General features: G+C 67.2%; 50 protein-coding genes and 1 other RNA gene (1 of these 51 cut by a window edge). 23 read left to right on the top strand and 28 right to left on the bottom strand.

The genetic code is table 11. From position 1 onward, the window contains the following. Positions 1–1,199 carry the 3' portion of an MFS transporter gene (locus QZ294_RS08200; RefSeq protein WP_297048836.1) on the top strand. It extends 28 nt beyond the left edge of the window, so the window shows 1,199 of its 1,227 coding nt (coding positions 29–1,227); the start codon falls outside the window, past its left edge; its stop codon occupies positions 1,197–1,199. A 37-nt stretch (positions 1,200–1,236) separates the two neighbouring features. Here QZ294_RS08200 and QZ294_RS08195 read toward each other — a convergent pair whose 3' ends face one another. Further along, the gene (locus tag QZ294_RS08195) at positions 1,237–2,481 is read right to left on the bottom strand and encodes a mechanosensitive ion channel domain-containing protein (protein WP_297048834.1); all 1,245 of its coding nucleotides are present in this window, start codon (positions 2,479–2,481) and stop codon (positions 1,237–1,239) included. Between the two features lie 296 nt (positions 2,482–2,777). Between QZ294_RS08195 and QZ294_RS08190 the strand changes: the two genes are divergently transcribed. The 5 genes from QZ294_RS08190 (at position 2,778) to QZ294_RS08170 (ending at position 7,391) form a co-directional block, all read left to right on the top strand. Then, positions 2,778–3,908 carry a branched-chain amino acid ABC transporter substrate-binding protein gene (locus QZ294_RS08190; protein WP_297048831.1) on the top strand — a complete coding sequence of 377 codons (1,131 nt, stop codon included), beginning with the start codon at positions 2,778–2,780 and terminating at the stop codon, positions 3,906–3,908. Between the two features lie 151 nt (positions 3,909–4,059). Then, complete coding sequence (locus QZ294_RS08185; RefSeq protein ID WP_297048829.1) at positions 4,060–4,965, top strand: branched-chain amino acid ABC transporter permease; 906 nt, start codon at positions 4,060–4,062, stop codon at positions 4,963–4,965. Continuing rightward, on the top strand, positions 4,962–5,912 hold the full coding sequence (locus QZ294_RS08180) for a branched-chain amino acid ABC transporter permease (RefSeq protein WP_297048826.1): 951 nt from the start codon (positions 4,962–4,964) through the stop codon (positions 5,910–5,912). Before QZ294_RS08185 ends, QZ294_RS08180 begins: the two co-directional genes overlap by 4 nt. Continuing rightward, positions 5,909–6,679, top strand: coding sequence for an ABC transporter ATP-binding protein (locus QZ294_RS08175; protein WP_297048825.1), 771 nt, complete (start codon positions 5,909–5,911; stop codon positions 6,677–6,679). The genes QZ294_RS08180 and QZ294_RS08175 overlap by 4 nt, the downstream gene beginning before the upstream one ends. Before the next feature lies 1 nt (position 6,680). After that, positions 6,681–7,391: an ABC transporter ATP-binding protein gene (locus QZ294_RS08170; RefSeq protein ID WP_297048823.1), complete on the top strand. Its 711-nt coding sequence runs from the start codon at positions 6,681–6,683 to the stop codon at positions 7,389–7,391. 27 nt (positions 7,392–7,418) lie between these two features. Here QZ294_RS08170 and QZ294_RS08165 read toward each other — a convergent pair whose 3' ends face one another. The 9 genes from QZ294_RS08165 to hypF form a co-directional block, all read right to left on the bottom strand. Beyond that, positions 7,419–8,489 carry a glycosyltransferase family 1 protein gene (locus QZ294_RS08165; protein ID WP_297048821.1) on the bottom strand — a complete coding sequence of 357 codons (1,071 nt, stop codon included), beginning with the start codon at positions 8,487–8,489 and terminating at the stop codon, positions 7,419–7,421. 189 nt (positions 8,490–8,678) lie between these two features. Next, complete coding sequence (locus tag QZ294_RS08160) at positions 8,679–9,098, bottom strand: hypothetical protein (RefSeq protein ID WP_297048819.1); 420 nt, start codon at positions 9,096–9,098, stop codon at positions 8,679–8,681. Positions 9,099–9,410: 312 nt separating this feature from the next. Beyond that, positions 9,411–10,529, bottom strand: a complete 1,119-nt coding sequence (locus tag QZ294_RS08155; protein WP_297048816.1) for a hypothetical protein — start codon at positions 10,527–10,529, stop codon at positions 9,411–9,413. Further along, the gene (locus QZ294_RS08150) at positions 10,522–11,157 is read right to left on the bottom strand and encodes an HAD family hydrolase (protein WP_297048814.1); all 636 of its coding nucleotides are present in this window, start codon (positions 11,155–11,157) and stop codon (positions 10,522–10,524) included. The genes QZ294_RS08155 and QZ294_RS08150 overlap by 8 nt, the downstream gene beginning before the upstream one ends. 9 nt (positions 11,158–11,166) lie before the next feature. Continuing rightward, positions 11,167–11,823 (bottom strand): DapH/DapD/GlmU-related protein, encoded by a 657-nt coding sequence (locus tag QZ294_RS08145; protein ID WP_297048812.1) that lies wholly within the window; start codon positions 11,821–11,823, stop codon positions 11,167–11,169. After that, the gene (locus tag QZ294_RS08140) at positions 11,823–12,602 is read right to left on the bottom strand and encodes a 3-deoxy-manno-octulosonate cytidylyltransferase (RefSeq protein WP_297048810.1); all 780 of its coding nucleotides are present in this window, start codon (positions 12,600–12,602) and stop codon (positions 11,823–11,825) included. The genes QZ294_RS08145 and QZ294_RS08140 overlap by 1 nt, the downstream gene beginning before the upstream one ends. Positions 12,603–12,648: 46 nt before the next feature. Next, the gene (locus tag QZ294_RS08135) at positions 12,649–13,563 is read right to left on the bottom strand and encodes an NAD(P)-dependent oxidoreductase (RefSeq protein WP_297048809.1); all 915 of its coding nucleotides are present in this window, start codon (positions 13,561–13,563) and stop codon (positions 12,649–12,651) included. Positions 13,564–13,589: 26 nt separating this feature from the next. After that, on the bottom strand, positions 13,590–14,378 hold the full coding sequence (locus tag QZ294_RS08130; RefSeq protein ID WP_297048807.1) for an aldolase/citrate lyase family protein: 789 nt from the start codon (positions 14,376–14,378) through the stop codon (positions 13,590–13,592). 131 nt (positions 14,379–14,509) lie between these two features. Next, a complete protein-coding gene (hypF, locus tag QZ294_RS08125; protein ID WP_297048805.1) occupies positions 14,510–16,942 on the bottom strand; it encodes a carbamoyltransferase HypF in 2,433 nt (810 codons plus the stop codon). A gap of 118 nt (positions 16,943–17,060) precedes the next feature. Here hypF and ffs point away from each other — a divergent pair. Together ffs and QZ294_RS08115 are read left to right on the top strand one after the other, a co-directional pair. Beyond that, positions 17,061–17,147: signal recognition particle sRNA small type (gene ffs, locus QZ294_RS08120), an RNA gene on the top strand. A gap of 148 nt (positions 17,148–17,295) precedes the next feature. Beyond that, positions 17,296–18,561, top strand: coding sequence for a malic enzyme-like NAD(P)-binding protein (locus QZ294_RS08115; RefSeq protein ID WP_366140553.1), 1,266 nt, complete (start codon positions 17,296–17,298; stop codon positions 18,559–18,561). Positions 18,562–18,676: 115 nt separating this feature from the next. Here the strand turns inward: QZ294_RS08115 and QZ294_RS08110 are convergent, their stop codons facing one another. The 11 genes from QZ294_RS08110 to QZ294_RS08060 form a co-directional block, all read right to left on the bottom strand. Next, positions 18,677–19,120: a cytochrome c3 family protein gene (locus QZ294_RS08110; RefSeq protein WP_297048801.1), complete on the bottom strand. Its 444-nt coding sequence runs from the start codon at positions 19,118–19,120 to the stop codon at positions 18,677–18,679. Between the two features lie 87 nt (positions 19,121–19,207). After that, positions 19,208–20,587, bottom strand: a complete 1,380-nt coding sequence (locus QZ294_RS08105; protein ID WP_297048799.1) for a sigma-54 dependent transcriptional regulator — start codon at positions 20,585–20,587, stop codon at positions 19,208–19,210. After that, positions 20,580–22,052, bottom strand: coding sequence for an ATP-binding protein (locus tag QZ294_RS08100; RefSeq protein ID WP_297048850.1), 1,473 nt, complete (start codon positions 22,050–22,052; stop codon positions 20,580–20,582). The genes QZ294_RS08105 and QZ294_RS08100 overlap by 8 nt, the downstream gene beginning before the upstream one ends. 66 nt (positions 22,053–22,118) lie before the next feature. Then, complete coding sequence (locus QZ294_RS08095; RefSeq protein WP_297048848.1) at positions 22,119–23,465, bottom strand: glucose-6-phosphate isomerase; 1,347 nt, start codon at positions 23,463–23,465, stop codon at positions 22,119–22,121. Positions 23,466–23,528: 63 nt separating this feature from the next. Continuing rightward, positions 23,529–23,897 (bottom strand): hypothetical protein, encoded by a 369-nt coding sequence (locus tag QZ294_RS08090; protein WP_297048798.1) that lies wholly within the window; start codon positions 23,895–23,897, stop codon positions 23,529–23,531. Further along, the gene (locus QZ294_RS08085) at positions 23,894–24,454 is read right to left on the bottom strand and encodes a YchJ family metal-binding protein (RefSeq protein ID WP_297048797.1); all 561 of its coding nucleotides are present in this window, start codon (positions 24,452–24,454) and stop codon (positions 23,894–23,896) included. Before QZ294_RS08085 ends, QZ294_RS08090 begins: the two co-directional genes overlap by 4 nt. A gap of 90 nt (positions 24,455–24,544) precedes the next feature. Next, positions 24,545–25,405, bottom strand: a complete 861-nt coding sequence (locus tag QZ294_RS08080; protein WP_297048795.1) for a hypothetical protein — start codon at positions 25,403–25,405, stop codon at positions 24,545–24,547. 17 nt (positions 25,406–25,422) lie between these two features. Then, a complete protein-coding gene (locus tag QZ294_RS08075) occupies positions 25,423–25,737 on the bottom strand; it encodes a hypothetical protein (protein ID WP_297048793.1) in 315 nt (104 codons plus the stop codon). 104 nt (positions 25,738–25,841) lie between these two features. Beyond that, positions 25,842–26,435, bottom strand: coding sequence for a DUF4881 domain-containing protein (locus tag QZ294_RS08070; protein WP_297048790.1), 594 nt, complete (start codon positions 26,433–26,435; stop codon positions 25,842–25,844). A 12-nt stretch (positions 26,436–26,447) separates the two neighbouring features. Further along, positions 26,448–27,512 carry a sulfite exporter TauE/SafE family protein gene (locus QZ294_RS08065; RefSeq protein WP_297048789.1) on the bottom strand — a complete coding sequence of 355 codons (1,065 nt, stop codon included), beginning with the start codon at positions 27,510–27,512 and terminating at the stop codon, positions 26,448–26,450. An 18-nt stretch (positions 27,513–27,530) separates the two neighbouring features. Then, positions 27,531–27,833, bottom strand: coding sequence for a DVU0150 family protein (locus QZ294_RS08060; protein ID WP_297048787.1), 303 nt, complete (start codon positions 27,831–27,833; stop codon positions 27,531–27,533). Positions 27,834–28,148: 315 nt separating this feature from the next. Between QZ294_RS08060 and QZ294_RS08055 the strand changes: the two genes are divergently transcribed. After that, positions 28,149–30,863, top strand: coding sequence for a PEP/pyruvate-binding domain-containing protein (locus QZ294_RS08055; RefSeq protein WP_297048785.1), 2,715 nt, complete (start codon positions 28,149–28,151; stop codon positions 30,861–30,863). Positions 30,864–30,895: 32 nt separating this feature from the next. Then, positions 30,896–32,170, top strand: a complete 1,275-nt coding sequence (locus tag QZ294_RS08050) for an MFS transporter (RefSeq protein ID WP_297048783.1) — start codon at positions 30,896–30,898, stop codon at positions 32,168–32,170. 133 nt (positions 32,171–32,303) lie between these two features. On the opposite strand, the gene QZ294_RS08045 is transcribed toward QZ294_RS08050, so the two are convergent. Genes QZ294_RS08045 through QZ294_RS08035 form a run of 3 tightly spaced genes read right to left on the bottom strand, consistent with a single transcriptional unit; the run spans position 32,304 to position 34,917 of the window. Further along, positions 32,304–32,966, bottom strand: a complete 663-nt coding sequence (locus tag QZ294_RS08045) for a hypothetical protein (protein ID WP_297048781.1) — start codon at positions 32,964–32,966, stop codon at positions 32,304–32,306. Further along, positions 32,963–33,577 (bottom strand): bifunctional adenosylcobinamide kinase/adenosylcobinamide-phosphate guanylyltransferase, encoded by a 615-nt coding sequence (locus QZ294_RS08040; protein WP_297048778.1) that lies wholly within the window; start codon positions 33,575–33,577, stop codon positions 32,963–32,965. Before QZ294_RS08040 ends, QZ294_RS08045 begins: the two co-directional genes overlap by 4 nt. 23 nt (positions 33,578–33,600) lie before the next feature. After that, positions 33,601–34,917, bottom strand: a complete 1,317-nt coding sequence (locus QZ294_RS08035; protein ID WP_297048777.1) for a hypothetical protein — start codon at positions 34,915–34,917, stop codon at positions 33,601–33,603. A 456-nt stretch (positions 34,918–35,373) separates the two neighbouring features. Between QZ294_RS08035 and QZ294_RS08030 the strand changes: the two genes are divergently transcribed. Then, a complete protein-coding gene (locus QZ294_RS08030) occupies positions 35,374–36,579 on the top strand; it encodes a [Fe-Fe] hydrogenase large subunit C-terminal domain-containing protein (RefSeq protein ID WP_297048776.1) in 1,206 nt (401 codons plus the stop codon). Between the two features lies 1 nt (position 36,580). Then, complete coding sequence (locus QZ294_RS08025; RefSeq protein ID WP_297048742.1) at positions 36,581–37,489, top strand: iron hydrogenase small subunit; 909 nt, start codon at positions 36,581–36,583, stop codon at positions 37,487–37,489. A gap of 76 nt (positions 37,490–37,565) precedes the next feature. On the opposite strand, the gene QZ294_RS08020 is transcribed toward QZ294_RS08025, so the two are convergent. After that, positions 37,566–38,375 carry a hypothetical protein gene (locus QZ294_RS08020; RefSeq protein WP_297048729.1) on the bottom strand — a complete coding sequence of 270 codons (810 nt, stop codon included), beginning with the start codon at positions 38,373–38,375 and terminating at the stop codon, positions 37,566–37,568. Positions 38,376–38,536: 161 nt separating this feature from the next. Continuing rightward, positions 38,537–40,117: a diguanylate cyclase gene (locus tag QZ294_RS08015; RefSeq protein WP_297048727.1), complete on the bottom strand. Its 1,581-nt coding sequence runs from the start codon at positions 40,115–40,117 to the stop codon at positions 38,537–38,539. A gap of 378 nt (positions 40,118–40,495) precedes the next feature. Here QZ294_RS08015 and QZ294_RS08010 point away from each other — a divergent pair, with 378 nt between their 5' ends. Genes QZ294_RS08010 through QZ294_RS07995 form a run of 4 tightly spaced genes read left to right on the top strand, consistent with a single transcriptional unit; the run spans position 40,496 to position 46,192 of the window. Continuing rightward, positions 40,496–42,994 (top strand): pyruvate formate lyase family protein, encoded by a 2,499-nt coding sequence (locus tag QZ294_RS08010; RefSeq protein WP_297048725.1) that lies wholly within the window; start codon positions 40,496–40,498, stop codon positions 42,992–42,994. 56 nt (positions 42,995–43,050) lie between these two features. Further along, the gene (locus QZ294_RS08005) at positions 43,051–43,878 is read left to right on the top strand and encodes an amidohydrolase family protein (protein WP_297048723.1); all 828 of its coding nucleotides are present in this window, start codon (positions 43,051–43,053) and stop codon (positions 43,876–43,878) included. Continuing rightward, positions 43,875–45,284, top strand: coding sequence for an MATE family efflux transporter (locus QZ294_RS08000; protein WP_297048722.1), 1,410 nt, complete (start codon positions 43,875–43,877; stop codon positions 45,282–45,284). The genes QZ294_RS08005 and QZ294_RS08000 overlap by 4 nt, the downstream gene beginning before the upstream one ends. Next, a complete protein-coding gene (locus QZ294_RS07995) occupies positions 45,281–46,192 on the top strand; it encodes a glycyl-radical enzyme activating protein (RefSeq protein WP_297048719.1) in 912 nt (303 codons plus the stop codon). Before QZ294_RS08000 ends, QZ294_RS07995 begins: the two co-directional genes overlap by 4 nt. A gap of 370 nt (positions 46,193–46,562) precedes the next feature. Here the strand turns inward: QZ294_RS07995 and gap are convergent, their stop codons facing one another. Beyond that, positions 46,563–47,579, bottom strand: coding sequence for a type I glyceraldehyde-3-phosphate dehydrogenase (gap, locus tag QZ294_RS07990; RefSeq protein ID WP_297048717.1), 1,017 nt, complete (start codon positions 47,577–47,579; stop codon positions 46,563–46,565). 60 nt (positions 47,580–47,639) lie between these two features. Continuing rightward, complete coding sequence (locus tag QZ294_RS07985; RefSeq protein WP_297048714.1) at positions 47,640–48,194, bottom strand: GAF domain-containing protein; 555 nt, start codon at positions 48,192–48,194, stop codon at positions 47,640–47,642. Positions 48,195–48,457: 263 nt separating this feature from the next. On the opposite strand from QZ294_RS07985, the gene QZ294_RS07980 reads away from it, so the two are divergent. From QZ294_RS07980 to mreC, 7 genes are all read left to right on the top strand, one after another. Beyond that, positions 48,458–49,300, top strand: coding sequence for a sulfide/dihydroorotate dehydrogenase-like FAD/NAD-binding protein (locus QZ294_RS07980; protein ID WP_297048713.1), 843 nt, complete (start codon positions 48,458–48,460; stop codon positions 49,298–49,300). Next, a complete protein-coding gene (gene gltA, locus QZ294_RS07975) occupies positions 49,290–50,705 on the top strand; it encodes an NADPH-dependent glutamate synthase (RefSeq protein ID WP_297048710.1) in 1,416 nt (471 codons plus the stop codon). The genes QZ294_RS07980 and gltA overlap by 11 nt, the downstream gene beginning before the upstream one ends. 56 nt (positions 50,706–50,761) lie before the next feature. Further along, entirely contained in the window at positions 50,762–51,589 is an 828-nt protein-coding gene (locus QZ294_RS07970) for a histidinol-phosphatase (RefSeq protein WP_297048708.1), read from the top strand. 5 nt (positions 51,590–51,594) lie between these two features. Further along, the gene (locus QZ294_RS07965) at positions 51,595–53,073 is read left to right on the top strand and encodes an ATP-binding cassette domain-containing protein (RefSeq protein ID WP_297048706.1); all 1,479 of its coding nucleotides are present in this window, start codon (positions 51,595–51,597) and stop codon (positions 53,071–53,073) included. Positions 53,074–53,142: 69 nt separating this feature from the next. Beyond that, on the top strand, positions 53,143–54,561 hold the full coding sequence (gene hydG / locus QZ294_RS07960; protein WP_297048704.1) for a [FeFe] hydrogenase H-cluster radical SAM maturase HydG: 1,419 nt from the start codon (positions 53,143–53,145) through the stop codon (positions 54,559–54,561). A 201-nt stretch (positions 54,562–54,762) separates the two neighbouring features. Beyond that, on the top strand, positions 54,763–55,803 hold the full coding sequence (locus QZ294_RS07955; protein ID WP_297048702.1) for a rod shape-determining protein: 1,041 nt from the start codon (positions 54,763–54,765) through the stop codon (positions 55,801–55,803). A gap of 71 nt (positions 55,804–55,874) precedes the next feature. After that, positions 55,875–57,013: rod shape-determining protein MreC (gene mreC, locus QZ294_RS07950; RefSeq protein WP_297048700.1), on the top strand; the 1,139-nt coding region annotated here is incomplete at its 3' end.

Here is a 57,013-nt window from a genome sequence, read left to right as displayed (position 1 = left end):
TCACCATGGGCTGCAACTTCATGCTCCAGGGGAGCGCGCTCTACTGCATGAATGCCTTCATGGAACCGCTGTGCGAGCTGCACGGCTGGTCACGCGCGGGACTCAACGTGAGCATGGGCCTTGCCGCGCTCATGGGCCAGCTCGCCATGCCGCTGGCGGCGGCGGTGTCCACCCGGCACTCGTTGCGCGCGCTCACCACTCTGGGCGCGCTGTGCGGCGGCGTGGCGACCGTCTGCATGGGCATGACGGACAGTCTGCGCCTGTTCACGCTGTTCTTCATCATCCTCTGGGTCTGCACCCAGTTCTGCGGGGGCGTGGTGGGCAACGCGCTCATGAGCCGCTGGTTCCGCCATTTCCAGGGGCGCGCGTTCGGCCTGGCAAATGCCGGGACCTCCCTTTCCGGCGTCATCCTGCCCTTCCTGAGCATGGTGCTGATCCACGGCTGCGGCGTGGCGGCCTCCTATGCGGCGCTGGGCGCCCTGACCCTTCTGCTGGCGCCACTTTCCTGGTTCCTCGTGCGTGACGAGCCGCAGGCCATGGAGCTGCATCCCGACGGCCGGCGGCATGAACCGCGCGCGGCGGGGGTGGCGCGGGTCAACGCCTCGTTCATGGCGCTGGCGCATTCACGGCAGGCGTGGTTCGTGGGGCTGGCCTTCGGCCTGGCGCTCATGACCGGTTCCGCCGTCATGAGCCAGATGAAGCCCCGCTTCGCGGACATGGGCCTCGCCCCCTATCCGGCCATGCTCCTGGCGTGTCTTTCCGCCCTGTTCGCGGCCCTTGCCAAGTACGCCTGGGGCTGGTTCAGCGACCGTTTCACGCCGCTTGCCGCCGCCAGGCTCATCATGGCCTGCAGCGTGGCGAGCCTGCTCCTGCTGCAACTGCCGCCATCGCTGGTCAGCATGGCCCTCTTCAGCATGGCGTTCGGCAGTTGCATCGGCGGCCTGTGGACAGTGCTGCCCGCCGTTGTTTCCTACTATTTCGGCAGCCAGAACTTCCTGTCGGCCTACAAGTTCATCTCCTTCTTCATCATCCTGCGCTGCGCGGGCTTTCCCGTCATGGGGCTTTCGCATGACCTCTGCGGCAGCTATGCACTGGCGGATATCTTTTTCGGCGTGTGCCTGCTGCTCTCTTGCGTTCTCACCCTGCTGCTCCGCAGGGACGACGCTGTGGAGAATACGCCGCGCAGGCACCGGCATTGAGGGCCGGCCGGCGGGGGCAGACGCAGCGCGCGGCCGCTCACGCGCCGGGCGGCGGGGATGCCGCGCCGGCGCCGGGGTCCGCTGCGGGGGCAGGCGCGGCGCCCGCGGCAGGGCCTGCGCCCTGCGGCGTTTCCGTCAGCAGCACATGGGTCGTGGGATAGGCGCTGGGGATATGCCCGGCATTGAGCCGCTCCTGAATGGCGAGGTTGACGGCCGAACGCGTCAGCTGGAACTCCCGGATGCCGCTTTGCCGCACCACATAGAGAAGCTGGAACCGGTAATTGGCCGTGCCGAACCCGAGCATGCAGGCGCGGTCGAAACTGCAGCGCGGGAACGAGTCCACCACCTCGCGCAGGATGTCCGGCACGCGCCTGACCACGTCCATGGGCGTTTCGTAGGCCACGCCGATTTCCAGCACCACCGGGCGCTCGCGCACGCTGCCGAGATTGACGATGACGCCCCGCGTCATTTCGGAGTTGGCGCAGATGATGAGGTCCCCCTCCAGACTGCGGAGATGGGTGGTCTTGGGTCCCATGTATTCCACATCCCCCGCCTTGCCGCCGGCAAGCTGCACATGGTCGCCGATGCGGAAGGGCTTGTCGAGCAGGATGACGATATAGCTGAAAAAATCCGCCAGGATCGCCTGCCCGGCCAGACCCACGGCCACGCCCACGATGCCGAGTCCCGCAATGATGGTCGAGACGTGGAAGCCCATGTTGTCCAGCAGGAAGGTGAGTCCCACGGCCCAGATGATGCCCGTGATGATGGGCATGAGGGAACGGGTCTGGGAGGTCTTGAGCGTCTCGCCGTGGCGGCGCATGTAGAGGTCGAGATTGAACGGCACCAGCGAGGCCACGAACGCGATGCCCGTGATGGTGCAGATGATGGAGAAAAGGGAGGCGATGGCGGTGGCGTAGGCCGGCGCGAGCCTGAGCATGTGCGCCCCCCAGGCCAGAATGGCGAGATAGAGCAGCCGCCTGAGGTTGACCATGACGCGCTCGAACATGGCGAAGTCCATGGCGTTGAGCGTGCCGTCCCCGCCGTCGGCGCCCTTGCCGCCGGCGCCCTTGCCCGAGGGCGCGCTGCCCCCGCCCTCCAGATGGTACTTTCTGGCGGCAAAGGCTTCGAGCCTGCGCTGGCACCACGGCGAAAGCGCGTGGATGGCCGCCGCCATGAGGCACATGCCGCCGAAGATGCAGGCCAGCCGCAGGGGCGGGTTGCTCGCAAGGAATTGCCGGTAATCGAAATATTCGAGCAGGATCTTCCAGGTATCGGGGTCCATCCGTCGCTCCTGTGACCGGTGGGGAGCCGCACCGCGCGGAGAGTCCGGCCACGGCGCCAGTATGCCCCATTTCCGCGCCGCGCGCCAGCGGCGGGACCGCCCGCGCCCGGACGCCACCCCGGGAGCGCGAGGCGTGGCGGCCGCCGTCGTCCGCCATCTGGGGCGCTCACCGGGCGATGCCCCCTGATAACGCGCAGGGCGCTCCGGCATCCCGCGCGGGATTGGGGCTTTTGCTTTGTCGAGTTTTGCGGTACGATGCCGCCACTTTCAACATTGCCGCTTGTGAGAGGTTCCGCATGAAGAGAGTTTTCGGCCTGCTGGGCGCGCTGGCGCTCGCGCTTCTGCCCGTGCTGATCGCCCGTCCCGCCCTGAGCGGGGAAATCAAGGTGGGCCTCATGTGCCCGCTCACGGGCAAGTGGGCCTCCGAAGGCCAGGACATGAAGAACATCGTCAGCCTCCTGGTGGACGAGACCAACGCCCGGGGCGGCATCAACGGCGATACGGTGCGTCTGGTGGTGGAGGACGACGCCGGAGACCCGCGCACCGCGGCCCTTGCCGCCCAGAAGCTCGCCTCCGCGGGCGTTGTGGCGGTCATCGGCACCTACGGCTCGGCGGTGACCGAAGCGAGCCAGAACATTCTGGATGAATCCGGCCTGGTGCAGATCGGCACCGGCTCCACCAGCGTGCGCCTCACGGAAAAGGGGCTTGAGCGCTTCTTCCGCACCTGCCCGCGTGACGACGCCCAGGGCAAGTCCGCGGCCGCGGCCATCAAAAAGGGCGGCTACAAGGCCGTGGCCCTGCTCCACGACAATTCCTCCTACGCCAAGGGCCTCGCCGAGGAAAGCCGCGCCGCGCTGGAAAAGGACGGCATCAGGGTCATCTTCTTCGACGCGCTGACGCCGGGCGAACGCGACTACACGGCCATCCTCACCAAGCTCAAGGCCGCCAATCCCGACCTGATCTTCTTCACCGGCTATTACCCCGAGACCGGCATGCTCCTGCGCCAGAAAAAGGAAATGGGCTGGAACGTGCCCATGATGGGCGGCGACGCGGCCAACCATCAGGACCTCGTCAAGATCGCCGGGCCTGAGGCCGCCGCAGGCTATTTCTTCATCAGCCCGCCGCTGCCGCAGGATATGGACACGAAGGAAGCCAGGGACTTTCTCGCGGCGTACAAGGCCAGATACGCCAGCGTGCCCGTTTCGGTATGGGCGGTGCTCGCCGGGGACGCCTACAAGGCGGTGGAGGCCGCGCTGACCGCGGGCAAGACCGAGCCGGAAGCCATGGCCGCGTGGCTCAAGGGCCTCAAGGACATGCCCGGCCTTTCCGGCAGCCTCGGCTTTGACGCCAAGGGCGACCGGGTGGGAGAATTCTACCGCACCTATGTGGTCAACGGCGCGGGGACCTTTGAACTGCAGCCGCGCTAGCCTCCGCGCGCGACCGCAGCCACTGGGGACCCGCATGGGGCTTGCGGCGGCCTGACCGCCGGGAGCGAAACCCGCGCGTTTTTGCCCGCGGCCATCAGGGTCGCCGCGGACGCGGCGCGACGGGCAGAAACGGGCACCTGACACGCACGTCATGGAACAGTTTTTCCAGCAGCTTCTCAACGGTCTGGCCGTGGGCGGCATCTACGCTCTGGTGGCTCTGGGCTACACCATGGTCTATGGCGTGCTCAAGCTCATCAACTTCGCCCATGGCGACCTGTTCACCATCGGGGCCTATCTGGGCCTCACCCTGCTGGCGAGCTGGAACCTCGCGGGCATCCTGCCGCCGGCCGTGGCCGTGCTGGCAGTCTTCCTCATGGTCGGGCTGCTGGTGGCCCTCATCGGCGTGCTGCTGGAACGCGCGGCCTACCGCCCCCTGCGCGGCGCCAACCGGCTCTCGGCCGTGGTGTCGGCCCTGGGGGCCTCCATCTTTTTCGAAAACGCCATCATGCTCCTTTACGGGGCCAGGGTCTATGTCTATCCCGACTTTCTCCGGCCCGATTTCACGGTCAGCCTCTTCGGCGTGAGCGTGCCCGGCGTGCGCCTGCTCATCCTCGGCGCGAGCGTGGCGCTCATGCTCGCGCTCTCGGCATTCATCCAGCGCACGCGCATGGGCGCCGCCATCCGCGCCACGGCCATCGACCCCGGCGCCGCCCGGCTCATGGGCATCAACGTGGACAGGGTCATCGCCCTGGTCTTCCTCATCGGGCCGGGGCTTGGCGGCATGGCCGGACTCATGGTGGGCATCTATTACGGCCAGATCGACTTCACCATGGGCTGGTCCTACGGACTCAAGGCCTTCACCGCCGCCATCCTTGGCGGCATCGGCAATATCCCGGGCGCCATGCTGGGCGGCCTGCTCCTCGGCGTCACCGAAGCGCTCGCCGCCGGCTATGTCGCCATGGCCTGGAAGGACGCCGTGGCCTTCCTCGTCCTCATCCTCATCCTCATCATCCGTCCCACGGGCATCCTGGGCGAACGCACGGCGGACAAGCTATGAGCCGCCGCGCGCCCCTCTATGTCATCCTCGCCGTGATCATCGCCGGCCTGCCGTTGGCCTGCAACGCCTACTGGACGGACGTGTGCGTCATGATCGGGCTGTATGCCCTGCTCTCGCTCTCGCTGAACGTCATGCTCGGCCAGGCCGGCATCTTCAACATGGGGCACGCGGCCTTTTTCGCCGTGGGCGCCTATGCCACGGCCATTCTCAACACCCAGTGCCAGTGGCCCATCTTTCTCACCATGCTGCCGGCGGGCGCGGCCGCGGGCCTGTTCGCCCTGGCCGTGGCCCGGCCCATCATCCACCTGCGCGGCGACTATCTGCTCATCGTCACCATCGGCATCGTGGAGATCGTGCGTATCGCCCTCATCAACGATATTTTCGGCCTCACGGGCGGCGCCAACGGCATTTTCGGCATTTCGCGGCCGGTGTTTTTCGGTTTCAGGATCGTCAAGGGGCCGCAGTTCTACTATCTTGTCTGGGGCATGGTGGGGGTGAGCCTGCTCCTCTTTTACGGGCTGTGGCGCTCGCGCTTCGGCCGCGCCCTCAATTACATCAAGGAAGACGATGTGGCCGCCGAGGGCTGCGGCGTCAACGTCACGGGCTACAAGCTGGCGGCCTTTACCCTGGGCGCTGTCTGGGCGGGTGTGGCCGGCACGGTCTATGCCGCGAAGATGCTCACCATCGCCCCGGAATCCTTCAACTTCATGGAATCGGTCATTCTTTTCGCCGTGGTCATCCTCTCCGGCGGCAGCCAGGTGGGCGTGCTCGTGAGCGTCTTCCTCTTCATTGGCCTGCCCGAGCTGCTGCGCGAATTTTCCGAAGCCCGGATGCTCATTTTCGGCCTGGCAATGATGATCATGATGATCTGGCGGCCGCAGGGGCTTCTGCCGCCGCTGCCCCGCCGCTACGCCACGCCGCCCGGCCGGGCGGGAGCGCCCTCATGACGCTCCTGGAACTGGAGGACGTGACCAAGGTCTTCGGCGGCCTGGTGGCGGTCAACGATCTTTCCTTCACCGTGGAGGAAGGCAGCGTGGTGGGACTCATCGGTCCCAACGGCGCGGGCAAGACCACGGTCTTCAACTGCATCACCGGCAACTACGCGCCGGAACGCGGGACGATCCGCTTCGCCGGGCGGAACATCACCGGCCTTGCGCCGCACCGCATCGTGGAGCTTGGCATTGCCCGCACGTTCCAGAGCATCCGCCTTTTCGGACGCCTGCCCGTGGTGGAGAACGTGCTTGCCGGCCGCCACTGCCGCATGAAGGCCGGGCTTTTCGCCTGCATGCTCCATACGCCGGGGCAGCGGCGCGAGGAACGCGCGGCCGTGGCCCGCTCCCTGGAAGAACTGGCGTTCGTCGGCCTGGCGGACCAGGCCGAAGCCATGGCCCATGCCCTTTCCTACGGCAACCAGCGCCTGCTGGAGATCGCGCGCGCCCTGGCCTCGGACCCGCGCCTGCTGATCCTCGACGAACCCGCCGGCGGCATGAACGACCAGGAGACCGCGGCCCTGGTGGAACTCATCCGCGCCATTCGCGGCCGGGGCATCACCATCCTGCTCATCGAGCACGACATGCGCCTGGTCATGCAGGTCTGCGAAAAGCTGGTGGTGCTGGAGCATGGCACGCTCATCGCCGAGGGCGACCCGGCGGCCCTGCGCGAGGACCCGGCGGTCATCGAGGCCTATCTCGGCGCGGACGACGAGCGGTGGTGACATGGCACTCCTGACACTCTCCGACATCCGGGTGCGCTACGGCAGCGTGGAGGCCCTGCACGGCATCAATCTCCATGTGGACGAGGGCGAGATCGTTACCATCCTCGGCGCCAACGGCGCGGGCAAGAGTACGACCCTGCTCAGCATCAGCGGCCTGGTGCGCCCCTGTTCGGGCGAGATCCTCTTTGACGGCACGCCCCTCCTGCGCCTGCCGAGCCATGAGGTCGTCGGCCTGGGCATTGCCCAGGCCCCGGAAGGACGGCGCGTTTTCGGCGCCATGAGCGTGCTGGAGAACCTGCGCCTCGGCGCCTTCAGCATCCGCGACCCGGCCCGCAGCGAGCGCACGCTGGAGTGGATCTTCGACCTTTTCCCCCGCCTGCTGGAACGCAAGGGCCAGCTCGCGGGGACCCTCTCTGGCGGGGAGCAGCAGATGCTCGCCATAGGCCGCGCCCTCATGGCCGAACCGCGCCTGCTCCTGCTGGACGAGCCATCCCTCGGCCTGGCGCCGCTGCTCGTGCGCTCCATTTTTGACACCGTGCGCGCCATCAACGAGCGCGGCGTGACGGTGCTCCTGGTGGAGCAGAACGCGCGCGCGGCCCTCAAGCTTGCCACGCGGGGCTATGTGCTGGAGGTCGGCCGCGTGGTCCGCGAGGACACGGCGGCCAATCTCCTCGCCGACGCCGCCGTGCGGGAAGCCTATCTCGGCGGCTGACGGCCGCCCGGCGCGCTGCCTGCCGCGTCACCGCCAATAGCTTTGCTCCTGCCAAAGGCCGAGGAGTTCTTCCCTCTGCCGCGTGGACGAGTACCACCGGGCGGCGGTGATGCCGGCTTCCACGATTTCCACGGCCGTGCCCCCGAGCAGGCGGTCACAGGCTGCCCCGAGCGCCATGGCCGCGCCCCAGACATCGCCATCAGCCGCAAAAAAGCCATTGGCGCCCCAGGGCACCTCCGGCAGGTCGAACCAGGGCCTGAAGCCGCGGGGCAAGGCCTGCCGCATATAGTCCCAGCCACCCATGCCCGAGAAGCCGGCGACCAGGCAACCGCAGGCCATGGCTTCGAGCGGGGGGAGGCCGAACCCTTCGGGAAACCCGGTGGCAAGGAACACATGCGCCGTGCGCAGGACCCCGGCCACATCGGCGGCCGGAAGGTTTTCAATGGGGATCCAGACGGGGGGCTTGCGCCCGGCCCGCGCGACCAGCGACTCGAAGATCCGGCGTATCTGGACGGCGAGGTGCCGGTTTTTCCGCGGCATCCAGGCGATCCGCAGTTCCTCGGCGGGATCGGGCCGCAGCTCCGGCGCCGGGGAAAAGAGTCCGGTATCTATGGCCGGGCGCACTATGGGCGCCGCGAGTCCCAGCGTCTCCCTGACAAAGAGGGCGACCGGGGAGGACACGGCAAACATGCGTAGCCCCAGCTTTTGCCATTCCACAGTTTCCGGCAGGATACCGTGGACAAAAGCCCAGTTCTGGACATAGACGGCGCATCGGCACCGGGCCTGCAGGCCCGGTGCCAGGAGGGCCGGCCAGCCTTCGGGAACTATCCAGCGGTCGCCTGGCGCCAGCGCTGCCGTTTGCAGCGTGAGGACGGGAATGTCGGGCGCGCTCACTCCTGGCGGCATTTCGCCATTGACGACAAAGGCCACGGGCCAGCCGGCAGCGTGCAAATGGGCGGCAAGCTGCGCCATGACGGCCATGCCGCCGGACGGCTTCCGCAGAGGGGGGCAGAAAAAACAGGTACGCACAGGCAGTTCCCGCGGCGAGGGCATGCGGCCCGCAAGGAGGGCGTCTCCGTGACGGCCCCGGGACGCCATGGGCCGCCGCCTGCGCCTGAAGTTTTCCCGGGTGTGATCCGCTTTGCCCGGGACCACAAGCCGGGAAAGCGCACACAGATATGCTTCGGCGGCCGAAGATCACCAGTTTTGGCCGCCGGGGCACACGCCCTTGGGAATCATTTACGGAACGGCCTGGCGAAAATCCGCCGCCAGGCCGTCCGCACTGCGTCAGATCATATCGTCATTGATGCGCTGGTCGCGCTCGCGGAAGCGCTGCTGGAGCATGAGCGGCAGGCTTTCCGGGTCTGTGGGGTCATACTCGAACAAAACGGCGGTGCCGTAACAGGTGAAATATTTGCTCCCGTCGGGATGGAAGGCCACGTTCTCGTTATAGCCCACGATGGCCTGGGCGCCCTTGTTCATGGCGCGGGCGGCCATGCCGAAAAAGGCCTCCTCGGAGTCAAAGCCCCGGCAGCACACAAGGCCCAGCACCTTGGCGATCTTGCGGCCCTCCACCTGATGCGTGGTGACCACAGGAAAACGCCCGGCAAGAAATGCCTCCCGCACGCGCGAATCCGCCGCGGGCGCGCGGCCCTGCTTCTCGGCCTTGCGGGCCTTCTTATCGCTGCCTCCGAGCAAGAAAAACATGGCAACCTCCCAGAAACGCTCTCTCACCGCGTTCGGCGCCTGGCCTCACCGGCATTTCCCCATGAACCGACATCCCCTTGCCTCGCACGGATCGCCCTGGCGACGCCGTGTGTCGCCCTCTCCTTTGCAAAGTCCTTGCCAGATACATAACACGTTGTCATAACAGGAAAGAAGAACAGCCTTCACAAAAAACCGCCTTTGCGCGCTGCAAAAACAGCCGGCCCTGTCAGGTACCTGACAGGGCCGGGACCGCAAGGAAGCGGAACAATGGCGCCGTGGAGAAAAAGCCCTGTGGACGGAGGCGGGATGCCGTCAGCGCGTCCGCAGGCCGTTGGCCGCGCGCGCAAAGGCATTATAGGCCGCGCGGCTGCGCGCGGCCGCCACATTCAGCTCGCGCCGCTGCGGGCCGAAAAAGCCTTCGGCCAGGCCCCGGCCAAGGGCGTCGGCATAGGCCGAGGCCTCCTTGAGGAACGCGCGGTAGCGTCGCTCCAGCTCCGGCGCGGCCGGAAAAGGCGGTTTGCCGGATGCGGCGAGGTCGGCTTCCAGTTCCGCATGGATGCGTTCAAGCTCGGCGCGGGCCGCGGCCTCCCTTTCGTTGCGGGAGGACGCTGTTCCCTCCCCCTGGGTGGCCGTGCCGCTCCCGTTGGCATCTTCCGCGCCCAGGGCGGCGGCTGTCCGCGCAAAACAGGCAAAGATGGACTCCGCCCCCCGGATCTGGCGTTGCAGGGGGTGCTCGCGCAAAAGCGCGGCCTCAGCCGCCGCGGCCCGCGCCCCGACGATTTCCAGCCACGATTTGCGGGCGGCCATGAAGACGGCATGGTCCCCCTCCAGCTTGCGCGCCAGCGCCGTGCCCCTGGCGCCGTCGTCCCGGATGTCGGGATCGGCCACATAGCGTTCCAGCGACCTGTAGCGGCCGAGCAGCGAATCCAGCGCCTTGTCCATGCCGTCAAGGGCGGTGGCGAGGCGCGCCGCCTCCTCCTCGCTGAACAGGCCGGACCCGGGCGTGAGCCGCGCCCTCGCCGCCTCGCGGCTGTCCGCGGGACGTGGCCTGCGCGGCAAGCGCCAGGTCTTGAGGTACAAACGCGCGTTGGCGTAGAGCGCGTCCGGCAGGGCGTAATAGCCTTCTTCCAGGGCGCTCAGGGCCGTATTGTGAAACTCGAGCGCGCGCTCGGCCAGGACCCGCTCTTCCGGGGTCAGGGCCGGTTCCGGCGTGGCCGGGACGGCGTCCGCAACGGCCGCGGGGACCTGCGGGGCGCCGGGAGCGCCGGTCGCGCCGGTCGCGCTCCCGACCGGGGCGGCGGTTTCCCGGGGCGCTCCGTCTCCCCGCCGCGCCGCATCCTCATCATCAGGACCGCAGGCACAGAGGAAAACCGCCACAAGCAGGACGCACGCGCCGCGCGCCAGCCCCCGGAGCGCTCCGCGCTCAGACATGCTCCTCGATCCAGGCATTGAGCCTCCGCAGATCCTCTCCCCACGGGAAGGGACCTCCCTTGAGTTCCGCCCCGACGCCATAAAAGCGCGTGCCCACCTGTTCGGCGGCATCGCGGTCCGTCACGGCGTCGCCCACCATGAGGGCCGCTTCGGGGAGCACGCCGGACCCGCTCACGATGCGCGCCAGAAGTTCGGCCTTGGCCGGCGGCGAGCCATGGATGCCGGTGAAAACATCCGCCAGCCCCCGCTCGGCGAGCACCGCCCGGACCTCCTCCTCCGGCGCGCCGGAGCAGACATAAAGCGGCAGGCGCCCGCGCCAGGTCGCCAGCACGTCGGCGGCGCCGGGGATGAGCGCGCAGCGGCGCACCTCGTCCAGCGCATATTCCGCAAAGCGCTGTCCCCAGGCCTGGGATTCCTCCGGGGTGATCTCCCGGCCGAGCACCTCGCGGAAGAACCAGGCGAACTTGCGGTAGCGGCTCACGCCGCCATGCACCGTATGGTACATGACGAAACGGTCGCGCGCCTCCGGGCCGAAGGGTTCGGCCAGCCGGGCAAAGGCCCGCGTCTTGACGGGCACGCTGTCCAGGATGACGCCGTCGCAGTCAAAAACCAGGCATTCCAGTTTCATGTCTCCGCCTTACCCTTCTTCCTGACCGCGCCGGCCGATGACCTTCGCGGGCACCCCGCCCACAACGGAAAACGGCGCCACATCATGCGTGACGACCGCCCCCGCGCCCACCACCGCCCCGCGGCCGATGCGGACATCGGGCGTGATGACGCAGTTGGCCCCGATCCAGACATCTTCCTCGATGATCACCGTCCCCGGCACATGGCCCTGATGCATGATGGGGACATCCCGCCGGGAAAAGCGGTGATTGGCCGCGCGGATGACCGTGCCAGGCCCGATGGCCGCGCAGCGCCCGATCTCGATGCGGCCGTTGTCCGCGCCCAGATGGACCCCCGGCGAGAGGGACACCTGCTCCGCCAGCGTCAGCTCCCCGTCCTGCGCCGTGAGGATGGAAAACCGCCCGACGCGCACGCCCTTTCCGAACCGCATGTTCCGGCATCCCGCAAGGGTCAGGCCCGTGCCGAACCGCACCGGGCCGCAGGCGGCGAAAAGCGGCCTCCACGCCAGCGTCCGCAGGGCCACGCCCAGAGGCGTGGGGACCCAGCCGAAAAGCGCGATCCAGAACTCTTCCAGAGCGGCGGCAAACCGCGCCGCCGGCCCGGGCGCGGACGGCGCGCCGGAGGGCGAAGGCGCCTGCGCGTTGCCGCCGGCTCCCCCACGCCCCATCAGCGCGCCCTGTCGGCGTAGGCCGCCATGAGGTCATCGCCCTCCATGAGCCGGGCCACGCGGGCGAGATCCTCGGGCGTGTCCACGCTCCAGGTGCGGCAGCTCGTGGGCACCATGCGTACCTTTTCGCCATGCTCCAGGATGCGGAGCATGTCCACGGATTCATAGATCTCCAGCGGGCTTTCCTCCATGGCATTGAAGCGGAGGAGATAGTCGCGCCGGAAGGGGATGATGCAGACCTGCTTGCGCATGGGGACCGTGTCCGCGCCCTTCTTGCGCGAGGGGATGGGTTCGCGCGAAAAATAGAGCGCATCGCCCGCGCGGTCCACCACGACCTTGACCTCGTTGGGGTCCTCGAACTCTTCCACGGTGTCCATTTCCGCCATGAGGTTGACCACATTGACGCCGGGATCGTCCAGGAGCGGACGGACGGCGGCGTCGATCATTTCCGGGCGCACCATGGGTTCGTCGCCCTGGACCATGACCACGATGTCCGCCCGCCTGCCGGTGGCGGACTCGATCTTGAGCAGCGCCTCGGCCGTGCGCGTGGAGCAGCGGACATGATGGTCGCCGGTCATGACGCAGGCGAGGCCCACGCGTTTGCAGTAGTCCTCGATGATGGGATCGCAGGTGGCGACCCAGGTGGAATCGAGCAGCGGACTCATGGCCGTGCGGAAGGCCACATGGCCCACCATGGGCACGTTGCGGATAAGGGCCAGGGGCTTGCCGGGATAGCGGCTGGAGCCCATGCGCGCCGGGATGACGGCAATGATGTTCACAGGCGTGCTCCTTGGAGCGGTTAGAGGGGATCCGGTCGTGGCCGCGTTAATCATCCGTGGGGACGAGATAGCCCCCCTCGGACTGGAGTTCGGGATGCAGGGCGCGATGCTCTTCCTCCATGACGCGGAGGATGCCCTGGCCCAGGTCCACGGTGAGCGGCGGCACGAGCTTGCGCCCCACCTTGGGCATGAAGGCATAGGGCGTGATCTGGTAATGGCCGCTGTTGGGGTCGTTCTGGTATTCGATGACCAGCTCCTTGCCGAGCATCTCGCCAATCATCTTGAACAGGTCGCCCACACGCATGGGCTGGTTGCCGGAGATGATGATGTTCTGGTTGGCGAACTCGGGGGCGAGGATCTCCAGCGTGGCCGTGGAGGCGTCGTCCACATGGACGTATTCGCGCAGGGCCGTGGGCGCGCCGTAATAGGTGATGACGCCCGTTGTCAGCGCCTCGTGGACAAAACGCTCGATGGCGTTGCGCTTGTCGGCGCGCGGCCCGTACAGCGAACCGTAGCGGAGGATGGTGTAGGGCAGCCCGTACATGGCCTGGTAATTCTCGATGTAGATCTCGCAGGACTGCTTGCTGCACCGGTAAAAGCCGCCGGACTTGCCATAGACATAGAGCGAGGAGGCAAAGACATAGCGGAGAGTGCCCGCCCTGCGGCAGGCTTCGAGCGCCATGACATTGCCGAGCACGTTGATCCGCGCCGTATCCACGGGCCGGGCATTGGCCTCGCCGATGTCGGCGATGCCCGCATAGTTGAAGACCATGTCCGCGCCGTCCACGGCCTCGGCCACGGTGCGCTCGTCCAGGATGGAGCCGGTCAGCATCCGCTGGTCGGGCCGCAGCCAGGGCGAGGGATGGATGTCGACGATGGTCACGGCATGCCCGGCATCCGAGAGCTTGTCGCAAATATGCGAACCGAGAAAGCCCGAGCCGCCGAAAACAGTGATGCGCACGGCAGTTCCTCCTTGCGCGCGTGGGATCAGGCGCCGGCCGGACGTTCGGACCCGCGCCAGAGAAAGACCGTGTCGATGCCGTAGGCGATGAAGCGGCAGCCCGCCGCGATCTCCCGCGCCAGCGCCGCCGGGTCCGGCTGGACGATATGCAGGCCCATGCGGGCGTGGGCGCGGGCGCAGGCCGCCTTGATGCGCTCCATGGCCGCCAGAAAGTCCGGGTGCCCAAACTGCCCCGTCAGCCCCATGCTGCCCGAAAGGTCATAGGGACCCACCATGATGGCGTCCAGGCGCGGATGGGCGAGGATGGCGTCAAGCTCGTCCACGGCGCGGATATGTTCGATCTGGGCCACGAGAAAGAGCTTCGGCGCGCGGCCTTCCCGGTAGGCGTCGAAGGCCTTGCCAAACACATTGGCCCGGCAATAGCCCACGCCCCGGTATTCCGGGGCCGTCTCGCCGGCGGCGCGCCACCCGTCCTGACCGGGGTAGGTGGCGAGGTCGATGGCCCGGTCGAGCTGGGCGCGGCTCTCGATCATGGGAAAGATCAGCCCCTGGGCGCCGGCCTCCAGCGCGGCCTTGATCCAGGTCTTGGAGGCCTCGGGGAGCCGCGCGAAAGGCGCCGCGCCGCCGCACTCCACGGCGCGGAAGATGTCCGGCAGGTCTCCCGGCCCGAAGGAGCCGTGCTCCAGGTCCGCGGCCACCCAGTCGTAACCCGCGCGGGCCATGAGTTCCGCCACATCCGGCGAGGGGAACTGGAGCCAGGTGCCCACCGTGGGCCTGTCGTCCGCGAGCAGGGCGCGGATGCCGTCAATATCCATGGATTGCCGCCTTTCAGGTTTTCATGACGAACACGGATGCCGCCGCGGAAAAGCATAGCGCGAGGCGGAGTGCCGCGCAACTGCCGCGCCCCGGGGACAGCGCGGCAGCCCCGACGCTCTCCGGGAACGGGTCATCGCGCTTCCGGTCCGCGCGCCCCGGCGCCGGCGCGCAGCATCCGCTGGCCCCACACGGCCTGCCCCAGGGCGAGGCCGCCGTCGCCGGGCGGCACAAGCGCATGGCTGAGCGGCACAAGGTCCCCTGCCGCCAGCTCCGCCGGCAGCCACGCCGCCAGAAGCAGATTCAGGAAGGAGCCGCCCGAAAGCCCCACCGCGCGCAGGCCGAGCCGCCGGGCCGCCCCCCGGGCCATGGCCGCGAAACCGCGCGCAAGGCTCGCGTGGAAACGGGCCGCGGCCTCGCCGACGGGCATCCCCTCGCGCCGGGCATGCAGGACGGCGGCGAACAGGGCCGTGCCGTCCAGTTCCAGCAGGCCGCTGTCCGCTTCCCGCAGCGGCACCTCCCAGGGCGCGGGCATGGCGCCCCCCCGGCCCGCGAGCCACGCGCCGGCCGCCCGCTCCAGCCGGATGGCCGCCTGTCCCTCATAGGTGATGGCCTGACACAGGCCAAGGGCGGCGCTCACGGCGTCAAACAGGCGGCCGCAGCTTGAAGTGCGCGGGCAGTTGAACGATCGGGCGAGCATGGCGTCCACGGCGGCCACGGCCTGCGCCGGGGGCGCGGCCTCCCCGTCCCGCCCTGGCCCAGGCGTCCATGTCATATCCGCCGCGCGCGCAAGGCCGCGGGCGATGCGCCACGGCTCGCGGATGGCGGCCTCCCCGCCCGGCAGGGCAAACGGCGCAAGGCGGCCGAGCCGCCGCCACTCCGGGACGCGCAGGTCCATGAACAGCAGCTCGCCGCCCCAGATGGTGCCGTCCGTGCCGAGACCCGTGCCGTCAAGGCAGAGCGCCAGCGCCGGTCCGCCGTGTCCGTGCTCGGCGAGCACCGCCGCGGCATGCGCCGCGTGGTGCTGGAGGCGGAAAAGCGGCAGGCCCTCGCGCCGTGCCCGTGCCTCGGCGCGGCGGCTGGAAGGAAAATCCGGGTGCAGGTCGCAGACCAGGGCCTTGGGGCGCACTTCCAGCAGGGCCTCGAGGCGCGCGGCGGCTTCGTCATAAAAACCGAGCGTGGCCGGAGCGTCCAGGTCGCCGATGTGCTGGCCCATGAAGGCTTCGCGCCCGCGCGTGAGGCAGAAGGTCACCTTGAGTCCGCCCCCGGCGCCGAAGACGCAGGGAAGCTCCCGCGCCGTGGCGTCCAGAAATTCCGGCAGGGCCACCGGGCGCGGCACATAGCCCCGGGCGCGGCGCACGGGGATGGGGGCGCTCCCGGCGGGCGTTTCCGGCACGAGCGCCACGCTGTCGTCCACGCGCACGAGGATGTCGCGGTCATGGAGCAGCCAGGCGTCGGTCAGCGGCGCAAGCCGGGCGAGCGCCTCGCGGTTGCCCAGGCACAGCGGTTCGCCGTGGGGATTGCCCGAGGTCGCCACCAGGAGCGGCGCGGCTTCCCCATGGGCGGCCAGCCAGTCGCAGAGCGCCGCGTGCAGCGGCGTATAGGGCAGCATGAGTCCCACGGTGCCGCTGTCCGGGGCAAGGAGCGCGGGCAGGGCCGCTTCTGCCGGAAGGTCCTCCCGGCGCGGGCAGATGACGATGGGCTTTTCCGGACCCGAGAGCAGGGAGGCGGCTTGCGGGCTGATGCGGCAGACCCCGGCGGCCGCCGCAAGATCGGCCGCCATGACGGCAAGCGCCTTGTGCGGCCGCAGCTTGCGGGCGCGCACCGTTGCCACGGCGCGGGCATCGCGCGCGTTGCACAGGAGCTGGAAGCCGCCCAGACCCTTGAGGGCGAGGATGCCGCCGTCCAGCAGGAGCCGCCCGGCGCGGGCCAGGGCGTCCGCCCGGTTTTCCGGCGTCGGCCCGGTGCCCTCCCCCCCGCGCGCGGCGGTGGCCGCATCCACATACCAGAGGCGCGGCCCGCACTCCGGGCAGGCGATGGGCTGGGCATGGAAGCGCCTGTCCGCCGGGTCGGCGTATTCGGCGGCGCAGGCCGGGCAAAGCGGAAAACAGGCCATGCTGGTCACGGCCCTGTCGTACGGAATGGAGCGGGTGATGGTGAAGCGCGGGCCGCAGTTGGTGCAGTTGGTGAAGACATAGCCGAAACGACGGTCGGCGGGGTCGCGCATTTCGGCCAGGCAGTCCTCGCAGACCGCCACATCCGGGCTTACCAGAACGGTATGTCCGGCGCGGCCCTCGCTTTCGAGGATGCGGAACTCCGTCTCGCCGGGCACGGGCGCAAGCTCCGCTTCGTCCAGGCCGGCCAGTTGCGCCAGGGGCGGCAATTCCGCCCGCAGGCGGCGGCCGAAGGCGGCTATGGCCGCGGGCGCGCCCTGGACCTCGATACGCACGCCGTCGGCGGTATTGCGTACCGAGCCGGAAAGGCCGCCCTCCCGCGCGAGCCGCCAGACAAAGGGCCGGAAACCCACGCCCTGCACCTGACCCGAGGCCGTGAATGCCCGGCGCATGGCAGGCTCGTGGTGGAAAGGTCCATGCTCCATGCGTGGAGCATACCGCAAAACCGGAAACAACGCCACGCCGTGCGCGTCGATTGACAGGCGGCGGCAGAGCGGCTAAAGGTGGACGCAAGCCGGACGGCGGCAGTTCCCGCCAACCCCGTCAGGTCCGAAAGGAAGCAGCGGCAACGGGGGCTGCCGGGTGTCCGGCCCACTGACGACGCGAGGCGCGGGGACGCGCTTCGCGTCGTCCGCGCTTGCCGCGCGCCAAACCGCCGGCACGATGCCGCAGCAGCGCGCGCCGCCGGGATCGCCCCGCCATGCGCGCACGCGCCACCCCCAACCAAGGAGCGCCCATGTCCCGCATCAGGAATCTCCGCGAGGAAGCCCTCGCCATGCACAAGGATCTGCAAGGCAAAATCGGCATCCATGTCAAGCCGCCCGTGCGTGACGCCGACGACCTGACCCTTGCCTATTCCCCCGGCGTCGCCGAACCCTGCATGGAGATCCACCGCGACCCGGGCAGCCTGGATACCTACACCAACCACGCCAACTTCGTCTGCGTGGTCTCCAATGGCACGGCCGTGCTCGGCCTGGGCGACATCGGCGCGGCAGCGGCCCTGCCCGTCATGGAGGGCAAGGCCCTGCTCTTCAAGACCTTCGGGGATGTGGACGCCTTCCCCATCTGCGTGGACACCAAGGATACGCAGCGCATCATCGAGACCATCGAGCTTATGGGACCGACCTTCGGCGGCGTCAACCTTGAGGACATCAAGGCCCCGGAATGCTTCATCATCGAGGACGGACTCAAGGCGCGCGGCAAGTTCAGGGGTCCCATCTTCCATGACGACCAGCACGGCACCGCGGTGGTGACCCTGGCCGGGCTGCTCAATGCCCTCAAGGTGGTGGGCAAGCGGCTGGAAGACATCACGGTGGTGACCAGCGGCGCGGGCGCGGCGGGCATCGCCATCATCCGCCTGCTCATGGCCGTGGGCCTGAAAAACGTCATCATGTGCGATTCGCGCGGCGCCATCTGGGAGGGACGGCGCGAGGGCATGAACCCGTGGAAGGAGGACATCGCGCGCCGCACCAACCCGGAAAAGGTCAAGGGCGGCCTGGCCGAAGCCATCCGGGGCGCGGACGTCTTCATCGGCGTTTCCGCGCCGGATACCCTCACGGAAGCGATGATCCGCTCCATGGCCGCCAGGCCCATCGTCTTTGCCCAGGCCAATCCCATCCCGGAGATCTGGCCCATCCAGCGCGCGCGGGACGCGGGGGCGGCGGTGGTAGCCACGGGCCGCTCCGACTGCCCCAACCAGATCAACAATATCCTCGCCTTCCCCGGCATCTTCCGGGGGGCGCTGGACGTCCGCGCCACGGACATCAACGACGCCATGAAGATCGCGGCCGCGCGCGCCCTGGCGGGGCTGGTGCCCGCGGACAGGCTCGGACCCGAAATGATCATCCCCTCTTCCTTCGACCCCGAGGTGGCGCCCACGGTGGCGGCGGCCACGGCCAAAGCAGCCATGGACGCGGGCATTGCCCGCAACCCCATGGACCCGGCCGAAGTGGCCGAAAACCTGCGCCGCAGGCTGGCCCGGCAGAAGGCCGCCTGCGCCTGCGAGGCGTAGGAAAAGAAAAAGGGACGAACGCATGCGGGGCGGCGCGCCCCGCAGCCCGTCCGATGCCCGTTTCCGGGGCTGCCGAGCGTATCGGCAGCCCCGCTGTTTTTGAAAACCCCGCCGGCTACTTGCCGGACCCGGCCTTTTCCGCCGTTTCCGCCGCCAGCCTGCGGCCCTGCGGCGTCATGTGACAGGGCTGGCAGCCCTTGAAATTCGGATACTTCCCCGCCAGCTTCTTGTGGCAGCCATAGCAGGAGCGGTCGGTATCCGGCGCATGGTAGGCCATGTAGACGCTCATGGGATCGCGTTCGGCAGGCCCGGCGAGGGAATGGCATTCCTCGTTGGTGCAGGCGGCGTAGCGCTTGCCCGGCAGACCCTCGTGGTGGCAGACGCGGCAGGCCACGTTCCTGTGCGAGCTGTGATTGAAGGTCACGAACATCCTGGGCGACTTGCCCGCGTTCAGCTCCATGGGCTTGTCCAGGTCCAGGAGGTTCCTGCCGTGCGCGCCCGGAGCCGCGGCTCCGAGCGCCAGAACAAGGGCGCAAAGCCCGACGCAGAGAGGATTCATGTTCGCTCCTCGGCTAGAAGGTTTCAGCGCGGGCGCCAGCTCCCGCTGTCGCCAGAGCGGCATGGATACTTTCGGTGCCCAACCGCTCTAATGCCCCGTGATGGCGTATTTCTTGAGCTTGTACTGGAGCAGGCTCTTGGAAATGCCCAGATACTCCGCCGCCTTGACCTGCACAAGATCCGCGCGCACCAGGGCGCGGCGGATGAGGGCGGCCTCGATCTTCTCCAGCGTGTCCGCCAGGTCGAGCTGAACGGGCAAAAGATCCACAGCGCTCTTGAACTGCGCTTCCTCGTCGCGGATCTCGGCGGGCAGGTCGTCCACGCCGATGGTCGCGCCCGGCACGAGCACAAGGCAGCTTTCGACCACATTCTCCAGCTGGCGGATATTGCCCGGCCATTCATAGCCCGTCAGGTAATTGAGCGCCTCGGTGCTGAAGGTCTTGGCGGGCAGGTTGTCATCCGCGCAGACCTTTTCCACGAAATGCGCCACCAGGAGCGGAATGTCCTCGCGGCGTTCGCGCAGGGGCGGCAGCGGGATCTGCACCACATTGAGCCGGTAGAAGAGGTCATCGCGAAACGCCCCGCGCTCCACCAGCGCGGCCAGGTCCTTGTTGCTGGCGGCCACCACGCGGATGTCCACCTCTATCTCCTCGCCGCCGCCCACGCGCTCGAACTTCCGCTCCTGCAGGACGCGGAGGAGCTTGACCTGGAGATCCGGCGTGAGTTCGGCCACTTCATCCAGAAAGAGCGTGCCGCCGTCCGCCTGCTCGAAACGCCCGCGCCGCATGGCGACGGCGCCCGTGAACGAGCCTTTTTCGTGCCCGAAAAGCTCGCTCTCGAGCACGCCGGGGTTGAGGGCCATGCAGTTGACGGAAATGAAGGGCTTGTCCTTGCGCGGGCTTGCATAGTGGATGGCCCGGGCCACCAGTTCCTTGCCGGTGCCCGATTCGCCGCTGATGAGCACCGTGGAACGGCTCGGCGCCGCCCGTTCCACCATGACGAGCACATCGCGGATGGCCTTGCTGCGCCCCACGATCTGGTGGATGCCGTAGCGGTTCTCCATGGCCTCCTGGAGCAGGCGGTACTGGCGGTGCGCGCGCGCCAGCTCCACGGCATTGTGGATGGAGAGCAGAAGCTCGTCGTTGGAAAAGGGCTTGGTGATATAGTCGAACGCGCCGTATTTCATGACATCCACGGCGCTTTCGATGGAGCCGAAGGCCGTCATGATGAGCACGGGTACATGCGGCCATGCCTTTTTCACCCGCTGGAGCACCTCGCGGCCGCTCACCCGGGGCATCTTCATGTCCGTCACCACCACGTCCACCTCGCTCTCCTCCAGAAAGGCGAGCGCGGTCTCGGGATCGCTGATGGCCGTGACCGTATAGCCCTCGTCCTCCAGCAGGGTCTGGAGGACGAGGAGATAGTTCTTCTCGTCGTCAATGACGAGGATATGCGCCTTTTCACTCATGCCGCGTCTCCCCGGTGGTCGTGGCGGGCAGGATCACCCGCACGAGCGCCCCGCCCCGGTCCCCGTTTTCAAGCTCGATGCGGCCGCCATGGCCCACGATGATGGACTGGACGATGGGCAGCCCGAGTCCGGTGCCGCCCTCCTTGGTGGTGAAGAACGGGTCCAGCAGGCTGGACACGGTGGCCGGGTCAAAACCCGGCCCGGAGTCAAGAAACTCCAGCGCCACTTCGGGCTGCCCGGCATGGCCGTCCTGGGCTTCCGGCGACTCGCGGCGGCGCCCCCGCACCAGGATGGTGCCCGGGCCGTCCATGGCCTGCTGTCCGTTCACGAGGATATTGTAAAAGGCGCGGTACAGCAAATCCTTGTCGCCGCGCACGAAAAGCTCCGGCGCGAGGTCGCGCTCCACCGTGACGCCCCGGCGGCTGAACTCCCCTTCCAGAAAGGCCAGCGCCTGGTCGAGCACCAGGCCGACATCCACCAGATCGTCGCGGGGCTGGCGGGGGCGGGCATAGTCGAGAAAATCGTTGACGGTCTGCGAAAGGCGCACGGCCTCGTCGTAAATGGCGCCGAGGATGCGCGAGGTGCCCGCATCCGTGGTGGCGGTGCGGCGCTGGAGCAGCTCCGCGCTGGAACGGATGATGCCAAGCGGATTGCGGATCTCGTGGGCGATGCTCGCCACCACCCGGCCCATGCTCACCAGCCGCTCGTTGCTGTGGAGTTCGTTTTCGAGCTGGCGGTTCTTCTGCATGCGCTCGGCCAGGATGCGCTCGGCCCGCTGGATGAGCAGGTGGAGCACCCCGAAGAGCAGCACGGACGAAAGCAGGCACATGACCACGATGATGCCCTGAAAGGCAAGCACGCGCTCGTAGTCGTCGGTGATGTCCTGGGTGAGTTCCAGGGCGCCCATGACCGGGACCTTGTGGTCCGGTCCCATGGGTTCGCCCTTGAGGGGATACAGCACGCGCAGGACAAAGGTGCCTTCCTTGAGCGGCACGCGGAAGGGCGCCTGCCACGCCGGAATGCTCGAGACGATCTCCGAGCTGCCGGCCGAGCCTTCCAGCACGTCATCCACGTTGGGCGGCGCCAGCCCGGCGCGGCCCAGGTCCTCCTTGTCGCTGGAATACGCCACGCGCCGGGTGAAGTCATAAATGCGCAGGCGCTCCACCGGCAGGCCTTCGATGACCGAACGCACCACCCGGTCAAGATGCTCGTACTGGGTGGGCTGGCGCAGGGCGATGCGCCCGTTGGCGAGGATGGTGGGCAGGGCGAAGCGGCGGTAGATCTGGCTGTTGAGATTCTCCACGAGCTGGCGCGCGAAATCCTCCTGCCGGCGCAGCAGGGTCTCGCGCACCGAGCTGGAAATGAAAAAGGAAAGCCCCAGGCTCGACAGCAGGATAAAGAGCAGCGAAAGCCACGAGAGCGTGCGCGCGTAGCTCAGCGGCAGCCGCTCGGCGGCGGCGCTCACGCGGCGCTCCGCCTCTTCGGTGGCGGCGCTTTCCGCCTGCTGCCCGGCCTGGGGCGTCCCCACGGCCTAGAACGCCTGCCGTTCTTCGGGCACCGCCAGGAAGGCGCCCAGGTCCGCCGCCTCCTGCACATAGCCTGTGGCGCCGAGGCGCGTGTTGGCGATGCGCTTGCCCAGCTCCACGGCCGGCTGATCCACGGGATTGATGCCCATGAGCCAGCCGGTGAAAATGGTGGCCGCCTCCAGCAGCATCATGAGCGAACCCGCCGCATGCTCGCGCAGGTTGCCCATGTGGACATGCACGAGGGGCACGCCGCTCTTGCACAGCGCCATGCGCGTGCCCAGGGCCTCGGCGTCGAGCAGGCTGTCAAACGCCTTGCCGCGCAGCCAGGCCCACTGGTCCGGCAGGTCCTGCCCGAACAGCCGCCCGGAACGCGGCTGCCCGCCCGTGAGGAAAAGGCAGCCCTTGTTGCGCGGCCCGTCAAGGAACATCTGGTTCACCGAATGCTGGTCGGTCACGCCCGTTGCGGGCACGGGCAGGCTGCCCTTGCCGTCCTTGCCGAGGCTCTCGGCCCAGAGCTGGGCGAACCACTGGCCGTAGGCCGCCCACTGCGGGATGTAGCAGAAAAAGATGAGCTGGCTGTAGTCCCGCTCTTCCAGCGCCCGCGCCCAGCAGGCCAGGGAAAAGGCGGGATGCCGGGCAATGTTCGCGGGGTCGTCCAGCAGGGGCCGCGCCACCGATGCCGCGCCGTCAAGCAGCGCGCGCCAGTCGATGCCGATGAAGCCGGCGGGCAAAAGACCCACGGCGGAGAGGGCCGAATAGCGCCCCCCCAGATAGTCCGGCACTTCCAGCGCATCCAGCGATCTGGCGGCCGCCTCCTGGCGGAGATAGCCCTTGCGCTCGTCGGTCACGACCACCATATGCCCCGGCCAGGCGTCGCCCAGGGCCTTCTCGAGCCACGCGCGCACGAGGAAATACTGGGCCAGGGTCTCGATGGTGCCGCCGGACTTGCTGATGCAGACCACCACGGTCTCTTCCGGTTTGAGCTTGCCGAGCAGGGCCTCGAACTGTTCGGCGCAGACATTGTCCGCGATCCAGAGCCACGGACCCGCATAGCCGGGACCGTCCTGCCCGGGCGCGAAGGCCCGCTGCATGGCGCGCGCGCCCAGGGCCGAACCGCCGATGCCGAGGACGAGCATGTGCCGGAACGGTTTGAGCCGCTCGAGCAGGGGCGGCAGCGCCGCCTCCAGGCGGGCGCGGTAGGGCATGTTCAGGAAGGGCATCTCGCCGGCGGCAACACCCGCCCGGAGCCGTTCGGCCAGTTCCGGCGCGCGCCCGGCGAGCGCCTTGCCGTCAGCCGGGTCCAGACGCCCCATCCAGGCCCGCGACCACTCAAGGTAACTGGAATGCTCCATTTCAGTCGTCATGGCGTTTCCTCCCGCTACGCGCGTTACGCCCCATGCCGGGGCGGACATGGCTCAGGCCAGGGGCAGATCGAGTTCCCTGGGTGCGAAAAACCGCCGGCGCACCAGTCTGTAGGTGCGCGGCCGGACACCGAAACGATAGGACCAGAGCGGGCAATCCTCCCGCGCGGCGCAGGCGCGCACCTCGCCCCGGCTGCCCGCGCAGGCCAGGCACTGGCGCCGGATCGCCCGCAGGATGGCCCGCGGCGCGGCCCCGGCAGCCCCTTCTCCGGCTCCGGCGGCGTCGGGGGGCAGGCGCCAGTCCCACAGGGGACACGCCGCATCCGCGCACCGGCGCACGGCTTTTGGAGACGCGCCCTGACAGTCCAGGCAAAACCGCCGGGCCGCCAGGGGAATGCTCCGGGCGGACGCCCGCTCCCTCATGCCGCGTCTCCGGCCGCGCGTCCGCAGCATTTCTTGTATTTTTTGCCGCTGCCGCACGGGCACGGGTCGTTGCGGCCGACCTTGGGACCCTCCCGGCGGTAGGCCGCGGGCCGCAATGGCGCCCCGTCCACATAGTACAGCCTGCCCTCCCTGCGGAGAAAGGCGCTGCGCTCGCCTATCTGGCGCACCACGCCGTCAAGCTCGTACAGGGCATGAAATTCCACGATATCCGCCGTTTCCGGCTCCCGCGCGTCCACGCAGGCGCCCACATCGAGCCGCAGCCAGCGCACGCCCCGGCACTGTTCGGCCAGGGAGGAGGCATCCACCTCCGCCCGCGCGTCGGGATGGGTCGTTGCCACGAGCCAGTCATACCGGGCCAGGGCATAGGCGGTATAGCGCGAACGCATGAGGGCTTCGGCCGTCTCCGGCCATGCCCCGCCGTCAAGATAGCGGCCGCAGCACGCCGCATAGGCCGCCCCGCTGCCGCAGGGACAGGCGTCATCGGAAGGGGGAGTGACGGGACCGGAAGATGGGGTTCGCGTCCGGGCGCGGGACATGAGGCACCGCCTTCGGTTTGCCGCCGACACCGCGTCGGCCCCCGAAGCATAGCCCATGGCGCGCGTGCGGGCAAGGGCGCGGCCCTGCGGTCAGGAGCGGGCGGCGAGCCCCGCGTCGGGAGCCACCGAGGGCGGGCGGAGGCAGACAAGGCTCCCGTGCGGGGGCGCCTGCGCGTCCAGCAGGGTCAGTTCCAGACTTCCCTTGCGCAGATGCTCCACCCGGGCCTCGCCGATGATGTTCCCCGCAGGGTCCAGCACCATGCGCACGCTGCCGGGCCGCGGCGCGAGCGGACCCGCCGCGAGGCACCAGATCCGCCATGTCCCGTCGGCGCGGCCCACGCGGTAAATCTCGCTGCAGCCCATGCCCGCGAGCAGGCGCGCATGGCGGCGGCCGAACGCATAGGTCGCCGCGCCCAGGAGCACGCCGAAACCGCCGCAGAACGTCGCCAGCAGAAAGGGATTCGCCCCGAACCAGCGCCGGAGGACGGAGAGGGAACCGGCGCGCTGCGCGGCGGCATCTTCCCGGATGACGAGCGTATAGTTCTGGGCGGCCTGGCCCAGCGCTCCCCTGAAGCTCACGCGCAGGCCATACCTGCCCGGCGCCGCTTCAGGCTCGGCGCGAACTTCGCCGCGCCACATGCCGTTGCCGAACCAGTAGCCGGTGAAAAAGCCTTCCAGCGTGAAACGCAGGGGCGCGTCCGGCGGCGTGAAGCGCGCCACGAGGTCGCTGGTGACGGGATTCTTGAGCGCGGCCGGGCCGGAAACGGTCGCGGCCTCGCCGGGCAGCAGTTCCAGTTGATTGGTGCCCGCGCGCATTTCCGCGAGCAGCCCGTCGATCAGCCCCACGAGGGCCACGGCGAGCAGAAGACCGCTGATCAGGCCAAGACGGTGCTGGCGCGCCCGGGCCAGGGCCGCGCTCCGCCAGAGGCGGGGGTCGAACCGCGAACGCATGGGCCGGGTACCGCGCCTCAGCGCGCCGGCGCCATGCGCGCCGCGTCGTCCAGGACACGCCAGCGCACAAGCTGCGGACCGCGGCGCGGCAGTTCCACCAGACTCTCGAATTCAGCGGGAAAATGACGCCGGATGCGGCGCGTGAGCACAAAGGCCGCGCCCCAGACCGGAATGGTGATGCCGAAAAACCATGCACAGAACACGGCTTCCGAAGGCCAGGTGGAAAATTGCGCGGCCTGGCGCATGGCAAGAAAAACCGCGCCCACCATGAGCACATTGGCGACGATGCGGACCACGCCGGCGTAGAGCGACTGCTTGTAGCTGTTGTTCATGCGCCCCCCGCGCGCGGTCGTCTGTTCCGGGGCGCCGAAGCGGCGCCCCGGTCGTTTCCGGTCCGCGCGGGGCGGGCATCCCGGCCCCGCGCGGATATACGCACCTACTTGGTGAAGATGCTCGTCCTGGAGACGTTCATGAAGCGGATGGCCTGGCTCTTGTTCTCATTGCGGAAGGCAATGCGGACCTCGTCACCGGCCGTCCAGGTATAGGCGGGCATGTCCAGGGCCTCGGCGGGCACCTTGAAGGTCACGAGCGACTGGAGCCTGGGCGAGTACACCGTGACCGTGCCGGCCGCGCGGTCCACCATGGGGAACTTCTTCCCGGCCACGCGGGCGTCCTTGGGCAGAACTTCCTTTTCCACCTTGGTGTATTCCACGGGCATTTCCTTGACCTTCTGGTCCTGCGGGTCATAGTAGAGGATCATGCCCTTGTCGATCTCGAGCATGAGGCGGCCGCCGGGCGTCGGGGCCGGACCCATGTCACGGGGATCGGTGGGCAGTTTGAAGGTATGGACGCCCCCGCTGTAATGCGGATTGTGCTGATCCAGGGTGGTATCCACCACCAGGGTCACGGTATTGGCGGCCTGATCGTAGGCCACGCAGCGCCCCTGCTCCACGCCGCCGTCAAAATCGCAGGCGGCCAGGGCGAAGGAGAGGGCCACCACCAGCGCAAGCAGCAAACTCCGAATTTTCATGGCTTTCTCCTCCTAGTTGCCGGCGGCCTGTTGCTTCTTGGCGGCCAATTCCGCCTTGGCGCCCTGCACCATGCGCACGGCGATGTAAATGGAGATGGCGCTCACGAAGCCGAGCACTTCCACGGTAGCCAACGGGCCGAGCAGCCAGCCCCAGGACGGGAATTCGGCCTGGAGGAGCTTGAGCACAACGGACATGAGGCAGCCGAGCACGGCGAGGCCGAAGACGAAACGGATGCCGTAGCCCTTGACGTACTTGGTGGCGACCACGCCGATCTGGGCGCCGATGGCCGCGCCGCAGAGCATGATCAGGGCGGCCATGAGTTCCACGCGGCCCTTGTAGGCGTAGGAAGCCGTGCCGTAAAGGCCGGAAATCGCCACTTCAAAGAGGTCGGTGCCCACGGCGAGGTGGGTCGGGCAGCCCACGAGGTACACGAGGGCGGGCATGCGGATCAGGCCGCCGCCGATGCCGAGGATGCCGGCGAGCCAGCCGGTGAACAGGCTGACGATGATGGGCAGCCACGCGGAACAGGTGATGCCCGCGTTCTTGAAATGCACCACCGGCGGAATGCGGATGGCCTGGAGCTTGCTGGCCCAGTCCACGCCCACGGCGGCCTTGTCCAGTTCCTTGTGCTGGGCCTGGGCCTCGCGCTCCTTCTTGCGGCGCAGCAGGACGTCATGGAAGACGAGCCACGCCAGCAGGATGAGCAGGACCACATAGAGCCAGCGGACGACCTTGTCCACCGAGCCGATGCGTTCGAGCCACATGACCATCTGGGCGCCGATTTCCACGCCGACCACCGTGCCGATGAGCATGGTGATGCCGAGCAGATAGTCCACATTGCCGAACTTTCCGTGGCGCATGGTGGAGATGAGCGATTTGCCCGCCATCTGGGCAACGTCCGTGCCAATGGCGAACGCCATGGGGAAACCGAGGATATTCAGGCCGGGCGTGACCATCCACGCGCCGCCCAGGCCGAAGAAACCACCGATGATGCCCACGCCGAGACCGAGGATGATCAGGCCGGGCCAGAAAATGGAGACGCCGGAAATGGGCATCAAGATATACAGCCAGTCCATGAGTGCCTCCTTTCCGGGCTACTTTTCCGCGAGTTCGCGGTGTTTGAGGTCAATGCCGATATGCGACATGACGATATCTGCCAGCCAGCCGAGGATGCAGCCGACGATGGGGATGATGACCATGGTCATGATGGCGAACAGGAAATGGCTCTCATTATACATTTCCGCCCACCAGTAAAGGATCCCGTCCAGCTTTCGCGTGTCGGCCACAATGACGACGTCGGCTTTTTTCTTCGCGGCAAGGGCAATTGACGGCATCAGGGCGGGCAGGACAAGCGCGCAGCCCAAGATCCAGGTCCACAGTCGGCGCAATTTCCTCATGACATCCTCCAGCGGAAAAGGGAATCCAAGGAATGGAGGCATGCGGCCACAGGACCGGCATGCTGGTCTCGCGCCCGTGCGGGGAACTGTGCGAAGCGCGGCGACATCCATTCTGCCAAAAAATCCTAAGCCTGGTGCCTGTGTTATACGCGGATGTGAAAATAATGGCAAGCCCCCCTGTCACACTTCCCTGCCCTGGCGGAGCGCCGGCGGCGGCTTGCGCGCGCCGGCATTCTCGCCTAGGCTAGGAATGGCGCGCGCAAGCCGCCGGCGAGGCCTCGCCATTTTTTTCACCACCATGACGAAGGATGCCCCATGGCCGTCCAGATTCCTCCCCATGAGCAGCCCACGCCCCAGCCGCCCGCCGGCGCCGGCCGGGAGGGCGGCGCTTCCGCCGGCGAAGCCGCCGACGCCCCCTCGGGCGCGCCCGCGCGGCATACCTCCCTTGCCACGCGGCTGCTCCGCTTTTTCCGGCCGCGCCGCTCGCTGAGCCGGGACGAAGCCATGGCGGCCTTCAACCGGCGCTATGCCTCGTTCAAGGAACTGCTCCAGGCCAATGCCGACCTTGCGGGCATCCTCGCCGCCCTCACCCAGGCCCAGCAGGGCGAGCGCACGCTGGAAACGAGCGAGGTCCGCAAGGAGGCGCGCCGCGCCGTCTTTCTCTGCGCGCGCATGGTCGAGAGCCTCAATGCCATGTCCGGCAACCGCCATGCGGACCTTGTCCGGGTGAGCGACGCGCTGGGCGCCCGCATCGAACGCGAACTCAGGAGCCACACGCGCGGCGACCTGCGCTCCGTGACCGTGCCCCTGAGCGAGGTGGACGCCAGCATGGCCTATATCGTGGGCGGCAAGAACGCCAACCTCGGCGAGCTGAAGAACATGCTCGGGCTGCCGGTGCCCCGCGGCTTCGCCGTGACCATCAAGGCCTCCACCATCCTGCTGCTGCGCAACGGCGACCTCTTCAGCCGCATTTACGAAGCCCTGCGCCGCGCGGACGCGGAACGGCCCGCCACCATCCGCGCGGCCGCGCGCGAGGCCGAGCGCCTCATCATGGCCGCCCCCGTTCCCCAGCCCCTGGCGGACGCCATGTTTGCCGCCTGGGACGACACCTTCGGTCCGGACCGGGACCGGAGCGTGGCGGCCCTGCGTTCCAGCGCGGTCTCCGAGGACGGGGTGCAATCCTTCGCCGGGCAGTACCGCAGCGTCCTGGGCGTCACGCGGCGCGACCTGCTGGAGGCCATGAAAACGGTCATCGCCAGCCTCTTTTCCGAGCGCGCCCTCACCTATCGGGCCGCGCACGGCTATGCGCTGGACGCCACGGGCATGGGGCTTTGCTGCGTGGAAATGGTGGACGCCAAGGCCGCGGGCGTGGCGTTTTCCCGCCATCCCGTGGACCTGCGTTCCAACTGCGTCCTGGTCAACGGACTCTGGGGCCTGGGCGAAATGGTGGTCGATGGCACGGGGATCCCGGACCAGTGGCTCGTTTCCCGCGCGAGCGGCAAGATGAAGCAGTGCAGCATCGCGCACAAGGAGATGCGCCTCGCGCTGCGGCGGAACGGTCCGCAGGTCGAATGCGTGCTGGAGGACGTGCCCGACGAAATGCGCGACATGCCCTCGCTCAGCGACGCGCAGGCGCGCGAGATCGCGTCCATGGCCCTCGCGCTGGAGCGCCATTACCAATATCCGCAGGACATGGAGTGGGCCGTGGACCAGGACGACCGCATCGTCCTCCTCCAGACGCGTCCCATGGGCCTTGACTGCGCAAGCCCGGACAGCACGGCCGAGGAATGCATCGTGCCCGCGCTCGGCCATCTGCGGCCGCTGCTCTTCGGCGCGGACATCGCGGCCAGGGGCGTTGGCTGCGGCCCGGTGGCGCGGGTCCGGGCCAATGAGGACCTCACGCACTTTCCCGAAGGCTCGGTCATGCTCATCGAGCATTCCTCGCCCAATGTCATGACGGCGCTCAGGCGCGCGGCCGCCGTTGTGGCCGAGACCGGGAGCCTGACCGGGCACCTTGCCTCCCTCTGCCGGGAATTTGGCGTGCCGACGCTCATGAATGCGCCCGGCGCCACAAGTCTGCTCCCCGAGGGCGAGGTGGTCACCGTGGATGCCCTGCTCGGCCGCGTTTTTGCCGGTGAGGTGCCTGAACTCATCGCCCTGAGCCTGCGCCGCCGCCAGGCGCCCCAGGCCGATACCCCGGCGCTGGTGCTGCTGCGGCGCGTGGCGCCGTACATCCTGCCGCTCCACCTCATCGATCCGCAGTCCGAACTCTTTGCCCCGGCCAGCTGCACCTCGCTCCACGACATCATGCGCTACGCCCATGAAAAGAGCTATGCGGAAATGTTCCTTCTTTCCGACAGCCTCTCGGAAAACAGCGGCGCCGGCGCGGCGAGCCGCCTCGTCAGTTCCGTGCCGCTCGACCTCTATGTCATCGACCTCGGCGGCGGCCTGAAACCGCCGCACCGCCCCCAGGTGACGCCCGAGGATGTGACCAGCGTGCCCTTCCGGCATGTGCTCGCGGGCATGCTCAACCCCGAGGTGCAGGCGCGCGGCCCGCGCCCCGTCAATGTCCGCGGCTTCCTCTCGGTCATGGGCCAGAGCATGATCGGCGGCAACCAGCAGGCCGGGGAACGCTTCGGCGATCGCAGCTACGCCATCGTTTCCGACCGCTACCTCAACTTCTCCTCGCGGGTGGGCTATCACTACGCCATTCTCGACACCTGGTGCGGCGATACCGTGAGCAAGAACTACATCCGCTTCGAGTTCGCGGGCGGCGCCGCCGGGGATGTGCAGCGCAGCCGCCGCGCGCGCTGCATCGGCCTGATCCTCAGCGAGCTTGGCTTTACCATCGATGTCCTGCATGATAGGGTCCGCGCGCGCTTCCAGAAATATCCCAAGCTCGAGATCTGCTCCCACCTGGACCAGCTCGGACGCCTGCTCATCATGACGCGCCAGATGGACATGCTCATGGTCAGCGAAGCGGCCGTCCAGACCTTCGCCGCCAATTTCCTCAACGGGGAATACCACTGAGGGGGCGCCAGGTCCGCATTCCCGAGGTCGTCATGCACCGCGCCCTGCTCACCATTTTCGGCACCGTCCGTTTCATCGGCCCGCAAAAAGCGCCCAAGCGCTGGGACAAGCCGGACCATACGCCGCCACGGCTCTTCAGCCGGGACTTCATCCTGCTCTTCTTCATGGCAATGTGCAGCAACAGCTACATCGCCGTCTACTACTGCTTCGAGCAGTGGATGCAGGGCCTCGGCATCGCCCCGCAATGGCGGGGCGTCCTGCTTTCCTCGCTTTTTGCCATGGTGCTCGTCTTCCGGCCGCTCACCAGCGTTTTCATGCTCCGGCGCAGCAAGCTCGGGGCCATGGTGCTCTCGCTGCTGGTGACGAGCCTCGTCATGCTTGCCTATCCGTATGTGCGGCCGTCCGGCGCGGTGGAGACCATCCTCGCCCTGCGGGTCGTCCAGGGCATCGCGCTGGCGGTGTATTCGTGCTGCACCGTGGCCGTCCTGGTGGACTGCATCCCCCCCGGGCAGAGCGCGCGCGGCTTCGCGCTCTTTTCCCTGACCATGCTCCTGCCCTATTCCATCATCCCGGCTCTCTCCGAAAGCCTCATCCCGCTCCTCGGCGGCGAGGCGCGCCTTTTTGCGGCCACGGCCCTGCTCGGCATCCCTTCCTTCGTCATGATCGCCCTGCTCGCCCGGCGCCTGCGTACCCCCGAGGTCCCGCCGCAGGGCGGGGGCCTTTCCCGCGCGGCGCTCTGGCGGGCCATCCGCCATTCGCGCCTGGCCTTCGTCAACCTGGCCTGCCTTGCCTTCAGCATGACCACGGTCATCGCCATCTTTTTCATGAAGGGCCTGTGCGGCGTCACCGGGGCGCATCCGGCGTGGTTCTTCAGCACCTATACCACCACCATCATCCTGGTGCGCCTTTTCGGCAGCCACCATCTCGACACGCTGCCCCGCTACCGCGTCACCACCCTGTGCGCGGCCGTGCTCGCGCTCTGCATGCTCGGCCTCGCCTGGGGTCCGCTCTGGAGCTTCATCCCCCTGGCCTGCGTCTATGGCCTGAGCCTGGGGCTGCTCTATCCGCTCCTGGCGGCCGCGGTCTATGACCGCTCCACGCCGGAGACGCGCTCGGTGAATTCCAACATCATGATGGCGACCTTCGACGCCAGCGGCATGCTGGCGCCCATCCTCGGCGGACTCGTCATGCAGGCGGGCTGCGGCTATCAGGGAGTGTTCACGGCGGGCGCCGTCAGCGTGGCCTGCTGCGGGCTGTGCATGGTCATCGACCGGGCGCGGGTGCTGAACGCCGACAAGGCCCGCTGACGGGAAATATCCATTTTCGGTCAAAAAATGGCCGGATGAAGGGGAAAGGCGCGGGGGAGCCGTTCACCATGGCCGCCCCGCGTGCGCGGCATGGCGTTCCCGCCGCCGGTGACGCGGCCAGCGGCGCCCGGCGCTATTGCGCCAGGCTTTCCCGGCGGATGCGCTCGAAGAGTTCCTCAAGATTTTCCACGGCCGTGAGGCGGCAGCCGTCCCCCGTGGGGCTGAAGCGTCCCAGCACGGCGTAATCCTGCCCATTGCCCGCATCATGGACCACAAAGGGCAAAAGCCAGTCGCCGCCATCGGGTCTGGCCGCGCCGACCCGCCGGATCTCCTTCCTGCCCAGGGAGGCATCCGCAAACAGCGGCGCCAGCAGCCCATTCCCGCCGCCCCGCGGCGCGCGCCCGGCAAAGGCGCCCGAGTCCACCCCATTGAGGATGAAGGCGCGGGCCTCGCTCTTGAGCAGGCTCCGCACGGCATCGCCCCCGCCAGCGCGGGCGCCGGCCTGCGAAAAGACAAGCGCCAGAAGCGGAGGGTAGCGATCGGCGCTCCCGGGGCGCTGCATGTCACGCGCGATCAGAGCGAGCGCCTGCTCAAGGATGCCGTCCACATCCACCTGTCGCTCAAAGGCCGCCGCATCGGCGCCGTCGATGGCGCGCCCCGCTTCCGCGAGGCAGCGGCCCGGCGCGTCCGCGCCCGCCGTCGCGGCATGCGCGGCAGAAACCGGGCACAGCAGGACCGACAGGAGCGCGAACTGCGCCAGAACGGCGCAACGGAAGCGGAAAAGAACGGCATTCACGGCTGCGGCTCCAGTTCGGGGGGGATGCTGCCGCGCAGGGCCAGCGGCAGCCCGCAGGCGACAAGGATGACATGGTCCGCGGCCCGCGCCAGCCGCTGATTGGCAAGGCCGAGCAGGTCCAGAAAACGACGTCCCAGCGGCGACGGCGGCACCAGGCCAAGGCCGGTCTCCGCCGTGACCACGGCCACCGGCGCGCGGCGGCGCCCAAGGCTTGCCGCCAGGGCATCGACCCGACCGAGCACGGCGGCATCCTCATGCCCGGCCTCCAGAAGATTGGCGAGCCACATGCTCACGCAATCCAGCAGGACCACGCCGGGGCGGCCCTCCCGCGGGGCGGACTCCGCCGTCCAGAACGCGTCCAGCGCCGCCGGGACTTCCAGCGGCACCTCCCGGCACGCCCAGCGGGACCCGCGCGCCGCCCGATGCAGGCGCACGCGCCGCTCCATTTCCGCGTCCGCCACCCGGCAGGTGGCTACGAAGAGCCGGCGGGGAGCCTGCGCCTCGGCCCAGGCCTGGGCCAGGCCGCTCTTGCCGCTGCGCACGCCGCCCACGAAAAGGACGCAGGGCGGCGGGGACACGACATGCCCGGACACGGTATGCCCGGTTGTCATGGGGAGGGTGCCCCGGCCACCGCTCACGGACGCGCCGGCGCCTCCTGCGGCGCCGCGACGGGCGCGGGCGAACGCGGCGCTCCAGACCCGATCTCGGCGCAGCGGCGCGCCAGGTCCCGGAGCACCCCGGCGGCGCTGCGCACGGAGGCGAGGGCTTCCGCATTGCCCTGGAGCCGGCGCTCCACCCAGTTGGCTACAAAGAACAGGGAGTCATCGTCCATGCCCTGGCCGCCGCCCTTGCGGATGGCCGCCACCAGCGCGCGCTGGGCGCCGGCCTGCTCGTCCAGGGCGCGCCGGTAGCGCGCGCTCAGGCCATCCACGCGCAACTGCCCCGTCGCAAGCTCCTGGCGCGGCGCGTCGGCCGCGCGCAGCTCATCCAGCTCAAAGGTGGCCGCAGCCATCTGCGCGTTGATCTCCACGGCGTTCTGGGCCAGCTGCTCCACCTGGGCGAGGCGCCGGCTCATGTCCGGCACGGAGGCCACGCCCTCCAGCGCCCCGGCCAGCATGACGGCGCGCCCCGCCAGGGCGAGATGGAACTGGCGGTTCTGGGTCTCGTCCAGTCCCCGCCTGCGGGCGGCGCTGTCCAGATCTTCCAGAAAACGGGACACATAGAGGCTGTAGAGGCCCTGGATCATGCTCGGATGGAAGGCGTAGCGCAAAAGCCCGGCGCGCCCGCCCTCGGCCATGCCCGCCTGGGCGACGCCGCAGCGCTGGTTGAGGCTCTGCACGCTGACGGCCAGCGTGCCGCCACGCGGACCGGGCCGGTAGCGCGAAACGAGCCATGCGGCCAGCTCGGCCACATAGCCGGGGCGCACCCGGCTGTCTTCGGTGACAGGGGGCACAAAGCCGGCTTGCGGGCCTTCGTCGCGGGCGGCGCCCTGACTTCCGGCCGCCCCGGCGCCTGACGCGCCCATGCCGGCAGGTCCCGTGTCCACGGGCGCGGGCACGGTCCCCTGCACGTTGCGCCCGGCAAGGGTGCCCGGTTCAGTGGGCGGAGCGAGCACGGAGGCCGGGGGCGGCGGGGGCGCCGGACGGAAAATATCGCCCAGCCCGGCCAGCGGCGTGCCCTCGGCCAGGTCGTCCACAAAGGCGGCCGCCCGTTCGCGCAGGTCGGCGCGCGTGTCCGGTCCACGACTGAGCCAGAACGCGGCCGCGCCCACCAGGAGGACCGCCAGCACGGCCACCAGCGAAAGCCTGTGGCCCCCGGAACCGGGTTTCGGCCTGGGCAGCGCCTCGCCGGGACCCGGCAGCGGCTCCACAGGGCCGGCCGGCTGCGGGGCGCCGGGGGCCGTCCCGGAGGGGGTCCGCTGCACGGGGTTCGCGCGGGATTTCAGTTCCATATGGTACCTCATGCGGCCTGTCGGGAACAGGCCGCCGTTGGACGTGGATATGGGCGTTTCAGTACGCCGGGATGGCGGCGGAAGTCAATGGCGGCCAGGGCGGGACCAGCCGGTGACGGCGCCCCCGCGCGGGGCGCCCCCCGATGCGGAAACGCCCGCGTGTGGCGGCATGCGCCGGGAAATGCGCGCACGGAAGGGCAACCGGCAGCGACGTTCCGGCCGCCGCCCCCCTTGCGGGGGCGCAAAGTCTTGTGCTACGGCTGGACATATTCAGACGGGCCTTGGGTTTCAGGTTTTTCCGCGCTTTTTCGCGCACGATCCCGCGCAACGTCTCCGCATGCGGCATGCGCCCGTTCCACCGCGCGGCCGGGTCCCCGCGATCCTCCCGCCACGCCATGGGGACGGCGGCGGCCCGTTCAGCGATGCGGGGGCCTCCGGACAGGGAAGGAAGGGCACATGGCACGGGCGCTGTTCGAGCATGTCGAGTATGAACTGGAGCCGCCCGCTCCGGCGGCGGACCTTGAAAGCAGGCATTTCCTCCAGATCGACCCGGAAAAATGCACCGGCTGCGGAGATTGCGAAAAGTATTGTCCCACGGCGGCCATACACGGCGTCATCGGGCAGGCGCACACGATCCCGCATCCCGAGCCGTGCCTCCATTGCGGCATGTGCCTCGTGCATTGTCCGGCGGGGGCGATCTACGAGCGGTATTCATGGCTGCCGACAGTCGAGGAGAAGCTCCGGGACCCTGAAACGATCTGCGTCGCCATGCCGGCCCCCTCTGTGCGCTACACGCTCGGCGAGGCGTTTGACGGCGCATGGGGGCAGAACATTTATGACAAGATGCTCACCGCTTTTCAGAGGCTGGGCTTCCGGCACTGCTGGGATACGGAATTCGCCGCTGACGTGACCATCTGGGAGGAAGGGAGCTGCCTGCTCAAGCGGCTGGATGACGGCGGCGTTTTCCCGCAATTCAGTTCCTGCTGTCCCGGCTGGCAGAAATATGTCGAATACTTTTATCCCGACCTTATCCCGAACCTCGTTTCGGTGAAGTCCCCGCTCGCCATCAACGGGCGTCTGGCAAAAACCTATGGCGCGGACCGGTTCGATCACGATCCCGGCAGAATGTACACCGTCGCCATCATGCCCTGCATCGCCAAAAAGTATGAAGCGTTGCGGCCGGAGCTGGAGTTCGGCGGCATCCGGGACATCGACGCGGTGCTGACGGTCAGGGAATTCGCCGCCCTGCTGCGAAGGCGGGGCATCAATCCCTGGAAGCTGCCCCCCGGGCAGGCGGACACGCTCATGGGGGAATCTTCGGGAGGGACCCTCTTCGGTATCGGGGGCGGCGTGCTGGAGACCCTGTGCCGCTATGTCGTCCAAAAACGGACAGGCAAGCGGGAATGTGACCTGATCATGCGCGGCAGGCCGGGCCTTGAGGGCATCTTCGAGTATGAGCTGCGCCTGGGAAAGCAGACCCTGCGCCTTGCGCGGGTCGTCGGCGCCAGATATTTCGCCCCCCTGTGCGAGGAAGTGCGCGCCGGCGCATCGCGCTACCATTTCGTGGAATTCATGGCGTGCGCGGGGGGGTGCATCAATGGGGGCGGGCAACTCCTGCTGCCGAGTTTTCTGAAGAACGCATGCCTGCCGGAGCACGCCTGAAATGGAAACGAAGGAAACAGTCAGGACATACGGCCTGCGCGGCAAGGGCTACCGCCTCCGCGACAATGTGATCATCAAGTCCATGAAGGCGGTACACATGCTCGCGGCGATCGCATGGGGAGGAGGCGCCTTTTCCATGCAGGCGCTGGGCTTTCTGGGGCGTTCCCTGCCCCCCGGCCCGGAACGCGACCTTGTGGGCGCGTGTTCCCATTTCGTGGATACCTGGGTGGTGATCCCCGGCCTGACGGGTTGCGTGCTCACCGGGCTTTTCTATTCCTGCCTTACGGCCATCGGGTTCTTCCGGTTTGCCTGGATTGGCTACAAATGGCTGATAGCGTGCAGCGCCGGTTTTTGGGGCACACTCTTCTGGGGACCCTGGGGCGCGGAAATCACGCAGGCCCTGCAACCGTACGGGCTGGACGGCTTCATGCGCATGATGCGCTGGTTCGTGCTGCCGGAAAACGGCTGGACGGCCCTCCTGCAGACGGCCATCGTCCTTTCCGTATGCCTGGTATCGGTGTACAGGCCCCTGTCGTTCCGGTTCTGGCAGAAGGATCTGGAGGAAAAGGACATCCGCCGCCGCGTCAGGGCCGTGCGCGCCATGGACAGGAGCGGCGCCATGCGTTCGCCCCTGGACAACGCCCAGGTCCAGACGCTGTACGATACCTGGATCGGGGAACCCATCGGCCCGCAGGCCAACGCGCACCTGCACATGCGGTTCAAGGACAAGTCCGCGAGGATCAGAAAGCTGCAGATCGCCGGTCTGTATCCGCACGACGCCTTCAGGACCCCGCCCAAAAGACCGCTCAGCGTCCCGGGGGACCAGAACGGGCCGGGGGACGGAGGCGGCGTTCCGCGTTCCGCGCCAGCGCCGGAGAGAGTGGCGCGACCGGGCGATGCGGTGTCGTGAAGAGCGGGGCATTGCCAACGGGGAAGGGGACGACGCGGCCCCCGGGCGGCGCGGTGAACGGCGCGCGCCGATTGTGTCAGCAGCGTCCTCCCCGGAAATTGCGCGAGACCCACTGGGCGATGGCGGGCACGCCCACATCGGCCTCGGGCTTGAACCATGTATGGCTGTGCACGCCCTGGACGTTTCTCCATTTCAGAAAATAGCAGCCGACGCTCACGACGGTCTTGTTCGTCTGCCCGGCCATCTTGCGCCGCACCATGCCGATGACGGTAAGAGGAAGCGGTTTGCCGGGCTGCCCGAAATCTCCGCGCAACAGCACCGGGTCATTGACATCGATGCTTTCCGCGAGCGGGTCTTTCTCCGAAATGTCCAGGCGCAGGCCGCTGGAGGAGATGTCGCCCAGGGCGCACAGGGGCGGTTCAAGGCCGCGCCAGTGCATGACAGGCAGCTTGTCGTCCTTTTCCTCGATCTCGCCATGCCAGACGCGGAAATTGCCCGCGTCCTCCGCATGCAGGGGGATGCGGCAACTGAAGCGGCGCTGCTCATGATCGATGCTTTCCGGCAACGGAAAGACCAGAAACATCGCGTTTGGCGGCCCGTTATAGATGCGCGCCACCCTGCTCCTGAAATGGCAGTGGACAAGGTCGTCATCGCGCACCGTGAAGTAGCCGCTGGTCTCCGTTCCCCACACTATGGGCTGGCGCTCTATCTCCTCTATGGGAGCGCTGACCACGAAATGCCCATTCTTTATCATGACGCATGTGGTCCTGATATTGGAGATATGGCACATGTCCAGGGTGAAGAAAAGATTGACCCTCGCATGTTCCCGGCATGCCAGGCCGAAATAGTATTCCGGGTCTTCGATATTTTTTATGAATTCCGTCATTGGCGAACCATTGCTATCGTGCGCTGTTCAAAAAGATGCGGCAGGCATTTAACATACGATTTACCGCTTCGCAAAAGATCTTTCACCACAAAATTCTGGCAAGCAGCCATGATGCGCCGCGCTGGCGCATGATCTTGACATCCAGCAGGGGAAACAGGGACCTACGCCGGTTCGTCCTCGTCCCGGCATATGCAATAGCGGGATTTGCCCTGATTTTTCGCGTCGTACATCGCCCTGTCCGTGAGCTTGATCAGCGGTTCTATGCCGTTGCGCATGGAGCCGTTGACGGAGACCCCCACGCTGCACGAGAGCCTGTTCAGGATCTCGCTGGCGGAAAACTTCTCCTGCATGAGGTCGATCAGGCTCTGGGCCATGGCCTCGAGGTCTTCCAGCGTGGCCTCGCGCCGCACGCACACGATGAACTCATCGCCCCCCAGCCTGGCGGGAAAATCCTTGCCGAAAACCTGGCGCAGGATCATGGCTGTGACCTTGAGCGCCTCATCGCCGGCCTTGTGGCCGAAATTGTCGTTGACCTGCTTGAAATTGTCCAGGTCCACATAAAAAAGATGCACCCTTTCGTTGATATCTATTCTTTTGGCATATTCGTAGAATGCCTGCCGGTTGGCAAGGCCGGTCAGCGCATCCGTATTGGCAAGCTTCCAGATATTGTATTCAAGTTCCTTTTCGTCCGTAACGTCTTCAAACACATGGATCACGCCCTGACAATTGCCGAATATGTCATTCAGGTCATGCGATATCATTTTCAGGAATGACATCCTGCCATCGGCATGGATGAAACGCATGTATATTTCTTCCCCGGTGGGCGAGATCTCATGGAGGATGTTTTGCTCGTACCAGTCGCGCCAGTTGATGCCGGCGATGGACTCGAGGCCGGTTTCGAAAAATTCAAGGAACCTGGCGTTGACCTTGACGATCTGCTCGTCAAGGTCGCAGATCATGAGCGGAAAGGGCATCACCTCGATGAAAAGATCAAGCTCGACGTTCAGGTTGAGCAGGTTGGTCATGTCATGGGCGATGCCCACCGTGCCCAAAATCTCCCCTTCCAGACCGCGCAGGGGCGTCTTGATGGTCTTGAAAAGGCGCTTCCCGTCGCCGGTCTGCACGACCTCCTCCGCCGTCACGGTCTCTCCCGTCTCCAGCGCGGCCTGATCCGTCTCGTGACAGTTGTATTCGCCATCGTTTGCGGAGACGCCCCAGATATCCTCGTGCGTGCGGCCTTCGATCTCTTCCCTCGGTTTGCCCACGAAGCCGCAAAAATAGTCGTTGACTTTCCTGTGACGCCCCTCGATGTCCTTGAACCACACCATGTCCGGCAGGCTGTTGATGAAGGTGTCAAGGCACTGGCTGCAGAACACGAAATAATCGTTTCCGTTGATCTCTGCCAGAAGATGGGCCACGCGCATATGGAGCCTTGACGCGGAAAGCGGCGCCATCCAGATGTCATCCAGCGCGTCTCTTGCCCCGGGGGAAAGGGCTTCTTCCTCCGCGGCATCCAGGCAGGCCACAAGATACGCGCCCTGTCGGGCATGCGCCCTTGCGGCGGCGAAATCTTCCGGACCGTTGAAAATGAGGACATCCGACCGGGAAGCCAGGGCAGGATCAAAGTTTTTGCAGCATGTCACAGTCCAATCAAGATGCTCCTGCGGGGGAAAAGCTTCCATGACATTCTTCAGAAGAGCATCTTCACCGAAGATGGAGATATTGATGGTGTGATGGTACATATGCCATCGCCTCATTGGAGAAAGTTGGCACGAATGTCGGGAGGGCCGTTTGGCGGATGCTACCACGAATTTTCGGAAAAGGCCATGGCGGGCGGCCAGCATTAAAGGAAGCGCCGCGCTGCCGGGTATCCCCCACGCCGCCGCTGGTATTGCCCGCGCCCCGTGGCAGCGCACGCGGGGCGCGATCATACAAATATGTCCTCATTGAGTACAGTTTTGTTCCATATCCGGCACTTCAGGTTCCCGAAAAGGAAAAGCATTCCATAATCCATTGAAAATATTTATCAATATTTATGGTACACTCTTTGAAAGAGGTGGGGAAAATTGCCACTACCGGGTCCAGTCCCCGGGCATCCATACTCGCAAAGGAGGTACGCCATGCTTGACGCTGGTTGCTGCTGCACCCCGCAGGAAGAGTGGATCGAAAACGCGGCCAAGGGGAAGCCGAGTCCGTTCAAGGAATCGCAGCCCCGGGTCATCGGCATGCTGGAGGAGTTCGACTGCACGCCGCCGGTCATCGATGTGGAGCGCGCCCGCTATTTCACCGAATCCATGCGCCAGACCGAGGGCGAGCATCTTACCCTGCGCTGGGGCAAGGCGCTCCTGCACATCGCGGAGAACATCCCCGTCTATATCGAGGACAAGCAGCTCATCGTGGGACGTCTCGGCCGGGACAACTGCCGCTACGGCATCCTCTATCCCGAACTGGACGGCGATTTTTACGAGACCGTGCTTGACGATTTTTCCCGGCGGGAAAATCCGCCCATCAAGGTCATGAAGGAAGACTTCGACGTCATCCTTAAGGACATCGGCTCCTACTGGAACGGAAAAACCTATCACCACGGCCTGTTCACGGCCATGCCCGACCGCTGCCGCCATCTGTCCTACAGCGACCGCGAGGGCCTGAAGCCGCGCTATGTGGTCGCGGAATCGTCCTCCCTGCGCTCGAGCCTGCAGTGGGTGCTGGATTTTGACAAGGTGCTCAAAAAGGGTTTCCGCGCCATCCAGGACGAGGCCCGCGAGCATCTGGCATCTCTCGACCCGAACGATCCCGACAATATCCTCAACAGGATTCCCTTCCTCCAGGGCGTCATCCTGGCGTGCGAAGGCGTCATCACGTTTGCGAAGCGTCATGCGGCACTCGCGCGCGAAAAGGCCGCCGCAACGAAGGACCCCGCGCGCAAGGCCGAACTGCTGGACATCGCCGAGCGTTGCGAGCGTGTGCCGGAATTTCCGGCGCGCACTTTCGCCGAGGCCGTGCAGGCCCACTGGTTCGCCCAGGCCTTCTCCCGGCTGGAGCAGCGCACCGGCTGCATCATTTCCAACGGCCGCATGGACCAGCAGCTCATTTCCTTTTACCGCCAGGACATGGCAAACGGCACCCTCACCGAGGAAAAGGCCCTGGAGATCCTGGGCTGCCTCTGGTGCCAGATGGCCCAGTTCATCGAGCTGCCGCTTTCGCCCGGCGTCATGGACACCCAGGCGGGCTTCGCCCACTGGGAGGCCGTGACCATCGGCGGCCAGACCCGCGACGGTCAGGATGCCACCAACGAACTGACCTATCTCATGCTCCGCTCCAAGCGCGAATTCCCCACCCACTATCCCGACCTCGCCGCGCGCGTGCATACCCGCTCGCCCAGGCGTTACCTCTGGGACATCGCCGAGACCATCAAGCAGGGGCAGGGCTATCCCAAGGTGGTCAACGACGAGGAACTCATCCCGCGCCTGCTCGCCAAGGGCGCGCCCGTGAGCGATGTGTACGACTATGTGGTGAGCGGCTGCAATGAGACGCGGCTCATCAACCGGGAGACCTATATGAGCCCCGGCACCCAGGTGAACCTCTGCGCCGCGCTGGAGCTGACCCTGCGTAACGGGCGCCTCAGGAAGTTTGGCGACGAGGTCTTCACCTTCGAGAGCGGCGACCCGCTGAGCTTCGCCACCTGGGAGGACTTCTTCAAGGCCTATGAGGCCCAGTTGCACCACCTCATCGTGGGCGCCTTCCTCCTCCAGGACACCATCCACCACACGCGGGCCAGGTATTTCGCCAGCCCGCTGGCCTCCGGGCTGCATGACCTGTGCATGGAGAGCTGCCTGGACCTCAACAGCGACCAGTCGCCAGAGGGCGCTTTTGATCTTGCCTTCTTCGACGCCATCGGTTTCGGCACCCTGGTCGATTCGCTCTTGGTCATCAAGAAGCTCGTCTATGAGGACAAGAGCGTGCTCATGAGCGAACTGCTCACGGCCCTGGATGACGATTTCGAGCACAATGTGCCGCTCCAGGCCATCCTTGCGCGCGCGCCGCGTTTTGGCAATGGCGACGACTATGCCGACAACCTCTACAAGCAGGTGGAGAAGAGCATCCTGGACTTCACGGCCCGCTACGCCCGCAAGAACGGTGTGCAGCCCATCGAGGTACGCACCACGTCCGTGACGGCCAACGTGCCCCACGGCAAGTTCGTGAGCGCCATGCCCAACGGCCGCAAGGCGTGGCAGCCGCTTTCCGATGGCAGCTCCCCCTCGCACGGTTCGGACGTGAGCGGTCCCACGGCCGTGCTGCTCTCGCAATACAAGAGCACCAACTGGAACGCGCCCAACCGCGCCTGCCGCCTGTTGAACATGAAGCTGGCGCCCAAGACCGTGGAAGGCGACGAGGGCACGCAAAAGCTGGTGGATCTGCTGCGCAGCTTCATCGACCTCAGGGTCTGGCATCTCCAGATGAACGTCATCAACCGCGAGACCATGATCGCGGCCCAGAAGGACCCGCACAAGTACCGCAACCTGGTGGTGCGTATCGCCGGATACAGCGCGTATTTCGTGGATCTGAACACCGACCTGCAAAACGACCTCATCGACCGCACGGAGCAGGCCTCCTGCTGATTTCCCGAACCATGGGGCGCCCGCGGGCGCCCCTGCAAACCCCGCACGAGAGTTCCATGAAATTCATTGACTTCCGGTATCGTCCCTGCGTCAAGGCCGTCATCGATTCCATCGTCAACAATCCCGCGTTCAGCGGCTTTGTGGCCGAAACAGGCTTCGGCAGGGGTCCCGCGCCCACGCTGGCGCAGGAAGTGGAGCAGTTCCGCTCGCTGGGCGGCGAGAAGTTCGTCATGAACGGCCGCGACTGCGAAACCGTTTCCCGCGCCGCGTCCTCCAATCCCGGCGTGCTGGAGGCCATGAAGGCCTATCCCGACACCATCATCGGCTTTTACGGCGTGGACCCCTACAAGGGAATGCCCGGCCTGCGGGCCTTTCGCAAGGCGGTGGAGGAGGACGGCTTCGCCGGCGCGTCCATCGATGCCGACATCTGCCGCCTGCCGCTCAACGATGCGCGCTTCTACCCGCTCTATACCGTCTGCTGCGAGCTGGACGTGCCCATCATCATGACCACAGGCCCGGCGCCCATGCCGCGCATCCCCATGTGCAACACCCGGCCTGTGCTCATCGACAGCGTCGCCGCGGACTTTCCCGAGCTGCGTATCGTCATGAGCCACGCGGCATGGAACTTCCCGTACGAGGCGCTTGCCACGGTGTTCCGCAACGAAAACGTGTTCATGGATATTTCGGACATGACCATGAACATGTGGATCTCGCTCTATGTGCCTGTCATCAACACCAGGCTTGCGGACAAGATCTTCTTTGGCAGCGCGCATCCCTTCACCCATGTCTCCGAAGCCCTTGACGTGACAAAAAACCTTGGCTTCACCGAGGACGTGCTGGAAAAGGTGCTTTACGGAAACGCCAAAAAATTCCTGAAGCTGTGAGCGCCCCGGCGCCGGAAGCGGCACACGCGAAAAGTCCCCTTGCCTGCGCGCCGCTGCCCGGACTCATCGTTTCGCTGGCCCTGCCCGCGATGCTGTCCCAGGTCATCACGCTGGGCTACAACATCGTGGACAGGGCCTACCTCGGGCACACCCTTGAGGGCGTGGCGTCCATCACGGCCGTGGGCATCTGCGTTCCCGTGACCACGCTCCTGCTCGCCCTCGTCAACCTCTTTGCCCGCGGCGGCGCCCCGCTGGGGAGCATCAGCCTGGGCGCGGACGACACGGAGACAGCCGAGCGCATCCTTGGCGCGTCGCTCTTCTGGCTCGTCTTCTGCGCGCTGGTCTCCACGCTGGCGCTCCTGTTCTGGGCCGAACCGCTGCTCGGACTCTTTGGCGCCGGCGAGGCCACCCTCGCGCCCGCGGCGCTGTACCTGCGTATCTACAGCCTGGGCAATCTGGTGATGATGACCGGCCTGGGCCTGAATTTTTTCATCAATGCCCAGGGATTCACGCGCGTGGGCATGATGACGCCGCTCATCGGCTGCACCGCCAACATCCTTCTGGACCCGGTCTTTATTTTCGCTCTGGACATGGGCGTTGCCGGCGCGGCGGTCGCCACCGTCATCGCGCAGTCCCTTTCCCTGCTCTGGGTGCTGCGTTTTTTCCGGGGTCCGCGCTGCCTGATCCGCATCCGCAGAAAGTTTTTCACCCCCGGGGGCAGCCTGGCCGGGCGCATCTCGCTGCTTGGCTCTGCGCCCGCCTTCATGGTCGGCAGCGAGGGGATACTGGTGCTCTGCTTCAACCTGCAGATGGGCAGGTTCGGCGGTGAGCAGGCCATCGCCTCCATGACCATCCTCAGCGCGCTCTTCCAGGTGCTGCTCCTGCCCATGGTGGGCATCTACCAGGGCGCGCAGCCGGTGGTGAGCTACAACTACGGGTCCGGGAACATCGGCCGCGTCCGGCGGGCCATCCGGCTCACGGGCGTGGCGCTGTGCGTCTATTCCGTCCTCATGACAGGGCTGATGGCCGGGTTCCCGGCATTCTTCGCCGGCCTGTTCACCGACAACGAGGCGCTCGTCCGCGCCACGGCGCCGCTGTTGCGCATCTATATTTCCGGCGGCTTTCTGCTCGGCGTCACGGTCGTCAGCCAGGAAAGCTACAATGCGCTCGGCCATGGCAGGCTGGCGCTCTTTTTCGCCCTGTTCCGCAAGGGCATCCTGCTCATCCCCCTCATCTACGTTCTGCCGGCGCTGCTGGATGCCAGGATCGAAGCCGTCGTCCTTGCGGAAACCATCAGCGACATCACCGCCGCCCTTTGCAGCGGCGTGTATTTTCTTGTTTTTCTCCGCAAAACGTTCAGCGGGGGCGCCAAGGCCGGACCCCGGATACAAGGAGAGCATGCATGAGCAACAACGACATCACGGGGATCGTGTTCAGTACCCAGAAATTCAGCATCCACGACGGCGCGGGCATCCGCACCCTGGTCTTCCTCAAGGGCTGTCCCCTGCGCTGCCGCTGGTGCAGCAATCCCGAATCGCAGCACTTCGAGCCTGAGCACGCGTTCAACCCCAACCGCTGCCTTGGCGCCGAACAGTGCGGCCGCTGCCTGGCCGTCTGCGAGAACGGCGCCCTGAAGCTCACCGCCGAAGGACTCCTCCGCTTTGACGCGACGGCCTGCACACACTGCGGCGCGTGCGGCCGCGCCTGCCCGTCGGGCGCGCAGACCATCTACGGGGAGCGGCGCAGCGTCGCCGACATCCTGCGCAAGATTGAGGAAGACGATGTTTTTTATCAGCGCTCCGGCGGCGGACTCACCCTTTCCGGGGGCGAACCCATGGCCCAGCCGGACTTTTCCCTGGCCCTGCTGCGCGCGGCGCGCAAGGCGCGCATCCACACCATGATGGAGACCTGCGGCCACGTTCCAACGGAGCGCTTCCACGAGGCGTGCCAGTTGCTGGACGGACTCATCTTTGACGTGAAAAGCCTGGACAGCGCCCGGCACAGGGAATTTACCGGCCAGGACAACGGGCAGATCCTGAAAAACCTGCACCATGCGTTTGAAAACTTCCCCGACCTGCCCGTGACCGTGCGTACGCCGGTCATCCCGGGCTTCAACGATGCCCCGGACATGATCCGCGCCATCCGCGCAAGCCTGCCCAGGCGCGACAATGTGCGCTACGAGGTCCTGACCTATCACCGGCTGGGCATGCCCAAATACGGCTACCTGGGGCGGCCGTGGCTCATGGGCGACGCGCAGGCCGACGAGGCCCTCATGGCGAAGCTCCGCAAGGAGCTTGCGGAGGAGGAGTCCTGAACCCGCCGCACACCCCGGAGCGTTTTTTGCCTGGCGCTGTCCATTTTCAAGCACTTCGCCGCCTTCGATGCTCCAGGCGTTGTGACGGAGGAGACCCATACGCCCGTTCTCTAGAGCAGTTTGGATACTTTCAATACCAAACCGCTCTAAATGCCAGGGACCAGACAACGGGGCATTTTTCTGAAGCATGTCCCGTGCCGGCGGCGCCAGAGAAAAAATTCGGAGCTGTCCTGATGTCCGCGTTTGCACGCAGACGCCAGGACAGCTCCTCCTGTTGCATTGCCGTGTCATGCCGCCATAAACGCCATGCCCGCCCCGGCGGACCGGAGCGGGCAACGGCGCACGCAGCGTCTGCCTGCAAAAGCGGGCGCTACAGGCCCTTGTTCTTCATCAGGCAGATGAGGTCGCAGACGCGGTTGGAATAGCCCCATTCATTGTCATACCAGGCCACGGCCTTGATCAGGTGGCCGTCCTGCACCGTGGTGTAGGACGATTCCACGATGGACGAGGCCGGATTGCCCTTGAAGTCCATGGAGACCAGGGGCTTGTCGTTGTATTCGAGCACGCCCTTGAGGTAGGTCTCCGAGGCGCTCTTGAGCTTGGCGAGCACTTCCTCGGTGCTGGTCTCCTTTTCGAGGATGCCGGAAAAGTCCACCACCGAGACGGTGGGCGTGGGCACGCGCAGGGAATAGCCGCTGAACTTGCCCTTGAGTTCGGGGATGACCTTGGCGACGGCCTGGGCCGCGCCCGTGGAGGTGGGGATGATGTTGCAGGCCGCGGCGCGCGCCCGGCGCAGGTCCTTGTGGGCCATGTCGAGGATGCGCTGGTCGTTGGTGTAGGAGTGGATGGTCACCATGTTGCCGAGCTTGATGCCGAATTCCTTCTGCAGCACCAGAGCCACCGGGGCGAGGCAGTTGGTGGTGCAGGAGGCGTTGGAGACGATATTGTGTTTGGCGGGGTCGTACTTGTCCTGGTTGACGCCCATGACGATGGTGATGTCTTCTTCCTTGGCGGGCGCGGTGATGATGACCTTCCTGGCGCCGTTTTCCAGATGCACGGCGGCCTGGGGCGCGGTGCGGAAGATGCCGGTGCTCTCCACCACCACGTCCACGCCGTAGTCGCCCCACTTGATCTGCTTGGGATCGCGCTCGGCGAAGCAGTGGATCTTCCAGTCGCCCACGGTCACGGTGTCGCCGTCGATTTTGGCGTCGAGATGGGCGCGGCCGTAGACCGAGTCATACTCGGCCAGGTGGAAATTCGTTTCGGCGTCGAAGAGGTCGTTGATGGCGACCACTTCCACCTGATCCTTGTAGCGCTCGTGCAGGGCGCGGAACACCTGGCGACCAATGCGACCGAAGCCGTTGATGCCGACCTTGACGTTGCTCATGGGTATCATACCTCGTTCAGTGGCTGGATATCTCTGGGGTCGCGCCGGAGCGTTCCGGCGCTAGTCTTCGTAAACGGAATAGGCGTGCTTGCTCATCAGCTCGTAGTTGTTGCGCAGAGCGTCATGCAGGCGCGCGTTCTCGATGGCGAGCGCGGAAACGGCCGCCACGGCTTCCATGAAGGTCTCCTCGTCCGGGGTGAACTCGCGTTCCACATCGGAATAGACGCGCATGAGGCCGATGGCCTTGCCATCCGCCATGAGCGGCACGGAAAGCACGGAAACGAGCCCCTCGGCCTTGGCCGATTCAGGGTACTGGAAACGGCCGTCGGCGGCGGCGTCCTTGAGGTGGATGCTCTTGCCCGCGAGCACCTCGCTGTCCATGCCGCTGCGCTTGACCTCCACGGGACCCTTGCGCATGTAGCTGGCCGAAAGGCCCCACGCCGCGCTCGGCAGAAGGAAGCGGCCCGTGCTGTCCAGCAGGCGGATGGTGCTTGCCTTGCAGCCCATGGTCTTGGCGGTCTGTTCGGTGATCTTGTGCAGCACTTCCTTGGGTTCCAGGCTGGAATTGATGACCAGCGCAACGTCCCGCAGGGCGCGGAAATAATCCTGGGCCATGGTATCCTCCTCGTTGGATGGCGCAAGAGGGAAACACGCGCGCGAAAGCACCGCCTCCGCGCGGACAGCATCAATAAAAAAAAGGATGCCGGATGGGCGAGAGGAAGTATGCCCTATTTTTCCCGGAGAGGCAATGGATGCCGGGATGCCTTCAAGGCTTGCCAGCCAAGGTATTCGCGCCTATGCTGCCAGGTGCCGGATGACCCGGCGCCCGGCCGCGGCGCGTTGCCCGCCCGGCCATCACCCGAGGGGGAGGAGATGCCATGCCCACGCCCATTCTGCACAAGGAGCGCCTGATCCCCGGCAAGACGAGCAAGCTCGTGCTCCACGCGCCCGAGATCGCGGCCAAGGCCCGACCGGGCCATTTCGTCATGCTCCGCATGAGTCCTGCGGGCGAACGCATTCCCCTGACCATTGCCGATGCCGACGCGGCCCGGGGCGAGATCACCATCGTCTATCTCGTGCTCGGCAAGTCCACGGCCCTGCTGGAAAGCCTGGAGGCGGGCGACGCCATCCCGGATGTGTGCGGCCCGCTCGGGCGGCCCACGCGCATCGAAAAGCTCGGCACCGTGATCTGCGTGGGCGGCGGCACCGGCATCGCGGCCATGCACCACATCGCCCGGGGGCACTCGCGCGCGGGCAATCATGTGGTCGCCATCATCGGCGCGCGCGAAAAGCAGTTGCTCCTTTTCGAGAAAGAGCTGTCCGGCTTCGTGGACGAGCTTGTCATCTGCACGGACGACGGCAGCTACGGCCGCAAGGGCCTGGTCACGGAGCCGCTGGTGGAGCGCCTTGCCGCCGGCGGCGTGGGCGAGGTGGTGGCCGTCGGGCCGGTGCCCATGATGGCGGCCGTGTCGAAGGCCACGCGTCCCTTCGGCGTGCCCACGACGGTGAGCCTCAACCCCATCATGGTGGATGGCATCGGCATGTGCGGCGCCTGCCGCGTGACCGTGGGCGGCAAGACGAAGTTCGCCTGCGTGGACGGCCCGGAATTCGACGGCCATCAGGTGGATTTCGACGAGCTTCGGCGCAGGCTCGCGGCCTTCCGGGAACAGGAGGCGACATCCTTTGACCGCTACAGGAAGGAGCAGCCCCATGGCAACTGAAACATCCGCCAGAAACGTGGCCCCGCGCGTGGACATGCCCTGCCAGGCTCCGGCCGAGCGTCGGCGCAATTTCCGTGAGGTGGCTCTGGGCTATACCGGGGAAATGGCCGCCGCCGAGGCCGCGCGCTGCCTCCAGTGCAAACGGCCCACCTGCGTGAAGGGCTGCCCCGTGGAAGTGCCCATCCGCGATTTCATCCGCGAGGTGGCGGCCGGCGACCTTGAAAAGGCCTACCGCATCATCCGCGCCGCCAACAGCCTGCCCGCCGTCTGCGGCCGCGTCTGCCCGCAGGAGCACCAGTGCGAGGGCAAGTGCATCCTCAAGGCCAAGGGGCAGCCTGTCGCCATCGGCCGTCTGGAACGCTTTGTGGCCGACAGCCATCTGGCCGCCTGCGAGACGGCCCCCGGCGCCTGCCCCCCGGCGCCCGGTCCCCGCGCCGCCGGCCGGGTGGCCTGCATCGGCTCCGGACCCGCCTCGCTCACCTGCGCGGGCGTCTGCGCCGCCGCCGGGCTTGAGGTGGACGTCTATGAAGCGCTGCACGAGGCCGGGGGCGTCCTCGTGTACGGCATCCCGGCCTTCCGTCTGCCCAAGGACGTGGTGGCGGCCGAGATCGCCGGCCTGCGCGAGCTTGGGGTGAGCTTCCACCTCAACCATGTGGGCGGCCGCACCGTGGATGTGGCCGAACTGCGCGAGAGCCATGACGCGGTCTTCATCGGCGTGGGCGCGGGCCTGCCGGTCTTTCTCGGCGTGCCGGGCGAAAACCTGGTGGGCGTGTTCTCGGCCAACGAATATCTCACGCGCATCAATCTCGGCCGGGCCTACGGGTTCCCGGAATATGACACGCCATCCTTCCCCGGCCGGCATGTGACGGTCTTCGGCGCGGGCAACGTGGCAATGGACGCGGCGCGCACGGCCCTGCGCATGGGCGCGGAGAGCGTGCATGTCGTCTATCGCCGCACGCGCGCGGAAATGCCCGCGCGCGGGGAGGAGATCGAACACGCGGAGGAGGAGGGCGTGCAGTTCGCCCTGCTTTCCGCGCCGGTGCGCTTCAACGGGGACGAACAGTCGCGCCTGGTCTCCGTCACCCTCCAGACGATGGAACTGGGCGAGGCGGACGCCTCGGGCCGGCGCAGGCCGGTGCCCGTGGAAGGCGCGGTGCGCGACCTCGCCACGGACCTCGCCATCGTGGCCCTGGGCACGCGCTCCAACCCCATCCTGCTGGACGCCACGCCCGACCTGGCCCGCACGGAGCGCGGCTATATCCAGGCCGATCCCGAGACCGGCGAGACCTCCATCCCCGGCGTCTTCGCGGGCGGCGACATCGTCACCGGCGCGGCCACGGTCATCCTCGCCATGGGCGCGGGCCGCAGGGCCGGGCAGGAGATCGTGCGCCGCCTGGGCGCCTGAAACCGCTTCCCGGCCCGGGGGCGGAGAGGTCCCGACGGGCCGGGCATATGACAGTCATGATCAGCGCTGACCTGCATACCCATACCCGCTATTCCCACGGCGCGGACAGCCCGGCGGCCATGTATGCCGCCGCGGCCGCCGCCGGTCTTGAGATCATCGGCTTCAGCGAACATTCGCCACGGCCGGAGGGCTTCACCTACCGCCATGAATACCGCGACAGGCTCGCGGCCTCCCTGCCGGACTACTTCCGGGAGGTCAGGGAACTCAGGGACGGGGCGCGCCCGGGGCAGCCCCGCGCCCTGCTTGGCATGGAAATGGACTGGCTGGAGGGCGAGGAGGCCTTCACCCGCCGGGCCTGCGCCGCCGAGGAGTTCGACTATCTCATCGGCAGCGTCCACTTTCTCGGGCGCTGGGGCTTCGACGACGGCGACGAGGCGTGGCGCGCCGCCGGGCAGGAAGAGTGCAACGCGTGGTATGACGCGTACTTCACGGCCTGGGAGTCCATGCTCGGCTCCCGGCTCTTCCAGATCGCCGCGCATCCCGATCTCATCAAGATCTTTTCCGTGGAGCGCTTCCGCGCCTGGCTCGACCGGCCGGAAAGCCGCGCCCGCGTGCGCCGCTGCCTTGTGGCCCTGCGCGACGCGGGCATGGCTATGGAGATCTCGTCGGCGGGCCTGCGCAAGCCCTGCCGCGAGATCTATCCCGCGCCGCCCATCATGGAGCTGGCCGCCGGACTGGGCATTCCCGTGACCTTCGCCTCGGACGCCCACAGCGTCCGGGACGTGGCCCGCGATTTCGACCGGCTGGCGGACTATGCGCGCCGCTTCGGCTTTGCGCGGCAGGTGGTGTTCGAGCGCGGCGGACGGCGCGAGCTTCCGTTTTGAACGGCATGGACTCCCGGGATCTTCTCGTCGGCATCGAGGGCGTGAGCTGCTTTCTGCCCGGCGACGCGGCGCGGCGCCCGGTCCTGACCGACATTCACTGGCAGGTGGCGGCGGGGGGGCACTGCGCGCTCTTCGGCGCCAACGGGGCGGGCAAGTCCAGCCTGCTCCGCCTTGTGGCGGGCGAGCTTTGGCCCGCGTCCGGCCGCATCCTCTGGCGGGGACCGGACGGCATGGAAGACGCGCCCCTTGCCGGGCGCGCCCTCTGCACCCTGGTCTCCCCGGCCGTGCAGGAGGGCTGGCAGCGGCGCGCGCCGGACATGACGGCCCTTGAAGCGCTCATGGCCGCCATCCGGGAGGTCGCGCCCCGCACCCCGGCGGAAGAGGCCGAGGCCCGCGCCCGCTCCGCGGCGGGGAGCCTGGGCTGCGTCGCCCTCCTGACCAGGCGGCTGCCGGAGCTTTCCCAGGGGCAGCTCCGCCTGGTGCTCCTGGGCCGCGCCCTGGCGCGCGACCCGGCCCTGCTCCTGCTCGACGAATATCTGGACGGCCTGGATTCCGGGCACCGGCGCCGTCTTGACGATGTGCTGGCCGCCTATGCCGCGCGGGGCACGGTCATCTTCGCCACCCACCGGCCGGAGAGCGTGCCGGACTGGTGCGCCGGACGCGCGTGGATGCGCGACGGGCGCCTGTTTGCCGGGGAGCCGCCCGCCGGCGCGGCCGCGGCCGCGGCCCTGGACGCCCGCCATCCCTTCCGCTCCGCTCCGGTGGGGACGGAGGGGGGAGCGGCGCCCCCGATCTTCGACCTGGCCCGGGTCAGCGTCTATATCGACCGGCGCAAGGTGCTCCACGACATCACCTGGCAACTGCGGCCGGGCGAGCACTGGCGCATCTCCGGACCCAATGGCTCGGGCAAGTCCACCCTGCTCCGGCTGCTGGCCGGGGACGAGTTCGCGGCCGCGGGCGGCAGGCTCACGCGCTTTCTGCCGTCGCTCGGGCGCGAGGCGGCCACCCTTGAGGAGACGCGGCGGGGCGTGCGGCTCGTCTCGGATCTTTCCCAGGCGCTCTATGGCTATGCCCTGAACGGTCTGGAACTTCTCTGCTCCGGGCTGGACAACAGCATCGGCATCTACCGGGAGTTCAGCGCGGAGGAGCGCGCGGCGGCCATGGCGCTGCTGGAAAGCTTTTTTCCGGGGGGCCGGGGCGTCCGCCTGGCGGCGACCTCCATCCGGCGCATGTCCACGGGCGAACTGAGGCGCCTCTTTCTCGCGCGCGCCCTCATGGGGGGTCCTGATGTCCTCCTGCTGGACGAACCCTGCTCCGGTCTGGACGCGGAGAGCCGGGCGCGCTATCTTGAAGCGCTGGAACGCCTGGCGGCGTCCGGCGCAGGGCCGGCCCTGGTCTTCGTTTCCCATGAAGCGGGGGACGCCCCGGCCTGCTGTTCCCGCGAGGCGCGGCTGGAAGACGGCCGCCTCACCATTTCCGCCTGAAGCTCCGCCCCGCGTCACGCATCTTCTCAACGCCCGCGCGTCCCTGGCGACGCGCGTCAGGGTATCGCCATGTATGATCCGCACTCCCGCCATGCGGCGGAATTCATCGACCAGGCAGAAGCGGCCGCCGCCGTGGCCGAAGCCGGCCGGCTCGCCCGCGACCCGGCGGCCGTGCGCGACATCCTCGCCAAGGCCGCGGAGCGCAAGGGCCTGAGCCACCGCGAGGCATCCGTCCTGCTTGCCGCGGACGACCCGGAAACCACGGCGGCCATGTTCGAGCTGGCCGCGCAGGTCAAGCGCGATTTCTACGGCAACCGCATCGTGCTGTTCGCGCCCCTCTATCTCTCCAATCACTGTATCAACGGCTGCACCTACTGCCCCTACCATCGCGCCAACACGCACATGCCGCGCAAGAAGCTGAGCCAGGAGGAGATCGTCCGCGAGGTGACGGCCCTTCAGGACATGGGGCACAAGCGCCTGGCCGTGGAGTCCGGCGAGCACCCCAAGGAAAACCCGCTGGACTACATCATCGAGTCCATCCGCACCATCTACGGCATCCACCACCGCAACGGGTCCATCCGCCGCGTCAACGTCAATATCGCCGCCACAACGGTGGAGGACTACCGCCGCCTGCGCGACGCGGAGATCGGCACCTATATCCTGTTCCAGGAAACCTATGACCGCGCGGCCTACGAAACGCTGCACCCCACCGGACCCAAGCATGACTACGCCTGGCATACCGAGGCCATGGACAGGGCCATGGACGGCGGCATCGACGATGTGGGGCTGGGCGTGCTGTTCGGGCTGGGCGCCTGGCGGCGGGAGTTCGCCGCCCTGCTCATGCACGCCGAGCACCTGGAGGCCGTCCACGGCGTGGGTCCGCACACCATCAGCGTGCCGCGCGTGCGCCGCGCCGACGGCATCGACCCGGCGGATTTCGCCCACGGCATCGACGACGCCACCTTTGCCCGCATCTGCGCCTGCATCCGCCTGGCCGTGCCCTATACGGGCATGATCGTCTCCACCCGCGAAAGCCGCGCCGTGCGCGAGCGGGTGCTGGGCCTGGGCGTCTCGCAGATCAGCGGCGCCTCGCGGACCAGCGTGGGCGGCTATGCCGAGCCGGAAGCCGAGGAGGAGAACTCGCGCCAGTTCGACGTGAGCGACAACCGCAGCCTGGACGAGGTGGTGCACTGGCTCATGGGCCTGGGCTGCATCCCGAGTTTCTGCACCGCCTGCTACCGCGAGGGCCGGACCGGCGACCGGTTCATGAGCCTGTGCAAGAGCGGGCAGATCCAGAACTGCTGCCATCCCAACGCGCTACTCACGCTCAAGGAGTATCTGGAGGATTATGCAAGCCCGGCCACGCGGGAACGCGGCGAGGCGCTCATCCGCAGGGAACTGGAAAACGTGCGAAGCCCCCATGTGCGCGCCATCGCGCAGCGCCACCTGGCGGCCATTGCCGAGGGCCGGCGCGACTTCCGGTTTTAAAGCGCTTCCGCAAGGGAATCGCGAAACCGCTCCGGCGGCCGCACCGCCCGGGGGAAAAGATTTTGAACTTCCCCCCGCGCGGCTTGACTTCGCGGCAAATTTGGAAGAACACTTTTCAGCCCGGCGCGAAAGCGTTTTCCGGGATATTTCTGCATGCGCGCCGCGCATGCGCAGCAAGCGGCAGAACGAGGCGAACAAAGCATGTCCAAGGTTCTGGATGTCGTACTGGGCCTGTTTTCCAACGATCTGGCTATTGATCTGGGAACGGCCAATACCTGCGTCTATGTGAAGGGCCAGGGCATCGTGCTGCGCGAGCCCTCGGTGGTGGCCGTCAAGAAGGATGCGCGCGGCAACAACATGGTGCTTGCCGTCGGCCAGGACGCCAAGCGCATGCTCGGCCGCACGCCCGGCAATATCTGGGCCATCCGTCCCATGAAGGACGGCGTCATCGCCGACTTTGAGGTCACGGAGGCCATGCTCCGCCACTTCATCGCCAAGGTGCACAATTCCCGGCGCATGGTGCGGCCGAGGATCATGATCTGCGTGCCCACGGGCATCACCCAGGTGGAAAAGCGCGCGGTCAAGGAATCGGCCCAGTCCGCCGGCGCGCGCGAGGTCTATCTCATCGAGGAACCCATGGCCGCGGCCATCGGCGCGGACCTGCCCATCCAGGAACCCACCTCCAACATGGTGGTGGACATCGGCGGCGGCACCACGGAGGTGGCGGTCATCTCCCTTTCCGGCATCGTGTATTCGCGCTCGGTGCGCGTGGGCGGCGACAAGATGGACGAAGCCATCATGACCCACGTCAAGCGCAAGTACAACATGCTCATCGGCGAATCCTCGGCGGAAGAGATCAAGATCAAGATCGCCTCGGCGTATCCGCAGGACCCGGAACAGCAGATCGAGGTCAAGGGCCGCGACCTCGTCACCGGCATTCCGCAGAACATCATCATCACCTCCGAGGAGGTACGCAAGGCCATTTCCGAACAGGTGGACAGCATCGTCCAGGCCGTGCGTATCGCGCTGGAGCAGACGCCGCCCGAGCTGGCCGCCGACATCGTTGACCGGGGCATCGTCCTCACCGGCGGCGGCGCCCTGCTCAAGGGGCTGGACCAGCTCCTGCGCGAGGAGACCTCCCTGCCCATCACCGTGGTGGACGACCCGCTCTCCACCGTGGTCGTGGGCACGGGCAAGACGCTGGACAATCTCCATATCTTCAAGGAAGTCTGCATAGATTGAGCGGACCCGCACGTGGATACGGCGCCCCGGTCTTCCGGCCGCAGGGCTTCAGCGGCCGGGGGTAGGCTTCCGTGAATCTGCGGCGCATCCTCATTCTTGCGGGCGTTCTGCTCATCCTCTTTCTGGGCATGTATTCCTGGAACCAGCGCACGCACGCCCTGGATGACATCGCCGCCGCCGTCGGCCTGGAGGTCGGCGGGGCCGTGCTCGGCTCGGTACGCAGCGTGCAGGATGTGACCGCCAATTTCTGGGATCGCTACTTCGCCCTTGTGGATGTGCGCGAGGAGAACCTGCGCCTCAAGGCGCGCGTGGACGAGCTTGAGTCCCGGCTGCTTGCCAGCGGCGAGGACCTCGCCGAACTCAGGCGCCTGCGCGAGCTTGTCCAGTTGCCCGTGGACGTGAGCTGGCGCCCCCTGGGCGCGCGGGTGCTCGCCGGGCGGCTCGGTCCCAATGCCGTGCTGGACAGCATCACCATCAGCAGGGGCTACGCCACGGGCGGGCGCCCGGGCACGCCGCTCGTCACCCATCTTGGCCTGGTGGGCCGGGTGCTCAAGGCCAGCCCCCACGCCTCCACAGCCCTGCTCATCACGGACCCCGGCAGCCGCGTGGCGGTTTTCGGCCAGGAGAGCCGCGCCCCCGGCATCCTCATGGGCAAGGGCATGGGGCGTGAGCTGGAAGTGAATTTTGTCCAGCGCGACGCGGGCGTGAAAAACGGCGAGGTGCTCGTCACTTCCGGCCTGGACGGCAAATATCCCAAGGGGCTGCCCGTGGCCCGCGTGGTGAGCGTGGCCCCTTCGGACTATACCCAGTTCATGGCCGTCAGCGCCGTGCCGCTGGTGGATCTTCAGCATCTGGAAGAGGTGCTCCTGCTGGAGCCAAGCGGTCTTGCGCCGCCGCCGGAGGAACCCGAGGGTCCGCCCCCGGTCTTTGTGGGTCCGCCGGAGCCTGAGGGCCTGCCCGGGCGCCCGCTGCGGGCGCAGGCGCCGCGCGCTTCAGGGCAGGGCGCCGCCCCGGCCGCAAGCCCGGCTGCCGCCGCCACAGCAGCCCCCGCTGCCGGGATGCCGCGCAACAACGCCACGGGCGCTCCGGAGCCGGTCGTTCCCGCGCCGCAGCGGCAGCGGGCCGTTCCCGGCGGGACCGCCGGGCAGGGGTCCGGTCCGGCACCCGCGACGACGGGCGCGCCGTCCGCGGCGTCCGGCCGGCCCGCAGC

This window comes from uncultured Desulfovibrio sp., assembly GCF_910584445.1.
Taxonomy (GTDB): Bacteria; Desulfobacterota; Desulfovibrionia; order Desulfovibrionales; family Desulfovibrionaceae; genus Desulfovibrio.
This window is presented reverse-complemented; position numbering and strand designations above follow the sequence as displayed.

Bases quoted from the DNA above. Each gene is read 5' to 3' on its own strand.
- QZ294_RS08020 (WP_297048729.1), bottom strand. From the start codon at position 38,375: ATGACGGAATTCATAAAAAATATCGAAGACCCGGAATACTATTTCGGC.
- QZ294_RS08030 (WP_297048776.1), top strand. From the start codon at position 35,374: ATGGCACGGGCGCTGTTCGAGCATGTCGAGTATGAACTGGAGCCGCCC.
- QZ294_RS08050 (WP_297048783.1), top strand. From the start codon at position 30,896: ATGCACCGCGCCCTGCTCACCATTTTCGGCACCGTCCGTTTCATCGGC.
- QZ294_RS08005 (WP_297048723.1), top strand. From the start codon at position 43,051: ATGAAATTCATTGACTTCCGGTATCGTCCCTGCGTCAAGGCCGTCATC.
- QZ294_RS07970 (WP_297048708.1), top strand. From the start codon at position 50,762: ATGATCAGCGCTGACCTGCATACCCATACCCGCTATTCCCACGGCGCG.
- QZ294_RS07995 (WP_297048719.1), top strand. From the start codon at position 45,281: ATGAGCAACAACGACATCACGGGGATCGTGTTCAGTACCCAGAAATTC.
- QZ294_RS08190 (WP_297048831.1), top strand. From the start codon at position 2,778: ATGAAGAGAGTTTTCGGCCTGCTGGGCGCGCTGGCGCTCGCGCTTCTG.
- QZ294_RS08055 (WP_297048785.1), top strand. From the start codon at position 28,149: ATGGCCGTCCAGATTCCTCCCCATGAGCAGCCCACGCCCCAGCCGCCC.
- QZ294_RS08060 (WP_297048787.1), bottom strand. From the start codon at position 27,833: ATGAGGAAATTGCGCCGACTGTGGACCTGGATCTTGGGCTGCGCGCTT.
- QZ294_RS08080 (WP_297048795.1), bottom strand. From the start codon at position 25,405: ATGCGTTCGCGGTTCGACCCCCGCCTCTGGCGGAGCGCGGCCCTGGCC.
- QZ294_RS08160 (WP_297048819.1), bottom strand. From the start codon at position 9,098: ATGTTTTTCTTGCTCGGAGGCAGCGATAAGAAGGCCCGCAAGGCCGAG.
- hydG (WP_297048704.1), top strand. From the start codon at position 53,143: ATGTATGATCCGCACTCCCGCCATGCGGCGGAATTCATCGACCAGGCA.
- QZ294_RS08145 (WP_297048812.1), bottom strand. From the start codon at position 11,823: ATGGGGCGTGGGGGAGCCGGCGGCAACGCGCAGGCGCCTTCGCCCTCC.
- QZ294_RS08040 (WP_297048778.1), bottom strand. From the start codon at position 33,577: ATGACAACCGGGCATACCGTGTCCGGGCATGTCGTGTCCCCGCCGCCC.
- QZ294_RS08180 (WP_297048826.1), top strand. From the start codon at position 4,962: ATGAGCCGCCGCGCGCCCCTCTATGTCATCCTCGCCGTGATCATCGCC.
- QZ294_RS08035 (WP_297048777.1), bottom strand. From the start codon at position 34,917: ATGGAACTGAAATCCCGCGCGAACCCCGTGCAGCGGACCCCCTCCGGG.
- QZ294_RS08170 (WP_297048823.1), top strand. From the start codon at position 6,681: ATGGCACTCCTGACACTCTCCGACATCCGGGTGCGCTACGGCAGCGTG.
- QZ294_RS08155 (WP_297048816.1), bottom strand. From the start codon at position 10,529: ATGTCTGAGCGCGGAGCGCTCCGGGGGCTGGCGCGCGGCGCGTGCGTC.
- QZ294_RS08185 (WP_297048829.1), top strand. From the start codon at position 4,060: ATGGAACAGTTTTTCCAGCAGCTTCTCAACGGTCTGGCCGTGGGCGGC.
- QZ294_RS08130 (WP_297048807.1), bottom strand. From the start codon at position 14,378: ATGGATATTGACGGCATCCGCGCCCTGCTCGCGGACGACAGGCCCACG.
- hypF (WP_297048805.1), bottom strand. From the start codon at position 16,942: ATGCGCCGGGCATTCACGGCCTCGGGTCAGGTGCAGGGCGTGGGTTTC.
- QZ294_RS07985 (WP_297048714.1), bottom strand. From the start codon at position 48,194: ATGGCCCAGGATTATTTCCGCGCCCTGCGGGACGTTGCGCTGGTCATC.
- QZ294_RS08025 (WP_297048742.1), top strand. From the start codon at position 36,581: ATGGAAACGAAGGAAACAGTCAGGACATACGGCCTGCGCGGCAAGGGC.
- QZ294_RS08195 (WP_297048834.1), bottom strand. From the start codon at position 2,481: ATGGACCCCGATACCTGGAAGATCCTGCTCGAATATTTCGATTACCGG.
- gap (WP_297048717.1), bottom strand. From the start codon at position 47,579: ATGAGCAACGTCAAGGTCGGCATCAACGGCTTCGGTCGCATTGGTCGC.
- QZ294_RS08085 (WP_297048797.1), bottom strand. From the start codon at position 24,454: ATGTCCCGCGCCCGGACGCGAACCCCATCTTCCGGTCCCGTCACTCCC.
- QZ294_RS07955 (WP_297048702.1), top strand. From the start codon at position 54,763: ATGTCCAAGGTTCTGGATGTCGTACTGGGCCTGTTTTCCAACGATCTG.
- QZ294_RS08015 (WP_297048727.1), bottom strand. From the start codon at position 40,117: ATGTACCATCACACCATCAATATCTCCATCTTCGGTGAAGATGCTCTT.
- QZ294_RS08165 (WP_297048821.1), bottom strand. From the start codon at position 8,489: ATGGCGTCCCGGGGCCGTCACGGAGACGCCCTCCTTGCGGGCCGCATG.
- QZ294_RS08150 (WP_297048814.1), bottom strand. From the start codon at position 11,157: ATGAAACTGGAATGCCTGGTTTTTGACTGCGACGGCGTCATCCTGGAC.
- QZ294_RS08065 (WP_297048789.1), bottom strand. From the start codon at position 27,512: ATGGACTGGCTGTATATCTTGATGCCCATTTCCGGCGTCTCCATTTTC.
- QZ294_RS08075 (WP_297048793.1), bottom strand. From the start codon at position 25,737: ATGAACAACAGCTACAAGCAGTCGCTCTACGCCGGCGTGGTCCGCATC.
- QZ294_RS08070 (WP_297048790.1), bottom strand. From the start codon at position 26,435: ATGAAAATTCGGAGTTTGCTGCTTGCGCTGGTGGTGGCCCTCTCCTTC.
- QZ294_RS08175 (WP_297048825.1), top strand. From the start codon at position 5,909: ATGACGCTCCTGGAACTGGAGGACGTGACCAAGGTCTTCGGCGGCCTG.
- QZ294_RS08010 (WP_297048725.1), top strand. From the start codon at position 40,496: ATGCTTGACGCTGGTTGCTGCTGCACCCCGCAGGAAGAGTGGATCGAA.
- QZ294_RS08105 (WP_297048799.1), bottom strand. From the start codon at position 20,587: ATGAGTGAAAAGGCGCATATCCTCGTCATTGACGACGAGAAGAACTAT.
- QZ294_RS08110 (WP_297048801.1), bottom strand. From the start codon at position 19,120: ATGAATCCTCTCTGCGTCGGGCTTTGCGCCCTTGTTCTGGCGCTCGGA.
- gltA (WP_297048710.1), top strand. From the start codon at position 49,290: ATGGCAACTGAAACATCCGCCAGAAACGTGGCCCCGCGCGTGGACATG.
- QZ294_RS07965 (WP_297048706.1), top strand. From the start codon at position 51,595: ATGGACTCCCGGGATCTTCTCGTCGGCATCGAGGGCGTGAGCTGCTTT.
- QZ294_RS08095 (WP_297048848.1), bottom strand. From the start codon at position 23,465: ATGGAGCATTCCAGTTACCTTGAGTGGTCGCGGGCCTGGATGGGGCGT.
- QZ294_RS07980 (WP_297048713.1), top strand. From the start codon at position 48,458: ATGCCCACGCCCATTCTGCACAAGGAGCGCCTGATCCCCGGCAAGACG.
- QZ294_RS08090 (WP_297048798.1), bottom strand. From the start codon at position 23,897: ATGAGGGAGCGGGCGTCCGCCCGGAGCATTCCCCTGGCGGCCCGGCGG.